The 47,918-nt window shown below is 42.4% G+C and carries 44 protein-coding genes, 1 tRNA gene, 1 pseudogene and 1 riboswitch; of the genes and pseudogenes, 15 read left to right on the top strand and 31 right to left on the bottom strand.

Annotated elements, in window-relative coordinates; genetic code table 11:
- The first annotated feature begins 782 nt into the window (after positions 1 to 782).
- The 3 genes from H3U82_RS10155 (at position 783) to H3U82_RS10145 (ending at position 2,724) form a co-directional block, all read left to right on the top strand.
- Positions 783 to 1,556: an energy transducer TonB gene (locus H3U82_RS10155; RefSeq protein ID WP_025329709.1), complete on the top strand. Its 774-nt coding sequence runs from the start codon at positions 783 to 785 to the stop codon at positions 1,554 to 1,556.
- Between the two features lie 83 nt (positions 1,557 to 1,639).
- Positions 1,640 to 2,305: a MotA/TolQ/ExbB proton channel family protein gene (locus H3U82_RS10150; RefSeq protein ID WP_174829660.1), complete on the top strand. Its 666-nt coding sequence runs from the start codon at positions 1,640 to 1,642 to the stop codon at positions 2,303 to 2,305.
- 2 nt (positions 2,306 to 2,307) lie between these two features.
- Positions 2,308 to 2,724, top strand: a complete 417-nt coding sequence (locus H3U82_RS10145) for a biopolymer transporter ExbD (RefSeq protein ID WP_025329707.1) — start codon at positions 2,308 to 2,310, stop codon at positions 2,722 to 2,724.
- Between the two features lie 708 nt (positions 2,725 to 3,432).
- Here H3U82_RS10145 and lpxA read toward each other — a convergent pair.
- The 13 genes from lpxA to rpsB form a co-directional block, all read right to left on the bottom strand.
- Complete coding sequence (gene lpxA, locus H3U82_RS10140; RefSeq protein WP_037392385.1) at positions 3,433 to 4,209, bottom strand: acyl-ACP--UDP-N-acetylglucosamine O-acyltransferase; 777 nt, start codon at positions 4,207 to 4,209, stop codon at positions 3,433 to 3,435.
- 71 nt (positions 4,210 to 4,280) lie between these two features.
- Complete coding sequence (gene fabZ, locus H3U82_RS10135; protein ID WP_025329705.1) at positions 4,281 to 4,739, bottom strand: 3-hydroxyacyl-ACP dehydratase FabZ; 459 nt, start codon at positions 4,737 to 4,739, stop codon at positions 4,281 to 4,283.
- A 4-nt stretch (positions 4,740 to 4,743) separates the two neighbouring features.
- Positions 4,744 to 5,805, bottom strand: coding sequence for a UDP-3-O-(3-hydroxymyristoyl)glucosamine N-acyltransferase (gene lpxD / locus H3U82_RS10130; RefSeq protein WP_174829659.1), 1,062 nt, complete (start codon positions 5,803 to 5,805; stop codon positions 4,744 to 4,746).
- A gap of 9 nt (positions 5,806 to 5,814) precedes the next feature.
- Complete coding sequence (locus H3U82_RS10125; protein ID WP_025329703.1) at positions 5,815 to 6,312, bottom strand: OmpH family outer membrane protein; 498 nt, start codon at positions 6,310 to 6,312, stop codon at positions 5,815 to 5,817.
- 24 nt (positions 6,313 to 6,336) lie between these two features.
- Positions 6,337 to 8,712, bottom strand: a complete 2,376-nt coding sequence (gene bamA / locus H3U82_RS10120; protein WP_100125720.1) for an outer membrane protein assembly factor BamA — start codon at positions 8,710 to 8,712, stop codon at positions 6,337 to 6,339.
- Positions 8,713 to 8,715: 3 nt separating this feature from the next.
- Entirely contained in the window at positions 8,716 to 10,056 is a 1,341-nt protein-coding gene (gene rseP / locus H3U82_RS10115) for an RIP metalloprotease RseP (RefSeq protein ID WP_078474544.1), read from the bottom strand.
- Positions 10,057 to 10,070: 14 nt separating this feature from the next.
- A complete protein-coding gene (gene ispC, locus H3U82_RS10110; protein WP_110413725.1) occupies positions 10,071 to 11,273 on the bottom strand; it encodes a 1-deoxy-D-xylulose-5-phosphate reductoisomerase in 1,203 nt (400 codons plus the stop codon).
- Positions 11,274 to 11,280: 7 nt separating this feature from the next.
- Positions 11,281 to 12,090, bottom strand: a complete 810-nt coding sequence (locus tag H3U82_RS10105) for a phosphatidate cytidylyltransferase (protein WP_198210404.1) — start codon at positions 12,088 to 12,090, stop codon at positions 11,281 to 11,283.
- A gap of 8 nt (positions 12,091 to 12,098) precedes the next feature.
- Positions 12,099 to 12,845 (bottom strand): isoprenyl transferase, encoded by a 747-nt coding sequence (locus H3U82_RS10100; protein ID WP_084550617.1) that lies wholly within the window; start codon positions 12,843 to 12,845, stop codon positions 12,099 to 12,101.
- Between the two features lie 31 nt (positions 12,846 to 12,876).
- Entirely contained in the window at positions 12,877 to 13,434 is a 558-nt protein-coding gene (gene frr / locus H3U82_RS10095) for a ribosome recycling factor (protein WP_025329697.1), read from the bottom strand.
- Positions 13,435 to 13,561: 127 nt separating this feature from the next.
- The gene (gene pyrH, locus H3U82_RS10090; protein ID WP_025329696.1) at positions 13,562 to 14,281 is read right to left on the bottom strand and encodes a UMP kinase; all 720 of its coding nucleotides are present in this window, start codon (positions 14,279 to 14,281) and stop codon (positions 13,562 to 13,564) included.
- Between the two features lie 166 nt (positions 14,282 to 14,447).
- Positions 14,448 to 15,320: a translation elongation factor Ts gene (tsf, locus tag H3U82_RS10085; RefSeq protein ID WP_078474547.1), complete on the bottom strand. Its 873-nt coding sequence runs from the start codon at positions 15,318 to 15,320 to the stop codon at positions 14,448 to 14,450.
- A gap of 113 nt (positions 15,321 to 15,433) precedes the next feature.
- On the bottom strand, positions 15,434 to 16,183 hold the full coding sequence (gene rpsB / locus H3U82_RS10080; RefSeq protein WP_025329694.1) for a 30S ribosomal protein S2: 750 nt from the start codon (positions 16,181 to 16,183) through the stop codon (positions 15,434 to 15,436).
- A 193-nt stretch (positions 16,184 to 16,376) separates the two neighbouring features.
- On the opposite strand from rpsB, the gene H3U82_RS10075 reads away from it, so the two are divergent.
- Complete coding sequence (locus H3U82_RS10075) at positions 16,377 to 17,006, top strand: 5-formyltetrahydrofolate cyclo-ligase (RefSeq protein ID WP_198210403.1); 630 nt, start codon at positions 16,377 to 16,379, stop codon at positions 17,004 to 17,006.
- Positions 17,007 to 17,854: 848 nt separating this feature from the next.
- Here the strand turns inward: H3U82_RS10075 and nfsB are convergent.
- The 3 genes from nfsB to H3U82_RS10060 all read right to left on the bottom strand — a co-directional run bounded on the left by nfsB (position 17,855) and on the right by H3U82_RS10060 (position 20,110).
- Positions 17,855 to 18,499 carry an oxygen-insensitive NAD(P)H nitroreductase gene (nfsB, locus tag H3U82_RS10070; RefSeq protein ID WP_025329692.1) on the bottom strand — a complete coding sequence of 215 codons (645 nt, stop codon included), beginning with the start codon at positions 18,497 to 18,499 and terminating at the stop codon, positions 17,855 to 17,857.
- Between the two features lie 319 nt (positions 18,500 to 18,818).
- Entirely contained in the window at positions 18,819 to 19,745 is a 927-nt protein-coding gene (locus H3U82_RS10065) for a nuclease-related domain-containing protein (protein ID WP_198210402.1), read from the bottom strand.
- Between the two features lie 280 nt (positions 19,746 to 20,025).
- Positions 20,026 to 20,110 (bottom strand) — tRNA-Leu (locus H3U82_RS10060).
- Between the two features lie 201 nt (positions 20,111 to 20,311).
- Between H3U82_RS10060 and H3U82_RS10055 the strand changes: the two genes are divergently transcribed.
- From H3U82_RS10055 to H3U82_RS10035, 5 genes are all read left to right on the top strand, one after another.
- Entirely contained in the window at positions 20,312 to 20,962 is a 651-nt protein-coding gene (locus H3U82_RS10055; RefSeq protein ID WP_078474550.1) for an SCO family protein, read from the top strand.
- Between the two features lie 109 nt (positions 20,963 to 21,071).
- Positions 21,072 to 21,725, top strand: coding sequence for an ATP phosphoribosyltransferase (gene hisG / locus H3U82_RS10050; RefSeq protein ID WP_025329689.1), 654 nt, complete (start codon positions 21,072 to 21,074; stop codon positions 21,723 to 21,725).
- 26 nt (positions 21,726 to 21,751) lie between these two features.
- Positions 21,752 to 23,239: an NYN domain-containing protein gene (locus H3U82_RS10045; protein ID WP_078474552.1), complete on the top strand. Its 1,488-nt coding sequence runs from the start codon at positions 21,752 to 21,754 to the stop codon at positions 23,237 to 23,239.
- Positions 23,240 to 23,287: 48 nt separating this feature from the next.
- Positions 23,288 to 24,577: a histidinol dehydrogenase gene (gene hisD, locus H3U82_RS10040; protein ID WP_198207466.1), complete on the top strand. Its 1,290-nt coding sequence runs from the start codon at positions 23,288 to 23,290 to the stop codon at positions 24,575 to 24,577.
- A 376-nt stretch (positions 24,578 to 24,953) separates the two neighbouring features.
- Positions 24,954 to 25,340, top strand: coding sequence for a VOC family protein (locus H3U82_RS10035; RefSeq protein WP_198207464.1), 387 nt, complete (start codon positions 24,954 to 24,956; stop codon positions 25,338 to 25,340).
- Positions 25,341 to 25,975: 635 nt separating this feature from the next.
- Here the strand turns inward: H3U82_RS10035 and purB are convergent.
- The 5 genes from purB to queF form a co-directional block, all read right to left on the bottom strand.
- Complete coding sequence (gene purB / locus H3U82_RS10030; RefSeq protein ID WP_198210401.1) at positions 25,976 to 27,346, bottom strand: adenylosuccinate lyase; 1,371 nt, start codon at positions 27,344 to 27,346, stop codon at positions 25,976 to 25,978.
- A gap of 59 nt (positions 27,347 to 27,405) precedes the next feature.
- Positions 27,406 to 28,227 (bottom strand): glycosyltransferase family A protein, encoded by an 822-nt coding sequence (locus H3U82_RS10025; RefSeq protein ID WP_198186744.1) that lies wholly within the window; start codon positions 28,225 to 28,227, stop codon positions 27,406 to 27,408.
- A 57-nt stretch (positions 28,228 to 28,284) separates the two neighbouring features.
- Positions 28,285 to 29,389, bottom strand: a protein-coding gene (gene prfB / locus H3U82_RS10020; protein ID WP_096766013.1) for a peptide chain release factor 2 whose coding sequence is annotated in 2 segments (ribosomal slippage) — positions 28,285 to 29,307 and positions 29,309 to 29,389 — 1,104 coding nt in all. Because the reading frame shifts where the segments join, the coding sequence is not laid out codon by codon here.
- 130 nt (positions 29,390 to 29,519) lie between these two features.
- Complete coding sequence (locus H3U82_RS10015) at positions 29,520 to 30,179, bottom strand: 7-cyano-7-deazaguanine/7-aminomethyl-7-deazaguanine transporter (protein ID WP_084548526.1); 660 nt, start codon at positions 30,177 to 30,179, stop codon at positions 29,520 to 29,522.
- A 100-nt stretch (positions 30,180 to 30,279) separates the two neighbouring features.
- Positions 30,280 to 30,750: a preQ(1) synthase gene (gene queF, locus H3U82_RS10010; RefSeq protein WP_025329682.1), complete on the bottom strand. Its 471-nt coding sequence runs from the start codon at positions 30,748 to 30,750 to the stop codon at positions 30,280 to 30,282.
- Positions 30,751 to 30,756: 6 nt separating this feature from the next.
- Positions 30,757 to 30,801: riboswitch (PreQ1 riboswitch) on the bottom strand.
- Between the two features lie 270 nt (positions 30,802 to 31,071).
- On the opposite strand from queF, the gene aroG reads away from it, so the two are divergent.
- Positions 31,072 to 32,127: a 3-deoxy-7-phosphoheptulonate synthase AroG gene (gene aroG / locus H3U82_RS10005; RefSeq protein ID WP_084548527.1), complete on the top strand. Its 1,056-nt coding sequence runs from the start codon at positions 31,072 to 31,074 to the stop codon at positions 32,125 to 32,127.
- 62 nt (positions 32,128 to 32,189) lie between these two features.
- Here the strand turns inward: aroG and ftsX are convergent, their stop codons facing one another.
- On the bottom strand, positions 32,190 to 33,107 hold the full coding sequence (gene ftsX / locus H3U82_RS10000) for a permease-like cell division protein FtsX (protein ID WP_172332927.1): 918 nt from the start codon (positions 33,105 to 33,107) through the stop codon (positions 32,190 to 32,192).
- Positions 33,098 to 33,751, bottom strand: coding sequence for a cell division ATP-binding protein FtsE (ftsE, locus tag H3U82_RS09995; protein ID WP_084548529.1), 654 nt, complete (start codon positions 33,749 to 33,751; stop codon positions 33,098 to 33,100). The genes ftsX and ftsE overlap by 10 nt, the downstream gene beginning before the upstream one ends.
- A 143-nt stretch (positions 33,752 to 33,894) precedes the next feature.
- Between ftsE and grxC the strand changes: the two genes are divergently transcribed.
- Positions 33,895 to 34,152, top strand: a complete 258-nt coding sequence (grxC, locus tag H3U82_RS09990; RefSeq protein WP_025329678.1) for a glutaredoxin 3 — start codon at positions 33,895 to 33,897, stop codon at positions 34,150 to 34,152.
- Positions 34,153 to 34,238: 86 nt separating this feature from the next.
- On the top strand, positions 34,239 to 34,703 hold the full coding sequence (gene secB / locus H3U82_RS09985; RefSeq protein ID WP_025329677.1) for a protein-export chaperone SecB: 465 nt from the start codon (positions 34,239 to 34,241) through the stop codon (positions 34,701 to 34,703).
- 94 nt (positions 34,704 to 34,797) lie between these two features.
- Here secB and H3U82_RS09980 read toward each other — a convergent pair whose 3' ends face one another.
- Positions 34,798 to 36,090, bottom strand: a complete 1,293-nt coding sequence (locus H3U82_RS09980) for an MFS transporter (RefSeq protein WP_084548530.1) — start codon at positions 36,088 to 36,090, stop codon at positions 34,798 to 34,800.
- A gap of 211 nt (positions 36,091 to 36,301) precedes the next feature.
- Here H3U82_RS09980 and H3U82_RS09975 point away from each other — a divergent pair, with 211 nt between their 5' ends.
- Positions 36,302 to 37,321 (top strand): sulfate ABC transporter substrate-binding protein, encoded by a 1,020-nt coding sequence (locus tag H3U82_RS09975; RefSeq protein WP_084548531.1) that lies wholly within the window; start codon positions 36,302 to 36,304, stop codon positions 37,319 to 37,321.
- 94 nt (positions 37,322 to 37,415) lie between these two features.
- On the opposite strand, the gene cysI is transcribed toward H3U82_RS09975, so the two are convergent.
- Complete coding sequence (cysI, locus tag H3U82_RS09970) at positions 37,416 to 39,185, bottom strand: assimilatory sulfite reductase (NADPH) hemoprotein subunit (protein WP_198210400.1); 1,770 nt, start codon at positions 39,183 to 39,185, stop codon at positions 37,416 to 37,418.
- 166 nt (positions 39,186 to 39,351) lie between these two features.
- Between cysI and H3U82_RS09965 the strand changes: the two genes are divergently transcribed.
- Positions 39,352 to 39,561: a DUF1653 domain-containing protein gene (locus tag H3U82_RS09965; RefSeq protein ID WP_370524714.1), complete on the top strand. Its 210-nt coding sequence runs from the start codon at positions 39,352 to 39,354 to the stop codon at positions 39,559 to 39,561.
- Between the two features lie 80 nt (positions 39,562 to 39,641).
- Here the strand turns inward: H3U82_RS09965 and mnmE are convergent, their stop codons facing one another.
- Positions 39,642 to 41,018 (bottom strand): tRNA uridine-5-carboxymethylaminomethyl(34) synthesis GTPase MnmE, encoded by a 1,377-nt coding sequence (gene mnmE / locus H3U82_RS09960; protein WP_198210397.1) that lies wholly within the window; start codon positions 41,016 to 41,018, stop codon positions 39,642 to 39,644.
- Positions 41,019 to 41,090: 72 nt separating this feature from the next.
- Positions 41,091 to 41,417 (bottom strand): FKBP-type peptidyl-prolyl cis-trans isomerase, encoded by a 327-nt coding sequence (locus tag H3U82_RS09955; RefSeq protein WP_025329671.1) that lies wholly within the window; start codon positions 41,415 to 41,417, stop codon positions 41,091 to 41,093.
- A gap of 103 nt (positions 41,418 to 41,520) precedes the next feature.
- Here H3U82_RS09955 and H3U82_RS09950 point away from each other — a divergent pair, with 103 nt between their 5' ends.
- A complete protein-coding gene (locus tag H3U82_RS09950; RefSeq protein WP_198210396.1) occupies positions 41,521 to 42,459 on the top strand; it encodes a D-2-hydroxyacid dehydrogenase in 939 nt (312 codons plus the stop codon).
- Positions 42,460 to 42,462: 3 nt separating this feature from the next.
- Here H3U82_RS09950 and H3U82_RS09945 read toward each other — a convergent pair whose 3' ends face one another.
- From H3U82_RS09945 to H3U82_RS09930, 4 genes and pseudogenes are all read right to left on the bottom strand, one after another.
- Entirely contained in the window at positions 42,463 to 43,650 is a 1,188-nt protein-coding gene (locus H3U82_RS09945; RefSeq protein ID WP_198190488.1) for a DUF2827 domain-containing protein, read from the bottom strand.
- Between the two features lie 107 nt (positions 43,651 to 43,757).
- Positions 43,758 to 44,888: a DUF2827 domain-containing protein gene (locus tag H3U82_RS09940; protein WP_198190487.1), complete on the bottom strand. Its 1,131-nt coding sequence runs from the start codon at positions 44,886 to 44,888 to the stop codon at positions 43,758 to 43,760.
- 3 nt (positions 44,889 to 44,891) lie between these two features.
- Positions 44,892 to 46,037 carry a DUF2827 domain-containing protein gene (locus H3U82_RS09935; protein ID WP_100125704.1) on the bottom strand — a complete coding sequence of 382 codons (1,146 nt, stop codon included), beginning with the start codon at positions 46,035 to 46,037 and terminating at the stop codon, positions 44,892 to 44,894.
- A gap of 100 nt (positions 46,038 to 46,137) precedes the next feature.
- A pseudogene (locus H3U82_RS09930) lies at positions 46,138 to 47,918 on the bottom strand (hypothetical protein); the annotation flags it as partial.

Below are 47,918 nucleotides of genomic sequence, written 5' to 3'. Positions count from 1 at the left end.
ACTCCTGCCTGCATTTATTTTTGACTTTCTCTTCACTCAACTGTTTTTCCTAAGTTTATTTTTTGCTCCTTTGACTCAGTTTTGCTGTTTTATTTGACTCCACTATCTGCCTATAGGGATATTGACTTGTTTATAGCCTCTATTCCTTCTACTTGTGATTAGATGACTCTTCTTATATTTGTATTTGGCACTTTTATATGCTCACTTTAAATTATTGTGGACTACTTCGACTCGGCTTTATTGATTAAACCAAATTTAATTTAGAAATATTTAAGACTATCGTTTCTATATAGAGCTTCAGTAAACTTTTTTGTTGTTAAAATATATCAATGAAATAATTAACTTAACTTTTATTTTGTACTTTATTAACTCTGTACTATATAGATGTGTCCTATAGCTATCTTTCTAACTTTAGTCTGTTGCTTTTTTTTATATTTTGATTTTGTCAGAATAGTATTAGCCAAATTTAGAGATACAAATATATATAAAGATAAAGTGGCGGTTTTCTGTTACCTTTAATTAATAGTTCTAAATTAATTCCGATAATCAGATAATTTTCTATTTTAATTAATCTTATATTTTGTTTTTAAATATTAAGTATAGAATCAAGTCATAATTATATTGTTTTGATAATTGTATATAGGTGTATTAAAGCTTTAAATACGATCTGTTTACACTTTAACAAGCTTATAAATTGCTCAATCTGACTGATTAACGCAGTCTTATGTTTTAGTGTTAAGTTATATTGCAAATAATAATGGTTTCTATTATCATGCAACGATATGGAAAACCAACGCAAAGTCAATTTTTTAATTGTTATTCTAGTGCTGGGCGTGCATGCTATTTTATTTTGGACAATAGCATTTAATGAACAGCAGATTAAAGTTGATAATAATATACAAGCACTGAATTTTGTTGATTTAGGTATAAGCTCGGATATGGCTGGCAAGATTGCTGACGATGTTCCTCAACAACCCGAATCTCAACAGCATGTTGTGCATAAACAGACGGTAAAAACACCGCCTAGAAAAGTGCTACCTGAAAAAACTCTGATAAAACCTGTAGCAACTAGCAAAGTACAAAGTCAATTTAAAGTTACTCCACCCAAAGAGGATGAACCGAAGCTGATACCTGCAGTAGCAAAATCATCGCCAATAGCGCCTGCACCTAGCAACAATGTTCCAGATGCTACTTCTGCAAATACTGGCGGAAAATCAGATTCCAAATCTGCAAATGGTAAAAACAGCAGTGATCAGTCTGCTGGTAGCTTAGTTGTGCCAAAAGAATATCAGGGAGGTTATCTGGCTGCATTAAACCCGGATTATCCGTATGACTCTCGGAGTAATGGGGAAGAAGGTGTGGTGGGTATAAAGGTTTATGTAGGTGCAGACGGAAAAGCACTTAATGTCACTATAAGTAAAAGTAGTGGCTATAGCCGTCTTGACCGGGCTGCTAAGCAGGCAATACTGAGATATCGTTTTAAACCAGCTACGCGCGGTGGTATTCCAATCTCTTATAACTATCAGTTTAATATAAAATTCAAAATATCAGATTGATAAAAAATAACGATAAGTAATGTAATTTTTGTATTTTAAATGATTTAATTAAATCATTATTAACTTTGAAGGTAATTATTCTTATGGATGGTAATATTGCTTCAATTTATGCTCAAAGCGGTTGGATTTTGCTAACTGTTCTGGCTATTCTTGTCTTGATGAGCATTATAACCTGGATTATTGCTTTGGTTCGATGCTGGAGTTTATGGTGCGCAAGGCGGGATAATCGCATAGCTTTAAATTGCTTTGAGACAGCTGAGAATCTGGTTCAATTGCAACATGAACTGGCTGAAAACCATTCACCGGTGGCTTTACTGACTCGTGATGCATTACACGCAAGTAAGCTTTATCATGATAAAGCTAATCATTCTTTGGCTGCGGCCATGCCCTTTAACCGCTACCTTACCAGTCAAATTCGTAATAGTATGGAACAGATTATGCGCCACTATGAGAGTGGGCTGACTATATTGGCATCAATAAGTTCAAGTGCTCCATTTATCGGATTATTTGGTACTGTATGGGGTATTTATCATGCTTTAATTAATATTGGCCATAGCGGACAGATGAGTATTGCTGCTGTAGCTGGTCCTATAGGTGAGGCATTAATTTCTACCGCCATAGGTTTATTTGCAGCGATTCCGGCTTTACTGTTTTACAATGGTCTGGTACGCAGCAAGAAAAATTTAAGTCGTGATCTTGATGGTTTTGCTCATGATTTACATGCACAATTATTAAATAATGAGGAATAGTGATGGCATTCGGTCATTTCAGTGATGATGAGGTACATGAATCAGCTGATATTAATGTAACGCCGCTGGTTGATGTAATGCTGGTACTCTTGATTGTCTTTATGATTACGATGCCAGTATTAACTCATTCTATCCCGTTAACTTTACCTACCACTGCTAATCCTACGGAGCAAACAGAACCAAAATCTCCATTACGCTTATCGATTGGTGCTGACGGGCAATATAAATTAGGCGAACAAACACTTTCCCTAACTCAACTAAAAAATGATTTACATCTAAAGGCTCAGGCAGATCCAGAACTAGTACTGGCGATAGCTGCTGATAAACACGTTGCTTATGATCATGTTGCTCAGGTATTAGCCGCTGCTCGGGATGCAGGTTTGGTAAAAGTTGGCTTTGTTACGGAAGATAAATCGTAAATTAAATATCTCAATATAATTCTATTAAATGGACTTTTTGTCGAGGAAAGTCCATTTTTTAATAGATTATTGTTATTGCAATATAATGAATTAAATAATACTACAATAAAATTTGACATCATAATTATATACTTAAACTATTTTTGTATCCGTTTGCGCATATTAAATAATTATTCATAATTACTGATATCAATATAGTTGCGTATATTATTTCTAGTGGGAAGGAATATCATATTACTGAGTGGAGACTATTCATATAATCGATAATAGGCACTAATAAAATATACATGATGTCATTTTTTCCTTAGTCTTTTATCACCGCTCTTTTCTTTTTTATTTGTTTTTAGAAAAGTGCAGAACTGATGATGTCCAATATTTCAAAAAATATATTTATAACCATTCAAACGATTGATTCTCCCTTTTATATTTATAATGAAATTTTCACGATATAAGTATTAATAAAAGCAATATATCAATATTGCTTTCCAGAGTTATGGAATAACAGAGTTTATTATTCAGCAGATTTTTCTGAGGTACTTATTAAAATAACTTGTAAAATTTAGATATTGTTATGTAGTAAATTTCATGTAAAAATTTTCTAGATTATTAAATAATCCATCTATTAAATATCTGTATCTGGATTTCTATCTTTAAATGTAAAACAGGTAGATTAATTGTTGATTATCTACCTGTTGTATTTCGCCTGATCTAACGAATAATGCCACGTGTTGATTGTGCAAAAAATTCTTTAAACACATGTAACTCAGGTGCTGAATCTGCTTCAGCAATAATTCTGGCTTTAGCATCAGCATAAGCCAATCCCTGGCGGTAAAGAATTTTATATAGACGTTTGATGTTGGCAATTTGTTCTGATGTAAATTGGTGCCGGCGTAAACCTTCAGTGTTAAGTCCGGCTGGCTCGGCACGATAACCGGCAGCCATAACATACGGAGGTACATCTTTATGCACACCGGCAGCAAAAGCTGTCATAGCATAATCGCCAATTTGACAAAATTGATGTACAAGTGAGAAGCCGCCCAGTATTACGTAGTCACCGATAACAACGTGTCCTGCAAGCGATGCATTGTTGGCAAAAACTGTATGATTGCCGACAACACAGTCATGAGCCAAATGAACATAAGCCATTATCCAATTATCATCACCTATACGAGTTTCACCAATGCCGGTAACGGTACCCGTATTGAAGGTGGTAAATTCACGGATGGTGTTATGGTTACCAATAATAAGTCTTGTTGGTTCCCCATGGTATTTTTTATCTTGTGGGATTGCTCCCAGTGAAGCAAACTGAAAAATTCGATTGCCTTCACCAATAGTAGTGTGCCCGTCAATAACAACATGCGGTCCGATATCGGTATTAGCTCCAATCTGCACGTTTGCACCGATTATGGTATAGGCTCCCACAGATACGCTACTATCGAGTTCTGCTTTGGGATCAATAATGGCTGTGGGATGAATCTGCGTCATGTATATTTCCTGCTGTCGTGGTTAACGACTAGTTTAATCATAGATGATTAATATTTTTAGTGATGTATTTTTTATTTTTCTACCTTGCGTTTGGCACACATGATTTCAGCTTCTGCCGCAACCTGATTATCTACTAAAGCAACAGCCTTGAATTTACCGATATCACGTTTGTTTGCCAATAATTTAACTTCGAATTTCAGCTGATCGCCGGGAACAACCTGACGCTTGAAACGGGCATTATCGATGCCTACAAAAAAATAAATTTCATCATCGTCACGACCACCATGACTTAAAATAGCCAGTGTTCCACATGCCTGTGCCATAGCTTCAATAATCAACACACCAGGCATAACCGGAAAATCAGGAAAATGACCAAGAAAAAAGGGTTCATTAGCTGTGACATTTTTAATTGCACTCAAAGTCATGGCTTCACTGTCGTAAGCGATAACACGATCAATCAGTAAAAACGGATAACGATGAGGTAATAATTTCTGCAGGGTACGAATATCTAAAGGTAAAGACCAATCCATTGCTTTAATCCTGTTGGTTTGATGAATTGCCGTTTAATTCGGCTAATTGATGTTCCAAGGCTTTTATTTTTTGATTCATTTCATGTAAGTGACGAATATGGGCAGCATTTTTTACCCAGTCACTATGTTTTTGTAACGGAAAAATAGAAGCATAGTATCCGCTTTCCTTAATACTGTGGCTGACAGCTGTAGCGGCACCAATCGTTGTTTTTGGCGGAATGTGTAAATGACCACCAATCATTGCTGCACCGCCGATAACGGAATAAGCGCCAACTTCTGTACTACCGGCAATGCCTGTACAGGCTACAATAGCTACATGAGCACCGATTTTGCCGTTATGGCCAATCATCACCTGATTATCAATTTTGGCATCATTTTCTATGATGGTGTTTTCAATTGCTCCGCGGTCAATTGTGGTGTTGGCTCCAATTTCGACATCATCGCCAAGAATCACGCAACCGGTCTGAACAATTTTAAACCATTCATTTTTCTGTTTGTCCCATGCAAAACCGAACCCATCAGCACCAATAACACATCCCGAATGCAGTTCTACCCGGTTACCCAGTATACAACCATGATAAATGGTTACATTAGCATGAATAACACAGTCATTACCCACCGTACAATCATCTTCAATAACAGCGCCAGCCAGAATGCGTGTGTTTTCACCAATGATACAGCGCTCGCCAATAACAACATGAGCACCAATTTCGCAACTGGCTGCAATTTTTGCAGATGGTGCAACTACTGCACTGGGATGGATAGATGCTTTAGCCTGAATGCGAGGATGAAACAAACGGGCAACTTGGGCAAAGTAGAGATAAGGATCATCAGTAACAATCAGTGTACGATCAGTTAAAACTTCGGCAGATTTTTCGGTAACAATCAGTACCCCAGCCTTACTGGCCAATGCTTCTGCACGCAAACGCGGATTACTGAGAAAGCTGATATCGTTTGCTTGCGCCTGTTGTAATGAAGTAATTCTGGTAACAATGACATCACTGCCACGCAATTGTCCGCCCAGCTGTTCAACTAAAGCGGTAGCGGTTATCTGGTTTACAGCCATATTTCTGCCTTACTGTTTTTGTGCATTTAATGCTTTAATAACAGCATCAGTGATATCAAATTTACTGTTGACAAATATGGCATCCTGTATGATTAAATCATATCCTTCTTTTCGTGCCATTTCGATAATAACTTTATTGGCATTTTGCTGAAGTGAGGCAAACTCTTCATTACGACGCAGGTTGTAATCTTCTGCCAGTTTTGCAGCTGCTTCTTTATATTGTTCATCCATTTGCAGCATTTGTTTTATTTTTGCTTCTCGTTCGGCCGCCGGAACTTTCCCTGATTCAATTGCTTCTTTTAATTTCAGCCCTTCAGCTTGCATGACTTGCAGTTTTTTCTGCAACGGCGCAAATTCTTTATCAAGATCTTTCTGAATAGACTGAGCCTGAACAGATTGCTGATAAACACGGCTGGTATCAATAAAGCCGAGCTTTTGTATACTTTCTGCCCATGCAAAAGAGCAGGAAAGCACAGCAGCAAATGTTAAAACAATTTTTTTAAACATAAATTTGTCCTTATCTAGCTGCGATTAGAACGTAGTTCCCAACTGGAACTGGAAGCGTTGTATCTGATCTTCCGATTTCTTATGAATTGGATAAGCATAACTGAATTTCAGTGGTCCCATAGGTGACAACCAGGTAACAGCTAAACCAGCAGAATAGCGTACTTCGTTACCAATACTTGATTTATGTGTTTTGGAGCCGCCATAAGGATTTTTTTCATCATAATAGTTATAAGTTTTGTTATCCCACACACTACCGGCATCTGCAAACATGCTGAGGCGGACAGTATGCTGATCTTTAATTCCCGGAAACGGGAACAACAGTTCTGCAGTTGCAGTAGCAATATAATTACCACCATAACTGCTGGAATCACTACTATATGAACCGTCACTGTATCGGTTAAAGTATTTCGGACCAAGTGTACCAGACTCATAACCCCGTACTGAACCTAAACCACCGCCATTAAAAGCATACATAAATGGCAAATCCTTGGTTTTTCCATAGCCATCCGCATAACCAAGCTGTCCGTATAGCATAAGGGTAAAGTTTTTATTTATCGGGAAATACCAGCGCTGGTCATGACTAATGCTGTAATATTGTAAATCGCCGCCGGGTAAACCACTGTTAATATTAGCATTCATTATGTAGCCGCGAGTAGGCCATAATGAACTGTCTGTAGTGTTACGACCCCAGCCGACAGTACCTTTTAATATCCAGTTATCTTTACCATATTTCTGAACAAATTCAGCATAACGCTGCGGCGCATATTCGCCATATAAGTTAACGGCCAGATGCTCTGCACCAAGACTGAAATTAACCCGATCATACTCGGTAATCGGTACGCCCATGGTCATTGCTGCGCCGATGGTTGTGGTTTTATAGTCCATTGAGTTACTGTCTGATTTGCTGGGGTTATAACCACGGTAGTATAGGTTATACCCCAGACTGACACCATCAGGAGTGAAATACGGATCAGTAAAGGAAAGAGCCGCAACCTGATTAACCTTGGAGCGGGATAGTTGCAGACTAGCCGATTTACCAGTACCAAACAAATTATCCTGTGCAATACCTGCTGACAGCAGCAAACCGTCATCCTGCGCCCAACCGGCACCAACATTAATAGAACCGGTTGATCTCTCTTTGACACTCATATCCAGATCAACCTGATCTGGTGTACCTGCTACAGGCTTAACATCTACTTGAGCATTATCAAAATAGCCTAATTGCTGAACACGCTCTTTGGAACGGTTAATTTTCGATACATCATAGGGAGCGCGTTCCATTTGCCGCAATTCACGCCGTAGTACCTCATCACGGGTTTTGTTGTTACCTGTAATATTGATCTGATTAACATAGACTTTACGATCAGGAACGACGTTTAGTACAAAATCGACAACATGTGTATTTTCATTGGGTACAGGGCGAACATCTACCTGACAGAAAGCATAACCTGAGCTACCCATTTTGTCCTGAATTGCTCTGATGATATTAATCATCTGTGAGCGGTTGTACCATCTTCCCGGTTTGATTTTAACCAGTTGCTGTAATGATTCTGCGGGTACTTCACGGGTATCACCGCCAACAGTTACATTACCCCAGCGATAGCGTTCGCCTTCATTTACTGTGATGTTAATCATCTGAGCAGTTTTATCTTCACTGCTGTTTACTTTAACATCAGCAATACGGAAATTCAGATACCCATGATCCTGATAATAATTATTGATTTTATCCAGATCCTGCTGTAACTGGGTATCTGAATAACGATCATCCCTAGTTAACCAGCTTGTCCAGCTTTTCTGGCTTAATGACATCTGTTTACGCAAAGTATGGGCAGAATAGTGTTTATTACCACTAAAATTAATTGATTTGATGGTTGTCGTTGCACCTTCATCTATTTTCAGCTCAAGTGCAACACGATTACGTTCCAGCCTAGTAACCTTGGGAGTAATTTTTACCGCATTTTTACCACGCTGGCGATAGGCGTCCTGCAAGCCTACTATTGCCTGCTCTAATATAGCCGGATTAAATACGCGTGATTGCCCCAGACCAAAACCACTCAGGTTTTTCTTAATATCATTATTATTGATGGATTTACCGCCGGTAACATCAAAGCTGCTGATAATTGGCCGTTCCACTACAGTTAACAGGACCTGATTACCCATGGTTTCAACCCGTACATCATCAAAAAAACCTGTTGCATACAGTTTTTTGATAATCTCTTCACCCTCCGTATCGGTAAAAGTATCACCGATTTTAACCGGAAGGTAACTGAAAACAGTTGTGGGAGCTGTACGCTGTAAACCCTCTACCCGAATGTCTTTTATGGTAAACGGTTCGACTGCTAAAGCCAGTGAAGACAGGCCCAGAGCCATTAAACTGACAGTAATCTGTTTTAATTTCATCATTCATCCAAACAAACGGGTAATATCATTGAAGAAAGCCACCAGCATTAACATTAACATGGCAGCAATACCAAAACGCAACCCCATTTCCTGTATACGCAAACTCAGGGGTCTGCCACGAATCCACTCGATGGCATAATACAGTAAATGCCCCCCGTCTAATACGGGAACGGGTAATAAATTGAGTACGCCAAGACTTACGCTAACCAGAGCTAGAAATTCTGTATAACTTTGCCAGCCCATAGCAGCAGTTTTGCCAGCCACATCTGCAATAGTCAATGGACCGGAAAGATAATGCAGCGATGCCTGACCAGTAAGTAATTTAGCAAACATGGAAAGAGTAAGTGTAATGTAATCCCACGTGCGTTGCATAGCCAATCGTGCGGATTCAAAAAAACCGGGCTGATAATGCTGGCGAATCTGGGCATCCCATGTTTTATCACGCATGGCACCTACACCAACCTGACCAATAATTGCTCCCTTTTCAAGCACTGATTCCGGTCGCAGGCTAGTTTGCAGAATCTGTCCGTTTCGCTGATAACTAATGTCAAGTTTTGCACCAGCACTGGCCCGGATACTGTCTACCCAATCCTGCCAGCCAGTAAGTTTGCGTCCATTAATGGTCAATAAAATATCACCTGTACGCAGACCAGCTTTAGCTGCGACACTATCCGGTATAACCATACCTATCTGATTAACGACTTTGAAAGGTGCAATACCCAGATAACCGGTTTTGGCAACATTAGCAGCAGCATCGGTACCGGCAATATTCAGTTGCCGCTGCTGCGGTTGTCCGGCTGCATTGATAACATCAACCTGAACTTTGCCGCTATCCAGATTAAGCATAATTTTAGCCTGAGCATCCGTCCAGTCTGTGACAGCCTGTCCGTTAACACTATTGATACGGTCGCCTTGCTGAAAACCTGCATCAGCAGCTACTGTAGCTGGCTCAACCATACCCACCCAGGGGCGAATTTGAGTAATACCACCTATGCTGAAACTTGCTGCATACAGCAGTACAGCTAATATCAGGTTCGTCAACGGACCGGCAACAACGATTGCAATACGTTTAAGAGGATGCTGCTTATCAAAAGCATAAGGTAAATCAGCTTCACTGACATCTCCTTCACGGGTATCAACCATTTTGACATACCCCCCGAGAGGGATGGGTGCCAGACACCATTCGATATTGCCGCGTTTTAAACAAAAAAATGGTTTACCAAAACCAATACTAAAACGCAGTACTTTAACACCACACCAGCGAGCCACAACCAGATGGCCTAATTCGTGCAAGCTTACCAGCAGTAAAATTGCTACAATAAAAGCAAATATGGTTAATAACATGGTTTATCCTGTTCTCATCCGGCAGACCGGCCAGCTATCCATGCACTTGCTACACTACGCACCCGTGTATCAAGTTGCAAGAGTTCTTCTATAGAAGACGCAGTTTGCCCGCTAAAATATTGCAGACAGTTATCAACTACTGACGCTATATCAACAAACTGAATGTTTCTGTCCAGAAAGGCAGCTACGGCAACTTCATTAGCTGCATTCAGCACACATGAACTGGCCGGATTATTGCTGTGTAATACATCATAAGCCAGTTTCAAGCATGGAAAACGTACGAAATCCGGTGCCAAAAAGTGTAAACCACTTAAACTGGTAAAATCCAGCTGTTCAACCCCTGAATCAATTCTGTCTGGTAAGCCCAGACAATGTGCAATCGGAATACGCATATCCGGTTTACCCATTTGAGCCAGTACAGAACCATCTCGGTAACGAACCATGCTGTGTATCACACTTTGCGGATGAATAATCACTTCCAGCTGTTCAGCAGCAGCATTAAATAACCAGTGAGCCTCAATTAACTCAAGGCCCTTATTCATCATACTAGCTGAATCAACAGAAATTTTGCGACCCATCTGCCAGTTTGGATGGCGTATTGCAGCCTCTGGGGTAATAGCCACAAAATCTGCCAGTGCGGTGTGCAGAAAAGGACCACCTGATGCCGTTAAAACCAGCGATGCTACGCCAGCATGCTCCAAATTTCCCTGATAATTATCAGGTAATGCCTGAAAAATAGCATTATGCTCACTATCTACAGGTAACAGCCGTGCACCGTACTGCTGAACAGTCTGCATAAATAAGGCACCGGCGACTACCAGGGTTTCTTTATTTGCCAGATAAATAGTCTTACCGGCTTTCGCTGCTGCTAACGTAGGTCTTAAGCCGGCGGCACCGACAATAGCAGCCATGACAGCATCAGTTTCACTATCCTGTGCAACATCGCACAGAGCCTGTTCTCCAAATAAAACCTCTGTAGTAACAGCAGCAGTCTGTAATTGTACTCGCAGAACATCCGCCTGCGCAGCGGTGGCAACCACAGCGTAAACTGGATGATAACGAATACACAGTTCTGCCAGACGATCAATTTTCTGGTGTGCGGTTAACGCAAAAACAGAAAACCGTTCAGGATGGCGCCCAATAACATCAAGAGTACTCTGACCAATGCTGCCAGTCGCTCCCAGAATAGTTATAGAAGTAGGATTATAACCACTCATCAAAAAATCACTTTACACTAAAACAGGCTATCAAGGCGGCATAAACACTCAGTACAGCAATCAGGGAATCTATCCGATCAAACACACCACCATGTCCGGGTAAAAGCTGGCTGCTGTCTTTTACACCACCGGCACGCTTTAACCAGCTTTCCAGCAAATCACCGCAGATACTGACTGCAGTCAGAACAAAAGCCAGACACAGGGTTTGCCACCAAGGTAGAATAACCGGTAACCAGCCTTGCTGTTGCAGGATAATTGTATAGATAGCAACGCAAATAACCGCACCAATAGCACCTTCCCAGCTTTTATTCGGACTGATAGTTGGAGCCAGTTTACGTTTACCCACAGCCCTTCCGACAAAATAGGCAGCAATATCGGCAATCCACACTAATGCCATGATCGATAAAAGAGCACCGGCAGCTTTAGTATCCGGCCGCAAAGAAATTAATGCCTGCCAGAAGGGCACCATTAATAGCCAGCCAATCATGACACCAGACAAGTTGGCTCTGATCTTCCATTTAAATTTTAACCAGACTGGTACGATAATCAGCCAGAACAGCAAAACCATTATCTGTGCCCAGAGTGGTAATGCCGTCTGCTGATAATAAAAATAAAGACATCCACCGCCTACTGCGCTGACCAGCAGATAGAGGGCATTCTGTATGTTAGTGAAATGGGCAATACGGGCATATTCCCATAAAGCCAGTAAGGCAATCAGACCGCTAAATGCAGCCCATAAACTGTTGTTAGCCCCGAACAACATACCTATCATTAAGGGCAGTAAAACCAGAGCAGTAAGAATACGTTGTTTGAGCATAAATAAATTTAGAGTCGCTGTTGGGTAAGTGGCAACTGCTCCGAGGTTCTGCCAAACCGTCTCTCCCGTTCCTGATAGGAACGTACAGCATTAGCCAGCTGAGATTCATCAAAATCCGGCCACAGAACTGGCGTAAAATATAACTCGGTATAAGCCAGTTGCCATAGAAGAAAATTACTGATACGGGTTTCGCCGCCTGTACGGATAAATAAATCCGGTTCGGGAGCATAACCAAGTGACAGATATGGCAGGATGCTGGTTTCAGTCAGTTTGGTATCTCCGGCCTGAATAGCCTGATTAACCGCCTGCAAAATATCCCAGCGACCACCATAATCAGCAGCTATAGTCAGAGTTAGCCCGGTATTGGCTGCTGTCAATGCTTCTGCTTCTTCAATCCCGTGTACGATTTCTGCTGCAAAACGGCTGCGATCACCAATGACACGCAGACGCAGATTATTTTTATGCAATTTTTGTACCCGTTTTTGCAATGACTGCAAAAACAGCCCCATCAGAAAATTAACTTCGTCCATAGGACGACGCCAGTTTTCAGTAGAAAAAGCAAAGACTGTCAGATACTCCACACCCATACGTGCGCAGTTTGCTGTCATTTCTTCCAGCATTTCCAGCCCTTTTTTATGCCCCATAATCCGTGGCATCAGACGTTTTTTAGCCCAACGTCCGTTACCGTCCATAATAACGGCAATATGCCTCGGGATTTCGGTATGTTCGGGCACACTCTGAGTACTACTAGTAATCAAAATACATCCTTTACTGCAATTATATAGTTCAGATTGCCATCAGATCGGCTTCTTTAGTTGCCAGCATCTTATCAATTTCAGCAATGTATTTATCAGTAAGCTTCTGAATACCTTCTTCACCGCGACGAACTTCGTCTTCACTGATTTCTTTGTCTTTATGCAGACGTTTGAGGTCATTATTGGCATCACGTCGTATATTACGCACGACTACCCGACCATCTTCAGCTTCACCACGGACTACTTTAATCAGATCTTTGCGTCGCTCTTCGGTAAGCATTGGCATGGGTACGCGAATCAGATCACCCATTGCAGCCGGATTCAGGCCAAGATTTGAGTTACGAATAGCCTTTTCGATAACAGCAGCCATTTTACTTTCATAGGGTTTCACCCCGATGGTGCGAGCATCCAGCAAGGTTACACTGGCAACCTGACTAACAGATACCATGCTTCCGTAATATTCTACCTCAACCTGATCTAGTAAACCGGTATGAGCGCGCCCTGTACGAACTTTAGACAGATTATCGCGCAATACATCCAGTGATTTCTGCATTTTGGTTTCAGCAGTGCGTTGAATTTCGTTAATCATGAATATTCCTGTCTGGCCTGACAGCATTTATTTCAATTTTCTCAAATTTTTGCTGTCAGAAAATGGCAAACGCGCATACTAACGCAGTTATACGCGTCACCACAAGTTTAGTTAAGCAGTCTGATGTTTATACATGGACTAATGTACCTTCATCTTCACCCCAGATAACCCGTTTAAGTGCTCCCGGTTTGAAGATGCCGAATACCACAATATTCAGTTTCTGTTCACGGCATAAAGCAAATGCCGTGGCATCCATTACTTTCAGATTCTGGCTAATTGCCTCATCAAAAGTAATTTGCTGATAACGTTTGGCCTCAGGGTTGGTTTTAGGATCAGCAGTATAAACCCCATCAACATTGGTTGCCTTTAACATAATATCACAATTCATTTCTACTCCACGTAAACTTGCTGCGGTATCTGTAGTAAAAAACGGATTGCCGGTTCCTGCTGCAAAAATCACCACTTTACCCTCTTCCAGATACTGGATCGCTTTCGGGCGTGCATAAGTTTCTGCTACCTGCTGCATACTCAGTGCTGACTGCACTCTGGCTTTAACCTGCTGACTTTCAAATGCTTCTTTCAGAGCCAGTGCATTCATCACCGTAGCCATCATGCCCATGTAATCGGCGGTAGCACGTTCCATGCCTTTGGCTGATTGCGCCATTCCGCGAAAAATGTTACCGCCGCCAATAACAATAGCCACTTCTACACCCATATCGACCACTTCTTTAACCTGTGCAGTGATTTGCATAATGGTATCGCGATTGATACCAAAAGCATCCGGCCCCATCAGGGACTCTCCGGATAATTTCAATAATACACGTTTGTATTTTGCTGGTTTGGTCATGATCATTCTTTCTGTCAGTTTGCCATTAGATGTTTAACAGCGATCGATAAATTTAAAAAAATGGGAACTTTTATTTCAGCTATCTCAACCTGAGTAAACAGATAACTCAAAAAAAAGCACCCTGATTCAGGAGCCTGAATCCAGAGTGCCCGTGGCATAAACAGCCTTATACTTTAGAAGCAGCGGCTACTTCAGCAGCATAATCCACTTCTTTTTTCTCAATACCTTCACCAACATGGAATGCAACAAAACGACTTACTTCAGCATTTTGTTCTTTCAGGAATTTTTCCACAGTCTGGTCAGGATTAATAACGAACTGCTGACCCAGCAGAGTTACTTCAGCCAGGAATTTCTGTACCCGGCCTTCAACCATTTTTTCAATGATATTTGCCGGTTTGCCGGAAGCTGCAGCCTGCTCTTCATAAATGTGGCGTTCTTTTGCCACAATTTCCGGGTTCACTTCAGCAGCAGAAACGCATTGTGGTTTGGATGCAGCAATGTGCATGGCTACCTGACGGATAGCTTGTGCATCGCCACCTTTGTGTTCTACCAGTACACCGATTTTGGTACCGTGCATATAGGTTACTAAACTGTTATCAGTTTCAATTCGTTCAAACCGTCGTACAGTGATATTTTCACCCAGCTTAGCAATGACAGCTTTACGAGCTTCTTCAACAGTAACGCCATCATCTGTTTTGGCTTCAGCCAATGCTTCCAGTGTAGCAGGGTTGTGCACGGCAACAGCTTTAGCCACAGCCTGAGCAAATGCCATAAAGCTGGCATCTTTGGCAACGAAATCTGTTTCACAGTTAATTTCAGCAACTGCACCTACTTTGCCATCCACGTATTCAGCAACTACACCTTCTGCTGCAGTACGGCCAGCCAGCTTACCAGCTTTGGCACCAGATTTAATGCGCAGAATTTCTTCGGCTTTTTCCATATTACCTTCGGCTTCTACCAAAGCTTTTTTGCATTCCATCATGCCCAAACCGGTAGCAGCACGCAAATCACCTACCATTTTTGCAGTAATTGCAGCCATGTTTTACTCCTTAAACTTAATTATGCTCAGCCAGACAGATATCAGGCTGAAAAATTGTTTTAAAAAAAGGGGCACTAACGTCCCCTTCTTTTACAAAGATATGAGATAACTAATTATTCAGCAGCAGTTGCAGCCTGTTTTTCTTCTGCGGCCTGAGCAGCCTGAACCACTTCCTGTAAAGACTGAGCTTTACCTTCCAGAATGGCATCAGCAATACCACGGCAGTACAAACGAATTGCCTTAGCTGAGTCATCATTACCCGGAATTACATATTTAACATCATCAGGGCTGTTATTGGTATCAACCACAGCGATAACCGGAATACCCAGTTTAGCTGCCTCTACCAAAGTACCTTTCTGATAACCGGTATCGATAACGAAAATCGCATCAGGCAGGCCTTTCATATCTTTAATACCGCCCAAAGAACGTTCCAGCTTAGCAACTTCACGCTGCATTTCCAATACTTCTTTTTTACCGTAACCGGCTTCAGTAGCATTTTCCAGCGCAACAGTTTTTTCTTCCAGACGTTTAATAGACTGTTTTACGGTTTTGTAGTTAGTCAGCATACCGCCCAACCAGCGATGATCAACGTAAGGAGCACCGGCGCGGGTAGCTTCTTCCTTAACGATATCACGTGCCTGACGTTTAGTACCTACGAACAGTACAGTTCCTTTATTGGCAGCCAGACGACGCACTACATCCTGAGCCTCTACAAACATCGGCAGGGTTTTTTCCAGATTGATGATATGGATTTTGTTACGCGCACCAAAAATGTACTCAGCCATTTTCGGATTCCAGTAACGTGTCTGATGACCAAAGTGTACGCCTGCTTCCAGCATCTGGCGCATAGTAATTTGTGACATAATAATCTATCCTTAAAAGGGTTAAAGCCTGACACTGCCACGCATAGAACTCTGCAACAGAGCACCCTTTCGCGTACAGTGCGAGCGTTGTTTATTTTTACCGAGGTAAAACACTCAGATGATACAGAAAAAAAGCAGTTACGGCAAGTATGCAGCTTTACGGTATCCTGCCTGAGTATTAACAGGCCAAATTATGCAGATACATACAGATAAAAGACAACAGCGTGGTTATTTGCGCCGGCAGCGTCAGCAGTTAAAGGATGATATACGTCAGCATGCTACTACCCGAATTAACCGCCTACTCTATCCTCTGATCCGACGTAAAAAACGGATAGCCGTATACTGGGCAGTAGGCAGTGAATTATCACTGTGGTCATTTATTATTACTGCTCAGAAACGCGGAGCAACAGTTTATTTGCCTTATATTGCAGCCAGACAACGACAATTATGGTTTACTCCCTGCCCTATCCTCTCTCGTAAGCAAGCCACAGCCCGTTTTATGGCTCAGTACGGTTTAAAACAAAAGCGCGGTTTAATTCCTCAATTTCATGGTCAGCGGATTCGGGCTCGCTATTTACATACTCTGATTGTGCCGTTGCTGGGAATTGATCAAAAAGGTAATCGTCTGGGACAGGGCGGGGGTTATTACGATGCCACACTTTCAGCATTACAATCCTGGCAACCGAAATTAATAGGGGCTGGTTTTGCCTGCCAGCGGTTACAAGAAATTCAAACTGAAAAGCATGATATCAAAATACCTTATTTTGTCTGTGAACAAGGTGTTGTGCACTTTAAGCTGGGTATAAATAAATTATCTGGCTGAATATTTATACAGAAAATGGTTTTAGTATTTAAGATACTTTTAAAAGTATAAATAAGGCGATAAATTTAATTTCAAAAATCTTAAATAGATTGTAAAATAAAATATTATGCAAAAGTAATATTTTTAAATGAAGATATTGCGGGATATATTTATTAGAGCTTGGCTTATGATTTCCTGATGATATGCTAATTGAACTATCTAAAGATAAAAAATTTGCTCGAAAGAATAGAAAATACGTTTTGGCATGGAATAAACGGTTATTTATCTGAATATAAACCAGTCTTGTCAAATTTTATTTTTCAAGATAAGTTATTCTATGCTTTTTTTTATTTTAAAGATGATTTAATTATGCTTAAACCAGACAGGATAACTGTATTAATTATTAATAATATCAACACAATTCAAAGTAAAAATTAGAAATCGTAAACTACCAGTATCACCTTGGTTAATACAATACACTTTATCTGCTGATGCAAAATATACCATTTATATTATAAGTGAGAGTTTTGGCTATTATTCCGTAGAAATTTAAAAGAAAAAGATAAAAATTAAATGATTATTTTCTTTAAGCTTCAGCATTATTAAACAATATTATTCAGCAAGTTTTCTCTTCGTTGTTATCATTTAGTAATCAGGAATTTAGCTGTCTCGTTATTTCTGAATAGATCCCATTTTAAACTAAATCAAATCAATTATAAGGTTAGCTAAGTCTTATATTCGAAGGTGCTACCGACAAATATATAATTCAGCACATAAGTACAATTTTCTTAGAAGGCAAAACAATAAAATACGGATATCAGTATATTTATTGTTTTGCCCGATAATCGGTAATATTCTGGAACTAATAATTACAAGCGAGTAAATATCTGCTCTTCAGGCAGGCGTGATTTTGGCCGGGTAGCATTACTGTCATTAGCGGCACGATAGCCAAGACTGACTACCAGTACGCTTTTCAACCCCTGCTGTTGCAGACCAAGAATTTCATCCATTTTCTGATCATCAAAGCCTTCAATTGCTGTTGAATCGATACCAATAGCAGCTGCTGCAAATAATAACTGCCCCAATACAATATATAACTGTCTGCTTTCCCACTCAAGCTGGCTATGTGGTGTCGCGCTATTTTTATTAACATAAAAATGGCGACCTTTATCCATCATTTCCTTGATTTCACCTTCTTCGAAACGACCATCCTTTTCTTCCTGAGCCAGTACATTCTGTAAATGCTGCTCATCCAGGGGGGTTTTAGCACAGAATATTAAGGTATGTGATGAATCAGCTACCCGCGGATGATTCATTTCTACAATTGCCGGCATGATTTTGGCACGAGCATCGTCATTATCCACTACAAAAAAATGCCAAGGCTGTGAATTTACTGATGAAGGGCTGTTTCTGATAACTTCAAATAGTTGCGCCAATTGCTCTGCCGGAATTTTTTTTGTTTTATCATAATGTTTGGTCGTATAACGCTGTTTGGATATATCAGTAATATTCATTGTCTGGATTCCTGTTGTTTCTCAATAATTATTAAATAATTCAATTGATTATTTTAATTCAAAAATAATAATCATATTGATTAAATAGGTAAGGATACTCATAAAATATATATAACCACTATATATAATATACCGGCTATATAAATCAATTAGCTTACATTAATATATATTTGAATATGGTACTTCTGAAAAATTTTACCAATAGTATTTTATGTAAAAAATTGTTCAGTAAAATAATAATGTTCATGGTATACATTACTTTTAAACCAGTATATTTAGTGTATCTAACTTCTCAATAACATACTGAAATCATCACTATTCATTGTTGTTTAATTTTTTGCTGACACTGATAACAATATATTTTACCGCCAAATATATTTTTATGATTCCGGCAATAATCAACTACGCCTGATGAGATATTTTTATGACACATGGAGCAAAAATAATAAGTTGCTGAACTCAAATTTTCATTTTGTGGATGAGCTATATGAGTTGATTTAGTTATCAACTGATCAGATGACTTATTCAAACCAAAATAACTTGGCCAGTCATATCGTGCTGGTTGATGCAACTGCACCAGCTGACGGGCAAATTTTTGTATACTGGCAATTGGTGCTGTACGGATAAAACTTAAGATACCCGCGGGTTTGCTTAACTGCTGTACTTTTGTTTGCAATTGCTCATTTTTTATTACGCTGTCCAATCCAGAAACTGGATTTCGGGGACGCCGGATACAGGCATCGTTAGAGACGAGTATCAGGCTATATAATGACGGACGCAATTTTCTGCCAAAACGGATGGGCAGCTGAATCTTATCTGAAAGTAATAAATTATTCAGCAGGCTGATATGACGTCGGTTTTGTTCAAGAGGAGAAGACATTCCCTGTTCATTACCTTCATATATACGTGAAAACTCACCCTGCTCATTAATAATCAGGCTGCCAGTTATTCTTTTACTTTCACATACAAATATTTGTAGATAGCGGTTAATCAGCAAATGGTCGATTTGTGCCACTTTTCCCTGATACTTTAATCTTAAATCATTAATAATTACCCATTCGGAATGATTGCCAAAATGAAACTGCAGCTGATAAGCAGATTCTGCTTCACCTTTGATTCCCGAACGGATTAACCGCAGATGATGTTCAATATGCTGACGCGTCTGCTGTGTTAGATCAGACCGTTGCAATAGCTGGTGGAGTATTTCTATGTCTTTTACTTTACTGTCAGCCTGCTTAAAAATCATTTTTAGAATTCAATTGCAATAATTAGTGATAGATGTCTGTCTGGGTCTGATATGGGGTTTTCTATGATTGTCCGGTAAATGATAAAACCACCGGAAACCAAAAGAGTCGTATTATATTTAATAATACGACTCACTAGCTATAATGATTATGCCAAATAAGCTATTATGTTTTTCTCATGATTTAGCTATCAAGTTTGATAAATTTCTGCATATCATTAGTCTGACAGGCTGTTAACTGCGAAAATAAAAAAAACCGCTGTTATCAGCGGTTTTCAGAATCTGGTGCCCAGGGACGGACTCGAACCGTCACACCTTGCGGCGGGGGATTTTGAGTCCCCTGCGTCTACCAATTTCGCCACCTGGGCTAGCGAAGAAGACGCATTATAACGGATTTTCCATGGCTGTAAAGAATTTTTTTATGGTAAAAAATTTTTTTAACTGATTCTGAATAAAATATTGATTTTATTTTTGGATTTTTTTATATTTTACTTATTAATTTTAAAATTAAAAAATTTCTGAATTTTAAATATTTATTTAAAGTTCATTTTTGTATTATTATTAACTTTATGCTTAACATACAAAATTTTCTGGCTGTATTAACATCCGCGATTTTATTGGGTGCCTGCCAGCCTCAGTCGGCAGTTAACAATGCTCAGCCAGCAAGTGCTGATTCAGCCAAACCACTGCATCAGTATAATTTTGAAGGCAGTGATGTACGCGATGCCGGCTTGGGTGGTAAAGATTTTTCCTTGCTTGGTTCTGACGGTAAAACAGTACATCTGCGTGATTTTCAGGGTAAAATAGTAGTATTAGTGTTCGGTTATACCCATTGTCCGGATGTTTGCCCGACTAATCTGCTTGCTTACGCAGATGCAATAAATCAGCTAGGTGAGCAGGGAAAACAGGTACAGGTATTGTTTATTACGGTTGATCCGCTGCGTGATACACCACAGGTTATGGAAGCTTATGCTCCAGCATTTAATCCTGACTTTATTGGTTTAACTGTAAATAAACAACATCAGCAAGAGCTTAATAACGTTATTAATCAGTATAAAATTGCTGTACATAAAGTAGCAGGCAGTAGTTCCGGTGAATATTTAATGGATCACAGCACAGGAACATATTTAATTGATAAACAAGGCCGTACCGTAGTTTATGAACCACACAGCCAGACAGCGGCACAATTGGCTCATGACATAAAACAATTACTGGATTAAAATTATTTAATTATTATTTTTATAATTTCTGCAAACTTATTTTTCTGCAAAAATAATTTATCGTTTAATAAGTTTGCTTTTATGTATATTATTCAACACTGACAAAAAAATGACTGTACAATTAACCATAGCGTTATCTAAAGGTCGAATTTATGAAGAAACCCTGCCATTACTCGCTGCGGCAGGAATTAATGCTATTGAAGACCCGGAAGAGTCACGTAAACTGATTATTAATACTAATCATGACAATATCCGTTTAATCATTGTTCGGGCAACAGATGTGCCTACATATGTGCAATACGGAGCAGCTGATTTTGGAATCGCTGGAAAAGATGTTTTAATTGAACATGATGGCGACGGATTATATCAACCTTTGGACTTGAATATTGCCCGTTGCAGAATGATGGTAGCCGTACGCAAAGGGTTTGACTACGCAGCAGCTTCACAACCCGGCTGCCGTTTACGCGTAGCCAGTAAATACCCTAATATTGCGGCTGAACATTTTGCCGGCAAAGGCGTACACATTGATTTAATTAAATTATATGGTTCAATGGAGCTGGCACCTCTGGTAGGGTTGGCTGATGCAATTGTTGATTTGGTTTCGACAGGTAATACGTTAAAGGCAAATAACCTAGAGGCTGTAGAGCATGTTGTAGATATTTCCAGCCGGCTGGTCGTAAATAAGGCGGCCTTAAAGCTGAAATATGCAGCTATACAACCAATTATTAATGTATTTACTAGTGCACGAAATCACGAAATTTAAATTTTTTATTAACAGGAATTCTATAAATGACTACGGAAAATTCGGCCAAACTGGCAGTACTTATTGATGCTGATAATGCTTCAGCCAGTATTGTTGAATCTTTACTGGAAGAGATTGCCAAATACGGTATTGCCAGCGTTAAACGCATTTATGGCGACTGGAGCAGCGGCCTGTCCAAATGGAAAGATGCACTGTTACCACACGCTATTACCCCTGTACAGCAATTTGCCTATACTAAGGGAAAAAATGCCACTGATATGGCTATGGTAATTGATGCCATGGATTTATTATACAGTAATACTTTTGACGGCTTCTGTATTGTATCCAGTGATAGTGATTTTACCCGTCTGGCTTCCCGTATTCGTGAAAATGGTCTGACTGTTTATGGTTTCGGGCAGAAAAAAACGCCCGAATCTTTCCGTAAAGCATGTGATAAATTTATTTATACTGAGAATTTACTTAGCCATACCACAGTAGATATCGGTGAAGATAAAGCCCAGACACCGATTTTCCGCAATAAACGCAAAACTCCGGCTGAGCTGAAACAGGATACTGCACTGATGAATCTGTTCCGCAATGCAGTGAAGGAGCATGCAGATGATGATGGCTGGACATCATTGGGCGTTATCGGTCAGTATATCAACAAGGTTAATTCCGATTTCGATGCACGTAATTATGGTTATACCAAACTCTCTTATCTGATCAGTGCCATCGATATTTTTGAAACTCAGATGCACGGCAATCATTTATGGCTGCGTCTGAAAAAACGCAATAGTAGCCTTGCGCCTAAAACAGAAAGCAAACCTTACACATCGGTTAGTGAGCCGACAGCTTTCCAGCAGAATAATGATGCGCCCCTGGTTATTACCATTCCGGCAGTCAGCACAGCCATGCCGGCAGAAAAAGTAAGTGTAACCATAGAGCCGGAAGAAAAAAGCAAGGCTAAAGAACCGGTGCTGGTACAGATTGAAACCAGAGCTCCGGAATTCACCAGTTATGAAAAGGGCCGGGAAGATCAGACTAAACGCGGCCGTGGCCGTCCTCGCAAAACAGTATTCGAAACGACGGTAACTCCTGCGGAAAGTAGCCGTGGTCGTGGTCGTCCGGCAAAATCCGGTTTCAATAACCGCTCATCCAAATCCGGTCGTTCTTCTGGTGAAACATCCAGCCAGCACCACTGGAACCGTCTGGTGCCGATGGTACAAAAGGCCATTGAAAGAACCTGTGATATTGAAGGCTGGGCGACAGTGAGCTCAGTTGCTCGCGAGCTGGTAACCAGCGATGGCGGCTTTAATGCTAAAGACTATGGTTTTGACAATGCCAATAATGCTATCTCGGCAATTAGCAGTGAGTGGGTAGACAGCCGTAAGGCCGGCCGTGGCTTACGGGTACGGGTAGTAAAACCTTATGATATTGAAGTAGATGGTAATACTATTCCGGCTCATGAACTGGCCGCTAAATCAAAAACACCGGTTATCGATGAAGATGACGATAATTTCGGCAATAATTTTTAATTAATGATATCAGGATCGGGCAGCTCAGGCTGCCCGTTATACATAGGCATGAAATATATTTCTACGCTGGATGCTGATTTTAAAGCCCAGCTAACTGCATTACAGGCATTCGAAACTGCACAGGATCCACAAGTGGATGCAGCTGTGGCCGCTATTTGTACAGATGTGCAGCAACGCGGTGATGCAGCTGTAATTGAATATACTAATCGTTTTGATCACACACAGGCTCAGTCTATGGCTGATCTGACATTAAGTCAGACAGATCTGGCCGCAGCATTTGCCCGTCTGCCGGCAGATGTGCAGACAGCTTTACAAACTGCTGCTAAACGGATTGAAAGCTATCACCAACACCAGAAACAGCAATCATGGCAATATGAAGATGAAAATGGTACTTTACTGGGGCAGCAAATTACTGCTCTGGACAGAGTAGGCATTTATGTACCTGGCGGTAAAGCGGCTTATCCAAGCTCAGTGATGATGAATGCCATGCCGGCACATGTAGCCGGTGTCGCTGAAATTGTGATGGTTGTACCGATGCCATATGGAGATAGAAATGATATTGTTCTGGCGGCAGCTTATGTAGCCGGAGTTACTCAAGTCTTTACTATAGGTGGCGCTCAGGCCATAGCAGCTTTAGCTTATGGAACACAAAGTATTGCTCAGGTTGATAAAATTACCGGACCCGGCAATGCTTATGTTGCTGCAGCCAAAAGGCGGGTATTTGGTGTTGTTGGTATTGATATGGTTGCCGGCCCTAGTGAGATTCTGGTGATTGCCGATGGTACTACTCCGGCCAAATGGGTGGCTATGGATCTATTCAGTCAGGCAGAGCATGATGAAATTGCACAGGCTATACTGATCACAACCAATGCAGATTATGCTCAGGAAGTAGAAGCCCAGATGGATGAGTTAATAGCACAGATGCCACGCAAGGATATCATTGAAGCTTCACTGACTAATCGCGGAGCCATTATTCAGGCTCAGAATCTGGATGAAGCATGTGATATTGCCAATTATCTGGCACCTGAACATCTGGAGCTTTCGGTAGCTGACCCACAAAAATGGGCACCGAAAATCCGGCATGCCGGTGCTATTTTCATGGGGCAATATACCAGTGAGAGTCTGGGAGATTATTGTGCCGGCCCTAATCACGTATTACCAACCAGCCGTACTGCTCGGTTTGCTTCCCCGCTGGGTGTATACGATTTTCAAAAACGCAGCAGTCTGATTCAGGTTTCTGCTGAGGGTGCCCGACAGTTAGGACAAATTGCCAGCATTCTGGCACATGGTGAAGGCCTGACTGCACACGCAAGGTCGGCTGAACTACGTATGGAATAAAGATTTTATTCACACGTGCCAATGCTTCAATAGCATTGGCATTTTTATTTATGTTGTGTGACTAACTATTTCATGCAGATTTTAATCTATTTCTGGAATCTGTATTTAATCTGAACCCAGATAATTGAAAATACAAACTCTAATAATACGATAATAATTTAAATCAAATATCATAAAAATAAACAATTTTCTAATAAAAATCCAAAAAATATTTTGTATTTTTATATGCTGAATGTTTCCAGACTACAATACTAAACGTCAATTTAAACAATTATTTGTAAGCGTCATTTTTTCTCTATTGACACACTCAATAGGGCCGGGCTTATACTGAGTTGTGAATACACTACTATTCTAATTTTATAGTAAGGAGTTAATAATGCAGATTAAAAGACTGGATCATCTGGTATTAACTGTTAAAGATATTCAGGCCTCCTGCGCTTTTTATGCTGATGTACTTGGCATGCAGGTAAGTACATTTGCAGATAATCGTACTGCTTTGCATTTTGGTCAGATGAAGATTAATTTACATCAACAAGGACATGAATTTAAACCTAAAGCGAAACACCCTACTCCCGGTTCTGCTGACTTGTGCTTTATTGTAGAGCAGACTCTGGATGAAGTAATGGCTGTTTTACATCAGCATAATATTCCATTAGAACTAGAGCCAACTTCTCGTACCGGAGCTTGTGGAAAAATTACTTCGATTTATATTCGTGATCCGGATAATAATCTTATTGAATTATCGAATTATCCAAATCAATAAATTTACCCGGATAATTTAATACGAATAAAAAATATACAAACCAAATAAAGAAATACTTATTGAGTGTCAGAATAAAATAATTTAGTTATTTTAATTTATTTTGCCAGTAGGTTGTTCATTTCGAATAGAGTTTATTAAATTGCAATTAATTGCTAAATGAAATGAAGTAGAAATAAATTAATGTCTATGGTATGAAGGTTTAAGTAAATTTAAATTTCTCTTCTTTGAATATCATTAATCAAATGTTTGCTAAGGAATTATTTTTGCAACGACAGAGTTGTCCGAATAATATTTACCAGTACATTTTAAGATATAACTAATAATGTGACTGACAGCTTGAGCTTAACTTGTTTAAGTTACATTTTTAATAATAGTAATAGCTAACAAATTATTTTTATTATTTTAAATCAAATATATTTTTGAATTTTATTATAGTATTGACTAATTATAATTCTATTCGTTAAAAGTTATTTGCATTAATCTGACTGAGCGGGCTAAGCTGTCTATGATTATATTTTTTGAGCTATGCCATAATATATCTTGCATTTTTACAATAATATTTAAAAGTCAGTTTATCGAATTACTTTAAGATAAGGGGAAAGAATTTCGCTGCTTTCCCCTGTTAATCATTATATTCAGATTCGTTCTGCCAGCTCCTGAGCCTTGCCTACATATAATGCAGGAGTAAGCGCCAGTAACTGCGCTTTTGCCGTGTCTGGAATTGCCAGCTGATTTATAAATGTCTGCAAACTTTCAGGGGTAATTCCATGCTTACCACGGGTAAGTTCTTTAAGCTGCTCATACGGGTTGGCTATCCCATAGCGGCGCATTACTGTCTGAATCGGCTCAGCCAGCAGCTCCCATGTTGTATCCAGATCTGCGGCAAACACAGCAGGATTGATTTCCAGCTTATTCAGACCACGCAAATGCGCTGTCAGTCCCAATATAGTGTAACCGAAGCCTGTCCCCATATTACGCAACACAGTACTATCAGTTAAATCGCGCTGCCAGCGGGATACCGGCAGTTTTTCAGCAAGGAATCCCAGCACTGCATTGGCCATACCCAGATTACCTTCTGAATTTTCAAAATCAATCGGATTGACTTTGTGTGGCATAGTAGAAGAACCAACTTCTCCGGCTTTAACTTTCTGCCGGAAATAACCAATAGAAATATAACCCCAGATATCACGGTTAAAATCGATCAGAATGGTGTTTATACGGCTAATCGTCTGGAAAAATTCCGCCATATAATCATGTGGTTCAATCTGAATAGTATAGGGGTTAAAGGTCAGCCCCAGATTATATTCGACAAAACGGCGGCAATGCCCTTCCCAGTCTATATCAGGATAAGCAACCAGATGCGCGTTGTAATTACCCACAGCACCATTGATTTTGCCCAGAAACTGCTGTTGCCGAACTAATTCCATTTGTCTTTGCAGACGAGCCACGACATTGGCGATTTCTTTACCCAGTGTACTGGGAGTAGCCGGCTGCCCATGGGTGCGGCACATCATAGGCAAAGCAGCATGAGTATGAGCCAGATTGCGCAATACAGTTATTAGTTCATTAAGCTTAGGCAGCAGTACTTCATCACGTGCCTGTTTCAGCATCAGAGCATGTGAAAGATTATTGATATCCTCACTGGTACAGGAAAAATGAATGAATTCACTGACTTCCATAACTTCAGGCACATTGGCAAAACGCTGTTTCAGCCAGTATTCAATAGCTTTCACATCATGATTGGTTGTGGCTTCTATAGCTTTAACTGCTTCGGCATCTGCTATTGAAAATTCAGCAATAACACGATCAATTTCTGCAATGGTGGCCGGACTGAATGGCGGAACTTCACTGATTCCTGCTTCGGCTGCCAATGCTTTCAGCCAGCCAAGCTCAACCTGTACGCGAGCATGCATCAGACCATATTCAGAAAAAATCGGGCGCAAATCAGCCACAGACGATGCATAGCGCCCATCCAGCGGAGACAGCGCATATAACGGATTTATCATGTTTCTTCTACTTCCAGAGTTATCAAAAGACAATTTTCAGTTAATCCGATGCGACAGCATTAACCGGTTAAATCAGTAAAAAGCTGTAATGCCTGCTTTCCCGGTTTCGGATGATTCAGTATCTGACGCAAATCGAGTAAGCGATGCACAATAGTCTGAGTAACGGTATTGGCCTGCTGCATCGCATGCTCATCACAATCAGGACGAGCTTGCCCTGACAGCATCGAATCAAACAGTTTACGTACATACATACTGTCATGACCATAAAAATTGACACCGATGTCGGTCATGCCGGCTTTATCAAAAAGAGTAGCAACCATGCAACTTTCTATTGTAGCCAGACCAAGAGCACCATCTTCCCCGCCTAGCTGCCGAAACAGTGAGTCAGCCGGAAAACCACCACAGGCGAGAAAATAGGCACGGTTAAAAACGGTATTGGTGGCAGTAATCATTTCAAACGTACGCCAGATCAGATCAAACTGTTCATGCTCGCGGTATTCTTCCGGAATATTGTATCCGGTTACCGGCAGGCGCAATAAACCACTCTGCGGGCGAAAGTGAAATACAGCACATGCTGCCTGTAAGGCATGAGGCTGATAGGCATCATCGGCATCCAGAAAAGCAATATGGCTGCAGGCAGACAATAATGCCCCCCAGTTACGCGCCAGCGCAGGTCCGCGATTAGATACCAGATATTCTGCACGAATTTTTTGCGGATAACGCTGCTGCCACTGCTGAATCAGGATGGCGGTATTATCGGTAGAGGCATCATCAATCAGCCACAGACAACCCAGCTCCGGCTGTGCCAGTACACTCTCTACAGCCCGCGCCAGTGTGTTTTCTGCGTTGTAGCAGGGAATAATGACATCAATACAATTCATGCTACAACCTTAAAAATAAGGCTGCCTAAATGCATCAGACAGCCTCGTGACTGTTTCTTAAACGCCCTGTTTCAGGCTGGCTTCAATAAAGCCATCAAGGTCGCCATCCATAACTGCCTTGATATTGCCGACTTCATAGCCGGTACGTAAATCCTTAATGCGCGATGAATCGAATACATAAGAACGAATCTGATGTCCCCAGCCCACATCATCTTTACTGGCTTCCAGATTCTGCTTTTCTTCATTACGCCGGCGCATTTCCAGCTCGAACAATTTTGCCTTAAGCATATTCATTGCTTCTTCGCGGTTGCGGTGCTGAGAACGGTCATTCTGGCACTGCACCACAATACCGGTTGGTTCATGAGTAATACGTACAGCTGAATCAGTTTTATTAATGTGCTGACCACCTGCTCCTGAAGCACGATAGGTATCAATACGCAAATCAGCCGGATTGATTTCAATTTCAAAGCTGTCATCGACTTCCGGATAGACAAATACCGATGCAAATGAAGTATGCCGTTTGTTATTTGAATCAAAAGGTGAATACCGTACCAGACGGTGAATACCGGTTTCAGTACGCAGTAATCCGTAGGCGTACTCTCCGTCCAGTTTGATAGTAGCACGATTCACACCGGCAATTTCGCCTTCATCTTCTTCAAGTATTTCTACTTTGAAGCCTTTGCGTTCGCCATAACGCACGTACATGCGCAACAGCATCCCAGCCCAGTCTTCCGCCTCTGTACCGCCGGCACCGGCAACAATATCTATGAAGCAGTTATTGACATCGGCAGGCTGATTAAACATACGTTTGAATTCAAGCTGTGCCAGTTCATCCTGTAAAGCGGTAATATCTGCCTGAACGGCTTCAAAACCGTCTGTATCATTTTCCTCCACAGCCATCTGCAGCAGCATCCGGTTATCTTCGATACCGCTGTGCAGATGATCCAGTGTGAGTACGATGCCCTCCAGCACTTTGCGTTCTTTACCGACTTCCTGAGCTTTTTTCGGATCGTTCCACAACTCAGGATCTTCTGACAGACCAATTACTTCTTCGAGGCGGTCTTTTTTGCCAGCGTAGTCAAAGATACCTCCGTAAATCGTGACTACGGGATGCCATATCATCCAGAATATTATTTAATTGATTAATCTGCTCCGCTTCCATGATGTTCTCTTAGCCATGTATTTGAAAATAGGCGCGTATTATAACAGAAGCCGGTGTGTCAATCAGGCCGCTTTTAAGCGGCCTGATGATAAAGAATAAATTGTAATCAGATGTTGATTGATAATTCTTTTTACCCGTTTACGGTACGAGGTGCCAAAGCAGTTAGTTTGTATAATAAATAGCGCAGTACGATGCCATAAGTAGGCAGGAAAAACAGAGCGGCAACGCTGATTTTGAACGCATAATCGGTCAGGGAAATCTGTAACCAGTTCTCGGCCATAAATGCATCCGGCGAATGGTAAAACGCAACAGCAAAAAACAGCAATGTATCTACAGCACTACCTAAAACAGCAGAAGCGCTGGGAGCAGGCCACCAGCGCCGGCACTGCCGCAGCCGGTTAAATACCAGAATATCCATCAGCTGACCGACCACATAGGCTGTAAAACTGGCCAGGGCAATACGGGCAACAAATAAATCAAAATGGCTTAATGCCGCCCAGCCCATCCAGTGCCCGTCTTGAAACAGGACAGAAATGGCATAAGAAAACAGTAATGATGGCAGCATTACCCAGAAAATGATTCGGCGCGCCAGACCTGAACCAAAAATTCTTACCGTTAAATCAGTGGTAAGAAAAATAAACGGAAAGGTAAAAGCGCCCCAGGTATTGTGTAATCCAAATAAAGTAAAGGGAAACTGTACCAGATAATTACTGGCTACGATTACCAGCATGTGCCAGAACGTCAGCCAGCGCAATGCTTTAGAGCGTTGCGCATCAGAAAATTCATACATATTTATTCCTATCAGTCGTATCGGTAACTGCGCCAGGCAGTAAAACTGCCCGAATGATGTAAACCGGCAGCCTGAGATACATGTGTCATTTTAAGAAGACTTATTTCACCTGAAACTGAAGTAATCGCTGTGCAGCCATATCGCTATAGCGTGTATCAGGCTCACCATAATTGGCATACGGATGGATGGCGATGCCGCCACGCGGTGTAAATTCACCATATACCTCAATGTATTTGGGCTGCATCAGGGCAATCAGATCTTTCATGATGATATTGACACAATCTTCATGAAAATCACCATGATTGCGGAAACTGAACAGATACAGTTTTAACGATTTACTTTCTACCATACGCAAACGCGGTAAATAATTGATATAAATGGTAGCAAAGTCCGGCTGGCCGGTTTTCGGGCACAGGCTGGTGAATTCAGGACAGATAAATTTAACGAAATAATCGTTATCAGGGTGTTGATTGTCGAAGGCTTCCAGCAGCTCCGGGGCATAATCACTACGGTATTCCGTATGCTGATTACCCAGCAGGCTCACCGTGCCCAGATTATTTTGCGCACGCATATATTTGATTTCCTAGTTTTTTTATGTGGGAGGTTTACGAACCACAGGGTGGGCGATTGTACCTGAAATTTGTATGAAATCAAAACTATATCAGTACAATCCGCTCTATTCCGTAAAGACAATATAATGGTTATTATTAGTATATTATTCCGATAATTTATAAAAAATCATCATAAAAAATAATTAAATGTTATTTAAATCCGAATTTAAGCAATAATATATCTTTGCCAAAGTTTTGTCCTTGCTTTTTAAGCATATTCATTATAGCCTGATGGATAAATCACGAAAAATTTAAAATAATAGAGTCAGACAGGAATTACTATGAATCAGGTAGCATCCCGCCCAATTGATGATGTCAGAATTAAAGAAATTAAGGAGCTGTTGCCACCCATTGCTCATTTATACGAATTGCCCATTACAGAGCAGGCCTCTGAGGTAGTACACAATACACGCCATGCTATTGCTGATCTGGTACATGGCAAGGATAAACGTCTACTGGTGATTATCGGTCCGTGTTCTATCCATGATCCGGCAGCTGCTATTGAATACGCTCAGCGTCTGAATGTATTACGTGAAAAATATGCACAAGAATTACTGATTGTTATGCGGGTTTACTTTGAAAAACCGCGTACTACGGTAGGCTGGAAAGGATTTATTAACGATCCGCATATTGATGGTTCCTATGATATTAACTATGGTTTGCGTCTGGCACGTAAACTGCTGCTGGAATTAAACAATATGGGGATGCCGGCAGCTACTGAATTTCTGGACATGATTACTCCGCAGTATTTTGCTGACCTGATTTCATGGGGAGCAATTGGTGCTCGTACAACCGAAAGTCAGGTACACCGTGAGCTGGCCTCAGGTTTAAGCTGTCCGGTAGGTTTCAAAAATGGTACTGACGGCAATCTGAAAATTGCTATTGATGCCATTGGTGCTTCCAGCCATCCGCATCATTTTCTTTCAGTAACCAAGGCCGGCCATTCGGCCATTGTACGCACCAGCGGCAATCCTGACTGCCACATCATTCTGCGTGGCGGTAAAGAACCTAATTACAGCCATGAATATGTACAGGCGGCGGTAAATGAACTGAACAAAAATCAGGTTACTCCTAATCTGATGATCGATTGCAGCCATGCCAACAGCTGCAAAGATTACCGCCGACAAATGGAGGTAGCACAGGATATTGCCGCACAGATTCAGGCAGGTGAACAGCACATTATGGGCGTAATGGTAGAAAGTAATCTGATGGCCGGACGACAGGATAACCCGGAAAATTACGGTCAGAGTATTACCGATGCCTGTATTGGCTGGGAAGAAACAGAAACTATGCTTGCCTTACTGGCACAGGCTGCACAGGCACGTCAGCAAAAGTAAACAGTATCGACACAAATATGTGATACCTTAAAATTATCCCCGCTATTTGCGGGGATAATTTTTTACCGTACTGATTTAAAGCTAAGCAAATGCTGACGCGTAGCCAGCCATGCGCCCAGCATACCCAATCCGCAGACTACCAGCATAATAGCCAGTATTTCCCATAGATTGAAAAAACGCCAGACAACATGCACGCCATACGGCTGCAAAATCGCACTGAGTAAAGGCTGGGTCTGATAGTTAAGCCAGTAACACAAGCCAATACTGATTGCTGCAGCTAGCAGGCTTTGCCAGATAGCCAGATACAGAAACGGCCGGCGGATAAATGAAGCCGGAGCGCCCAGCAGTTTGGTAATTTCGATTTCTTCCCGATGGCTGAGAATTTGTAACCGGATAGTATTGTAAGCAACCAGAGCAAAAGCCAGACCCAGTGTAATGGCCAGAAACCACAACAACTGATGGATAAACTGATTAATCTGATACAGCGTCTGCATCCACTCAGCATCCATTTTTACGCTTTCAACCATAGGTAATTGTTCGAGCTGAGTCTGTAAGGCAGTCAGTTCTTCCGGCGAACCTGCCTGCGGTGTAACCGTGAATGCATCCGGCAGAGGGTTACTGTCAAGCATTGAAACCAAATCCTGATTACCCATGCTGCGCTGCAACTCTTCCAGCCCTTGCTGTTTACTCACAAATACTACTTTTTCAAGTTGTTTATTGGCCTTTAAGGCTTTTTCAACGGTATGATTATCATTGGCTGTGGCATTAATCTGCATATAAAGTGTCATGGTGGGCACTTCATTCATCTGCCCCAGTACCTGCTGACCGCTCTGTACACCCAGATACAGAGCCAGCGGTAAAGTCATGGCAATGGCCAGCATAAGTAAAATCAGCAGGGTTGCTACCGGCTGACGCAGTAATTGACGTAATGCCTTGTATGCCGCTTCTTTATGCAGAGAAATAAACTGGATCATGCGTATAACCTGCCTTCCTGTAAGCGGATAATACGGTGTCCGTAGTCTGCCATTAATGTTTCATCATGTGCTGCCACCATAATCGTAGTACCGGCCTCATGAAATGTTTTAAACAATTCCATAATATCCAGTGCATAGGCTCTGTCCAGATTGGCAGACGGTTCATCTGCAATCAGCAGGCTGGGCTGATGTACCACAGCACGCGCAATACACAACCGCTGCTGCTCTCCGCCGGACAAAGTAATCGGATCAGCCTGTTCACGTCCGCTCAGACCAACTTTTTCAATCGCTATCCGCGCCCGCCGCTCAGCCTGTTTACGCTCATAACCGGTGATACGCAGAGGTAACATCACATTTTGCAACACATTGCGGTCAAATAATAATTTATGATCCTGAAAAACAATACCAATATGCTGACGCAAATAACCGAGCTGGTTATCGTTTAATCGCCCCAAATCCTGATTATTCAGCCAGACCTTGCCCTTAGTAGGTTTAACGATACCGCTGATCAGTTTAAGAATCGTTGACTTACCCGCACCGGAATGGCCTGCAATAAAAATCATTTCACCTTTGCTAATAGAAAAACTCAGGTTTTTCAGGGCAGTAAAACCGCCGGGATACGTTTTTGAAACCTGCTCAAAACGAATCATCTCTACATGTCCGTTTGTTATATGAATATTGATCAATTATACCGCAGCATACTGCCAAAGAAAGCCTGCACCTGTTCAGTATCTCCAGTTCGCGGTATGCTACCCTTTTCTAACTATATCTGTATGCAACCAAGGAAACTGCAATGCAACCAATTACCATGTATACCACTGGGGTATGCCCTTATTGCCAGATGGCCAAAGCATTACTCAAACAAAAAGGTGTAACCGATATCAATGAGATCCGGATTGATACGGATGCGCAAATCCGAGAGCAGATGATGCAGCGTACCGGCCGCCGGACTGTTCCGCAGATTTATATCGGTGAGGTACATGTCGGCGGCTTTGATGATTTGAATGCTTTGAATCAAGCAGGTAAACTAGACGCTCTGCTCGCAGGTTAAGCACGTACTATCTTTTTTCACTTTTCATCCGGTACAACCAGATGAAATCTGCAATATTAATTTTATTCCCTTGTTGAAAGAAAAGCATGAGCAAAAAAGAAAAAACACCAGAACAAACCTCACAACAACCGGTATTCAGTATTGAAAAAATTTATCTGAAAGATTTATCACTGGAAGTACCGCATGCGCCACAGATCTTTTTGGAAAGCGGAGAACCACAAATTGAAATGCGTGTTACTTCTGCTTCCGAAAAACTGGAAGATGAATTTTATAATGTGACAGTAACCGTTACCGTTACTGCAAAAATGACTGAAGAACGTGTATTATTTCTGAATGAAGTGGCACAAAGCGGTATCTTCCGCATTGCCAACATCCCGGATGAGGATGTAGAACTGCTGCTGGCTGTAGCTGCTCCGAATATTCTATTCCCTTATGCACGTGAAACTGTATCTAATACCATTACACGTTCCGGCTTCCCACCGGTAATGCTGGCTCCGATCAATTTCGAAGCCATGTATCAGGCTGAACAGGCTAACGCCGGCAATGCCTGATATAGAATTATAGACAAAAAGCTGCTTTATCCCGATACAATAATACTTGCGGATAAAGCAGCTTTTTTATATCTATTACGATGCAACTACAGCATCACCGGTAACGACTTTGAAATTCAATGGCAGCCAGTATACCTACTCCACATAAATACAGAATATAATACATCGCGCCAATCTGACTAAAAAGGCTGAACCACTGCACCAGAGGTAAGGTTAAACCGCCGACAATAGCATAAGCCACATTGTAGGAAAAAGAAATTCCTGTAAACCGTATAGCCGGCGGAAACATTCGTATCATGGCAGCTGAAACAATACCGGCCACACCAGCCGCCAGCCCTAGCAATAAATACAGAACAAAAATCAGGCTATCACTGAATTTGCCCAGTGCCGGATAAAATAACGCTGTCATTACACCTGTAAACACAATTCCGCCAATCAGTACCCGTCCGATACCCAGCCGATCTGCCAGCAAACCATAAATCACACAGCCCAGCATTTGCATCACAATAGCCATACTCTGCATTTCAAATGCCTGCGTACTGGAAAAGCCAAAACTGCCGGTTAATAACTGTGGCATAGCCAGCAAAATCACCACAATACAGCCAGTCAGAAACCAGGTAAGCAGCATGCCGAGAGCTACAGCAATTTTATGTTTAAAAACCAGAACTTTAACCGGCATTTCCGTTACCAGCTCCTTGCGTTGCTGCATTGCTTTGAAAACCGGCGTTTCATGCAGATAGCTGCGTAAATACAGAGTCAGCAGCCCAAACAGCCCACCAATAATAAAAGGTATGCGCCATGCTCCGTTCAGAATAGCTTCACTACTGAAAAGTTTTGCCATACCCAGCGCAATCAGAGAGCCCAGTAATATTCCCAGCGACAACCCGCCTGTGAGAAAACCATTTGCCATACCAATACGTTTTTCAGGTACATGTTCAGACACAAAAGTCCAGGCTGCCGGAATTTCTCCTCCAATAGCCACACCCTGTATCATGCGTAATACTAATAGCAGTATAGGAGCTGCATAGCCGATAGTAGCAAAAGTAGGCATCAGACCCAGACATAACGTAGGTAAAGCCATCATCATAATAGACAATGCAAACAAACGCTTGCGCCCGAATAAATCACCAAAATGCGCCATCACAATACCGCCCAGCGGACGAAACAGATAACCGGCAGCAAAAATTCCGTAAGTATTCAGCAGCGCCCAGAATGGATTTAAACCTGCCGGAAAAAACAGTTCAGACAGCACTTTGGCATAAAAAACATAAATGACAAAATCATAAAATTCCAGCGCCCCGCCAAAGGATGACAGCATCAGCGTACGCACATCTTCCCGTGTTAACAACTTTTGTTCAGCTGCAACATCTGCATTCCGGCTCTTCATGTAACTTTCTCAATTAAACAGATAAAAAAATTAAAAGCGGTTTATAACAGCCTAAGCCAACTTTTTCAAATTCACAGCCCTCACTACTTACATTCCATCTGATTATTAGGCTGCTATCTTGCTTTTGGTTATAAAGAAACAAAAAAACAGTATTTCCGTACCCGCACCAGCATTGCTACATTAAAACATCGTCTAAAACCTATTTTCCGGCATGAATATATTCTGGCGCTACGGTCTGCTGGCAGCAATAATTGCAGGTCTGACATCTTGCGATAACAACTCCGGCAGCAGAGCAACTCTGCTGAACGCTTCTTACGATGCTACACGTGAATTGTATCAGCACTACAATCCTGATTTTGAAAACTACTGGTATCAGCAAACCGGTCAGAAAGTGCATATCCGCCAGTCCAACGGAGGTTCCGGTAAACAGGCTATTGCTGTACAGAATGGTCTTAAAGCCGATGTGGTCACACTGGCGCTGGCCGGAGACATCAATGCTCTGAACCGTGGCAAAAAAACATTACTGCAACCGGACTGGCAGCAGCGTTTACCCCATAACAGCACCCCCTATACCTCTACCATTGTTTTTCTGGTGCGTAAGGGCAATCCCAAACACATCCGCGACTGGGGAGATCTGATCCATAACAATGTTCAGATTATCACACCTAATCCTAAAACATCCGGTGGTGCACGCTGGAATTTTCTCGCTGCATGGGCTTGGGCGAAGCATCAGCCAAACGGTAGTGATGCCAGTGCTCAGGCATATCTGCAAGCTTTACTCCGACATGTACCCATGATGGATACCGGAGCACGTGCCGCTACCATCACCTTTACCCACCGCCAGCTCGGCGATGTATTACTGGCATGGGAAAATGAAGCCAGACTGGCACTTAAACAGTCTCCTGACGAATTTGAAATCGTCACACCGTCACTTTCAATTTTATGTGAACCGCCGGTAGCCGTTGTTGACAGTAATGTTCTTACCCCAGATAAACGCCGGCTGGCCACTGCCTATCTGCAATATCTGTATAGCGACAGTGCCCAGCGTCTGATAGCACAAAGTTATTTCAGACCGGTGAATCCGAAAATCATAGCAGAATACCGGCACCAGTTTCCCAGCCTGCAACTGGTGACCATTGATAAAGAATTTGGTGGCTGGAAAGAAGCTCAACAACGCTTTTTCAGCGATGGCGGTATATTTGATCAGATTTATGCCAATCAGCAGCCGTAATCTGACACCATAGATACAAAATAGTCCGGACCTGTTATCAGGTATCCGGACTATTTACTTAAATCACAGAAATTTCTCTTTTCTGGTTAATCATTTACACTGAGACTTTATCTGCATCCCAGAAATCTACTGCGGCATCTACCACCGGTTTAACAATACCGGTACGAATAGCAAAATCACCAAAATCCTCAGCATTATTACGCTCCTGTGCCCAGCGCGCAATCCAATCCTGCAAGATAGCCAGCACTTCATCAACTGTAATATTCTCGCTGAACAAACGCGGAATACGCGTGCCAGCCCGGTTACCGCCAACGTACAGATTATAACGGCCGACTGCTTTGCCAATCAGCCCGATTTCGGCCAGTAACGCACGGCCGCAGTTATTCGGACAACCGGTTACCCGCAGAATAATATGCTCCTTAGACAAACCATATTGCGCCATAAGCGCATCGACCTGATCAATGAAACCGGATAAAAACCGTTCAGATTCAGCCATCGCCAGCGGACAGGTTGGAAAAGCCACACAGGCCATACTGTTTTTACGCTGTTCCGTGATTTCATCGTCAATGAGTTTATATTTACGGGCAATCCGTTCAATTTCATCCTTATCTTCAGCATGCACACCGGCAATAATCACATTCTGATTGGCTGTCAGGCGGAAATCGCCTTTATGAATTCTGGCTAATTCACGCATACCGGTTTTCAGCGGCCGGTCAGGATAGTCAAGTAAACGGCCGTTTTCAATAAATAAGGTCAGATGCCAGCGTTCGTCTTCCCCTTGTACCCAACCAATGCGATCACCGCGTTCAGTGAGTTTATAAGGGCGACTGGCAGCAAATTTAAAACCCTGCCGGCGCTCAACCTCCTCTTTAAATACTTCTGCGCCTACACGCTGCAAAGTGTAACGTGTACGTGCATTTTTGCGATCACTGCGATTACCCCAGTCGCGCTGGGTAGTAACCACAGCCTCAGCACACCGCACTGCCTGCTCTACCGGAATAAAACCAAAATCCTTAGCAGTATTCGGGAACGTACGCTGATTACCATGATCAATAGACAGCCCGCCGCCTACCAGTACATTAAAACCAACAAGATGACCGCCCTCACCAATAGCGACAAAATTCAAATCATTGGCATGTAAATCCACATCATTCAGTGGCGGAATAACCAGAGCAGTTTTAAATTTACGTGGCAAATAAGTCTTACCGTTGATCGGTTCGACCGCATCATTACTCACACCATCTGACAATGGTGCAGCCGGTTCTGAACTAAGCACCTTTTCACCATCCAGCCAGATATCAGCATAAGCATGTGTTCGCGGCAGTAAATGCTCAGAAATCTTACACGCCCACTCATAGGCTTCACGATGCAAGCTGCTTTCAATCGGGTTACTGGTGCACAGCACATTACGATTAATATCACCGGCGGTAGCAATTGAATCCAGACCGAGCTGATGCAGCCACTGATGCATCGGTTTAATATCAGGTTTCAGCACGCCATGAAACTGAAAGGTCTGGCGTGTAGTCAGACGAATACTGCCATAAAGTGTATGTGCAGTAGCAAATTCATCAATTCCCAGCCATTGTTTCGGGGTAATAATTCCGCCGGGCAGACGGCAGCGCATCATTACATTTTTCAGCGGTTCCAGTCTGGCTGCCTGTCGCTGGGCACGGACATCGCGGTCATCCTGCTCGTACATACCATGAAAACGAATCAGCTGAAAATCATCACCATTAAACCCGCCGGTAATCCCGTCATGTAAATCGGCAGCAATCTGCCCGTATAAATAATTACTTTCACCTTTCAGCCGTTCATTGTCGGCCAATGGTGCATCTGGCATTCTGGCTCGCGGGTCATTATTCATTTACAGTATTCCTTAATATGGCATCTTGTTATAATTCATTCAAACCATTGTATAATTAATTGGCTTTCAGCCAAAAGAATACCGAGTTGTAATTAAAGAGATTTTAGTTATAACACCTCTGACAGCCGGCGCTCTCCGGCTGTATCTGACTATGCAGGAAATACCTATGCAACGAGGCATTTATCAGCACTATAAAGGCAGGCTTTATCAGGTTACCGGTACAGCACGCCACAGTGAAACCGAAGAAGAACTGGTTATTTACCAGTGCCTGTACGGCGATTATTCAACCTGGGTGCGTCCCAAAAGCATGTTTAATGAAACCATAAGCATTGACGGACAACCAGTGCCAAGATTTGCTTTAATACAGCCTCTTTAACCACTAAAGCAAAAAAGCACTAACTATCCGTTAAAAGTGATAGTTAGTGCTTTCATTTAGTAGTAATAACTGTGTAAAATTTATTTACCGATACAAAAACGGCTGAATATAACGCCCAGCAAATCATCGGCACTGAATTCACCAGTAATCTCATTCAATGCATTCTGCGCCAGACGCAAATGCTCTGCAAACAATTCAATCTGATTTTCCTGACACATACTGGCATTTAACAGCTCCTCTTTAGCCTGTTCAAGCGCCTGAATGTGGCGTGTTCGTGCCAGAAAAAGCCCTTCACTTTCACCCTGCCAGCCTACCTGCTGCAATAAAGCCTGACGCAATAAGTCCAGCCCTTCACCGGTTCTGGCCGACAAAGCAATGACCTGACCGGCATCCGTGAATGCCCGCAATTTTCCCGTTTCACGTGAAACACAGCTGGCTGCTTCTCCTGTTAAATCAATCTTGTTGTGTACTTCGATTTTGTGCAAACTGGCCGGTAACTGCGCCAGAATTGCCGCAGTAGTGGCATTGAGTCCTTCACGCTGGTCAATCAATATCAGCGCTACATCTGCCTGCTGTACAGCCTGCTGACTGCGCTCAATACCAATACGTTCAACCACATCTTCTGTTTCACGCAGACCGGCTGTATCAATAATATGGACAGGTACCCCGTCCAGAGTAATCTGTTCCCTTACTGTATCCCTGGTTGTACCGGCGATATCAGTAACAATGGCTATATCGTCGCCAGCCAGTGCATTAAGCAGACTTGATTTACCTACATTAGGCGCACCCACCAGTACCACGTTCATTCCTTCACGCAGCAGTGCGCCCTGCTGTGCATGCTGTAATACCTTGTCCAGACGGTCACGTAACTGCTTAAGCTTGCCGCTTGCATCTGCGGCCTGAAGAAAATCGATGTCCTCCTCCGGAAAATCCAGAGTTGCCTCCACCAGCATACGCAAAGTAATCAGATCATCAACCAGCCGGTGAATTTCTTCAGAAAAAGCACCCTTCAAACTGCGTACCGCCATCCGTGCAGCCGACTGACTGGAAGCATCAATCAAATCAGCCACACTTTCAGCCTGTGCCAGATCCAGCTTATTATTTAAAAAGGCACGTTTAGTAAATTCACCCGGCTCTGCCAGCTGCGCACCCAGTTGCAGACAGCGCTGCAATAGCATCTGCAACACCACTGGTCCGCCATGCCCCTGCAACTCAATTACATCTTCACCGGTAAAGCTGGCCGGCTCTGCAAAATACAACAACAGACCATTATCAATAACCGCATCCTGCTCATCAACAAAATCGGTATACATCACTTTGCGCGGCACCGGTGTTTTTCCACCACTTAATTTTTGTGCCAGAGACAACAGATTTTTACCGGATAAACGTACTACGCCTACGCCACCACGTCCCGGAGCAGTCGCAATGGCAGCAATAGTCGGATTAGTTTCCATCATCAGAATCCCTGCTCATTAAAACAGTTCAGGCAGCCTGAAACAGCTGCCTGAGCAAAATCAGCGTGCAACAGCTTAATCATCAACCTGCAACAATTCCACATCAAAAATCAGTGTGGCATTAGGCGGAATCACACCACCGGCACCCCGGCTGCCATAAGCCATATGCGGCGGAATAGTCAGCTTGCGTTTACCACCCACCTTCATACCATTAAATCCTTCATCCCAGCCGGCAATAACCATACCCGCACCCAGAGTAAATGTTAACGGCTGCTGACGGGTAACACTGGAATCAAACACCGTACCGTCTTCCAGCATACCAGTATAATGTACCGTAATTTCCTTACCCTTTTGAGCTTCCGTACCCGTACCCTGCTGCAAATCTTCAATCACCAGATCCATATTCATTCATCCTTGATTAATAAATTAGCGTACACTGTAACACAGACATTCAACCCATGCATGTTATTGTCCATAGCAGGCTTTTCAATTAACAGGAGATAATATGACTACCAGCGAAATCGTTTTTCTGGACCGTGCAACCCTGCCCGAATATCCGTTTAACTTCAAATTTCCTCATCACATTACCAGCTATAGCCATACCAACCCGGATGAAGTAGCCGGCCGGATTGCTCAGGCAAATATTGTTATATCCAATAAAGTGCGAATTAATGCTGAAGCTATTCGCAATAGTCCGCACTTACAGTTAATTGCGGTGCCGGCTACCGGTCTGGATCACATTGACCGGCAAACAGCACAACAACACAATGTCGGTATTCGTAATGTTCGCGGTTATGGAAACGATACGGTTGCCGAACATGCCATGATGCTGATTCTGGCACTGATGCGCCAGTTACCTGCTTATCAGCGCGATGTTGCTGCCGGCTTATGGGAAAACAGCCCTTTTTTCTGCCATTTCGGTGCACCTATACATGATTTGAACGGCAAAACACTGGGAATTTTCGGGAAAGGTGGTATCGGACAGGCTTTAGCTGCACGGGCGCAGGCATTCGGAATGCATGTTCTCTGGGGAGAACACAAAAACGCCAGTAGTTGCCGGGATGGCTATACCCCATTTACCCGGCTATTACAACAAGCTGATGTGATTTCCCTGCATTGCCCGCTGAATGAACAAACCCGCAATATGATTGATGAAGCGGAATTAAAAATGATGAAGCCACAAGCCGTACTGATTAATGTCGGACGAGGTGGTCTGGTTGCAGAACAGCCACTGGTTGCGGCGTTGAAATATGGTCAGTTAGGCGGAGCAGGCGTAGATGTACTTAGCGAGGAACCACCGGTACATGGCAATCCGTTACTGCGAGCTCACCTGCCTAACCTGATTATTACCCCGCATATGGCATGGGGCAGCGAAGAAGCCATACAGCGTATCTGTAGCATGCTGGAGGATAATATCAATATTTTTATGCAGGAAAATAAATAGCAATTAGCGAAGTGGTCTGGCTTTCAGTTCTGTCAGTAATGCAGAATAGCCGGCCACCAAATCAGTATTATCCGGCAGAAAGCGGGCAATCTGCCGCCGCTGCTCATCTATATAATGAGCTGAGTTATCAGCATGCTCATTCATAGCAGATAGCAACTGTTTAGCACCCGCTTGCACATCATTACCCTGATAATAATAGCCAAGATCTGAAATCAGCTCAGCATTATGAATCAAAGGATATCCCTGCCAGCACACTTCCAGATAGAAATAATTTAGCGGATTTTCCCATTGGTGAGATATTACCGCATCTGTATTGGTTGCCAGAAATGTCGGTGTATCATAACGCCCCAGAAATACTGATTTGTGCTTTTTCACAATATCCAGCTGATTCATCAGCGCAATGAATTCCATGGATTTCTGCGCCATCGGCAAAGCATTACAAACCTGCAAAATATCAATAGATTCCGGTTTATCACGATAGACTATTTCAGCAATCAGAATCGGATACAGGCAGAATTTAACCACATCGATATTCGGCTCCATAACCGACAAACGCCAGCCTTTACCGGATACCGGAACCTGCCATAAACCCTGAAAAGGCATAGCTGCGGTCTTCTGATTCAGGAAGACCGGACTCCACACAAATGGCACGACACGTGCTTCGTGGCGGCGGAATATTTCAAAATAAGCCCGACTGCAATTGGCTACCTGCGGAATCATCCAGATATCATCATAACGCTGATTAATAAACAGGTTGGCCCCGCCCATATTGCGGGCAAACAAAACCGACTCCATCATATGGATATATTCAAAACCACAGCAGTAAGAAATCAGGTGTACACCCCGGTCTTTAATATAAGCCGTTTGTTCAGCACTAATCTGCCCGCCCAGTTCAATCAATACATCTATCTGATCCTTGACCTCAATAAAACTTTTGGTCGGCCATCTCTCCAAATCCCATGGTAAGCGTGAAGTAACCGGCACATCTGTTGTATTAGCCAGAACCACAGAATCTACATTAGGACAGTTTTTCAATGCTTCAGCAAGAAAAACAGCATTCTGTTTAATACCATTATTCCACAGCGTTTCTTCAGGGTGACTCAGACCAATAGTAATTCCTATACGCAGGCGCGCGGCTCCGGTATCCTGAACATGGCCGGAATTCAAATTTGATGTATTAGATAAATTCATATTTTTTTATGGAAATATTTTACCAACAACCGGTTTTATATGTTTTATCAGCAGCAGCTTTTATGCAGGAACACATTAGACTAAAATATCGATCAATTTAAGATAATCTATACTTTAAACAGAGATTTCAGTGCTTTAGTATAACAGCGCACATTACTTTCTGCCTCCGGATCCAGAGTTGCCAGAAAAGCTGTTGCTTTTTCGCGATAACCGGCAAGATTTTCATCGTGCATCTTATACGCATCTGCCAGTTTCTGCCCGCCTTCTTCGCAATCAAAATCATGGTAGCGATACCCGCAATCACCAATCAGATGCGAATTATGAATCAGCGGATAACCGCCATATAAAGCTTCATAATAAAGATAATTCTGCGCATTTTCCCACTGATGACAAACAATAGCTTCACAGTAGCGTGATACAACCTGCCAGATCGGGTAACGGCCTTCAAACGATGCCAGACCATGACGAATAATATTCAGACTATGGGCAAATAGATTAAAAGCACTCTGCTCTTTCAGATTCAGAGTATTACAAACATAGATATGTTCAATAAAATCCGGATTCAGACGATGCGCATTTTCACAGACCAGCATAGGTATATAACTGGTTTTTACCATACACATATTCGGCTCAAACATACCAATACGCCAGCGTCTGCGGCCAGGCCGATATCCGAACTTCTCATTTTCCGGCAGTCTTTCACAAGCCTTATTCAGAATAACCGGACTCCACAAATGCGGCATAATTCTGACCGGAGTACGAAAAGTACTGGCAAAATAGGGCATACAGCTTTTCTCATACTCAGGTAATGTCCATACCTCATCATATGGCGCACCTGTAATCAGCAATGCAGAAGGTTTATTGAACAGCATGCGTTCAATATCAATCACATAATCATTACCTACCCGCATACTGACTACTTTACCACCCTGAGCCTTGAAACTTATCATCCACTCTTTGGATAGCTGAGCACTCATTTCAATCATGACATCCAGCTCGTTCAGAGCACTGGCCATGTCAATTACTGGTACTGGTGAATCCTTCAGAAAATTCATTGCGTCCTGCATGTCACCGTCACCGGAACCGGCAACCAACACAGTATTACTGACAACCGGTGATTTTTGTAACAGCATCGCCAGAAACAGACAATTCTGAAAAATACCGTTTTCCCACAGCGACTGTGCTCCTTTACGCACATAAATTGAAACACCGATACGAAGTGAAGACACCGACGACATGAGTTAATTCCTTAATAATTCCGGACGATCAGCACACAGATTAGTTAATAATTGTGCATGAGCAGCGATATTGGCTTCTGTCAGAGGTGAAGTGGCCTTAAACAAAGCCTGAGAAGCCTGCCGCTGACTGCCCAGATTTTCCTCATGATGCTGCCAGGCATGAATAAGCAGTCTGCCTGCCTCTGCAGCATTAAAATCCGGATAATAATAGCCGGCACCAAACTCTTTTAACCAGGGTGAATTATGAATCAGTGGATAATCACCATACAGTGCATCCAGATACAAATAATTCTGGTCATTGCACCATTGATGCGAAACCACCGCATTGGCATGCTGTGCCATAAAACCGGCAATATCATGGCGGCCGTAAAAACACGCTTTATGATCTTTTACCAGATTCAGTGAATTGGCCAGATACAGCATTGTCAGATGATCTTTCATATGCAGCGTATTGAGCACATGCATCATACCTATTGACTGCGGCTCTGCCCGATAGGCTTCATCACAGGCCAGCATCGGAATGGATGAAGTCTTCACCACTGAAATATTAGGTTCGAAAATAGCCACATTCAACGGCGTTTTAACACCATCCTGAAGATTATCGCGCCAGCCAAAATAGAAACCATGCTCAGAAATTTCCTGCTTACGTCTGGATACAAACATCGGATCCCACAAATAGGGCGTAACATGTACCGGACAACGGTACATTGTCCGCAGCATCGGAATATAGCCCTTATCTTTAGGCAAAACCCATACTTCATCAGAACGGTCTACCGGCGGAAAACTGGTCGGTTTTTCAAAGACATTGTATTCTGCCAGACCAACATAAGGCTGACCAACACAATAAAATACCACTTTTTTCCCGCGTGCCCGCTGCAACGCCAGCCAGTGCGGACTTAACGCGCCGGCCAGTTCAATAATGACATCAAAAGCATCCTCAGCTTCCTGTTCCGACATCAGATGCAAATCAAACAGACTTAAATCAATTTGCTCTGCCATTCCCGGCTGCCCGCCCACATTAATCAGATCAACTGCTTTAACAAACGGAATAGCCTTCAGGCTCTGAACCAAAAATATAATATTCTGACTCATGCCATTTTCCCAGATATTCTGATTGGCATGAGTAATAACAGAAATACCGATACGCATGTTAATCCGTATTCTTAGTAAAAATACAATTAGTGATCAATAAATAAGATTTACAGACTTCACAGGAAAAACCCGGAAGTCTGCTTTTAATCAGGTTTTCTTACCATTTAAAGCCAAGTACTGAATTAACAGCTGTCTCTTTGCCCGTAGTAGAAACACCTGCACCCCATGTCACTTTGCCGTTCTTACTTGCTGCCTTAAAGTTAAGGCCGACAGCACCATAGCCACGATATGCACCGACACCAACACCAACGGTCTGTTCACCACCATTCAGGGAGGGCAGATAAGCACCGGACAGAGCCATGGCCAGTGCCGTACCGGAATAGGCACGACGCTCAACATGATGAATGTTGTCATTCATCTGGTTAACATATTCATTTATCATGCTAACCTGATTATTCACACCCTTAAGCTGAGCCACATTGACTGCATCAGTATCAGCCGTACCCGCGGCAACCTCCGTTATCTGACGGTATACACCTTTCGATGCATCTCCTACAGATACCGCTCCTTCTGTACTCTTCGTTGCCCGGATTACTGCTGCCTGCTGCTGCGTTGCCGTTACCGGTATATAGCCCTCTTTACCGGCTGCTGTATTTGCCACCGATCCGGATCCAAGTGCTACGCCTCCGCTCTGAGTTACTTTCGCCTGACTGCCCAGAGCAACACCATTGGCTGACGATGCGCTGGCAGAATCACCTATGGCAACTGCTGAGGTGCCGCTGGCCATTGATGCACCGCCTATTGCCACTGAATCAACTCCCTGTGCAACTGAGGCTGCTTTTGCTGAGTTACTCTTGGCATATTTAGTGCCATAATTTTCCAGATTTTCCAGTGCATCTTTTACATTATTGGCTGACACCACACTGCCTGACGGCATAGTAATATCGTATTTAGGCGGCTTAATACTGTTTGAGTCCGGTTGGGAGGCAGTACCCAGATAAGATGCCACAGAGGAAATCTGACTGTCTATGTTTTTACTGATTGCAGTTGACAGACTCGACAGTGCATCATCAGAAATAGTGCCTGCAGGCAGACCGCCTACTGCTGTTGACACGCTTGACAAACCAGTTGACAAGGTATTGATACTTTGTTGTACATCCCACAACTGACCAGCATTCACTGCATCAAGAGAACCGGCTGCTATACTAGCGCTTTTAACACCGGTAATTCTCTGTCCTTCAATACTTCCGCGAGCAGCATCATAAACTTTACTACTATTATTCCACTGTAACGCATTCGCATTCAGATCAGAGATACTGGTAAGCATATTAGAAATACTGGTACTCATACTGCCCAAGTTTGTGCCACCCAAAGATGTTGACAAAGAACTCAGACCGGTAGACAGCGAAGTTTTTACTTCGTATAACTGGCCGCCATTTACCGCATCATGCGAACCTGCACTTACATCACCATCTGCCAGATTCACAATTTTGCGATAAGGAGTAGAACCATCACGAGTCATACCGTTGATTTGGCCTGCATCAAATCCGCCTTGTTCCTCATTCCATTGGATCGCATGCTTTTCCAGATAAGACATAACTGTCTGCATACTTTCGGAAGCAGTTGATACACTGCTTACTGTGCTTGACAGACTTTCATAATTACTGAACAGAGAACTGCCTATAGAATTGATTTGACTAGTAACAGCTGATGAAATAGTTGTTGACAGACTGCTCAGACTGGTTGAAACAGAGATGTAACTGGAGAGACTAAAGAGCTGACCTCCGTTAATTGCATCGGTTGAATCTGCTGATACATCACCGGCAGCTACATGGGTAATTCTTTGTGCACTACCGCTTCCATGACTGGCATCATATGCACTAATACCGCCATTCCATTGCAGGGCATCCTGATTCAATGAAGATACCTGATTATTGA

It is taken from the genome of Snodgrassella sp. W8132 (genome assembly GCF_016100865.1).
In the GTDB taxonomy this organism is placed as follows: Bacteria; Pseudomonadota; Gammaproteobacteria; order Burkholderiales; family Neisseriaceae; genus Snodgrassella; species Snodgrassella alvi.
The sequence above is the reverse complement of the archived record's forward strand: the minus strand, read 5'-3'. Positions and strand labels throughout refer to the sequence as shown.

What these genes read in the sequence shown, in the direction of transcription:
- bamA (WP_100125720.1), bottom strand. Translation starts at nt 8,712, where the DNA reads ATGAAATTAAAACAGATTACTGTCAGTTTAATGGCTCTGGGCCTGTCT.
- frr (WP_025329697.1), bottom strand. Translation starts at nt 13,434, where the DNA reads ATGATTAACGAAATTCAACGCACTGCTGAAACCAAAATGCAGAAATCA.
- H3U82_RS10035 (WP_198207464.1), top strand. Translation starts at nt 24,954, where the DNA reads ATGCAGATTAAAAGACTGGATCATCTGGTATTAACTGTTAAAGATATT.
- H3U82_RS09980 (WP_084548530.1), bottom strand. Translation starts at nt 36,090, where the DNA reads ATGAAGAGCCGGAATGCAGATGTTGCAGCTGAACAAAAGTTGTTAACA.
- H3U82_RS09955 (WP_025329671.1), bottom strand. Translation starts at nt 41,417, where the DNA reads ATGGATCTGGTGATTGAAGATTTGCAGCAGGGTACGGGTACGGAAGCT.
- H3U82_RS09935 (WP_100125704.1), bottom strand. Translation starts at nt 46,037, where the DNA reads ATGCGTATCGGTATTTCTGTTATTACTCATGCCAATCAGAATATCTGG.
- queF (WP_025329682.1), bottom strand. Translation starts at nt 30,750, where the DNA reads ATGCGTGCGCAAAATAATCTGGGCACGGTGAGCCTGCTGGGTAATCAG.
- H3U82_RS09950 (WP_198210396.1), top strand. Translation starts at nt 41,521, where the DNA reads ATGACTACCAGCGAAATCGTTTTTCTGGACCGTGCAACCCTGCCCGAA.
- H3U82_RS09945 (WP_198190488.1), bottom strand. Translation starts at nt 43,650, where the DNA reads ATGAATTTATCTAATACATCAAATTTGAATTCCGGCCATGTTCAGGAT.
- lpxA (WP_037392385.1), bottom strand. Translation starts at nt 4,209, where the DNA reads ATGACGCAGATTCATCCCACAGCCATTATTGATCCCAAAGCAGAACTC.
- purB (WP_198210401.1), bottom strand. Translation starts at nt 27,346, where the DNA reads ATGATAAATCCGTTATATGCGCTGTCTCCGCTGGATGGGCGCTATGCA.
- cysI (WP_198210400.1), bottom strand. Translation starts at nt 39,185, where the DNA reads ATGAATAATGACCCGCGAGCCAGAATGCCAGATGCACCATTGGCCGAC.
- H3U82_RS09975 (WP_084548531.1), top strand. Translation starts at nt 36,302, where the DNA reads ATGAATATATTCTGGCGCTACGGTCTGCTGGCAGCAATAATTGCAGGT.
- H3U82_RS10105 (WP_198210404.1), bottom strand. Translation starts at nt 12,090, where the DNA reads ATGCTCAAACAACGTATTCTTACTGCTCTGGTTTTACTGCCCTTAATG.
- ftsE (WP_084548529.1), bottom strand. Translation starts at nt 33,751, where the DNA reads ATGATTCGTTTTGAGCAGGTTTCAAAAACGTATCCCGGCGGTTTTACT.
- H3U82_RS10125 (WP_025329703.1), bottom strand. Translation starts at nt 6,312, where the DNA reads ATGTTTAAAAAAATTGTTTTAACATTTGCTGCTGTGCTTTCCTGCTCT.
- hisD (WP_198207466.1), top strand. Translation starts at nt 23,288, where the DNA reads ATGAAATATATTTCTACGCTGGATGCTGATTTTAAAGCCCAGCTAACT.
- lpxD (WP_174829659.1), bottom strand. Translation starts at nt 5,805, where the DNA reads ATGGCTGTAAACCAGATAACCGCTACCGCTTTAGTTGAACAGCTGGGC.
- rseP (WP_078474544.1), bottom strand. Translation starts at nt 10,056, where the DNA reads ATGTTATTAACCATATTTGCTTTTATTGTAGCAATTTTACTGCTGGTA.
- H3U82_RS10150 (WP_174829660.1), top strand. Translation starts at nt 1,640, where the DNA reads ATGGATGGTAATATTGCTTCAATTTATGCTCAAAGCGGTTGGATTTTG.
- H3U82_RS10025 (WP_198186744.1), bottom strand. Translation starts at nt 28,227, where the DNA reads ATGAATTGTATTGATGTCATTATTCCCTGCTACAACGCAGAAAACACA.
- H3U82_RS10155 (WP_025329709.1), top strand. Translation starts at nt 783, where the DNA reads ATGGAAAACCAACGCAAAGTCAATTTTTTAATTGTTATTCTAGTGCTG.
- mnmE (WP_198210397.1), bottom strand. Translation starts at nt 41,018, where the DNA reads ATGATGGAAACTAATCCGACTATTGCTGCCATTGCGACTGCTCCGGGA.
- pyrH (WP_025329696.1), bottom strand. Translation starts at nt 14,281, where the DNA reads ATGACCAAACCAGCAAAATACAAACGTGTATTATTGAAATTATCCGGA.
- H3U82_RS10045 (WP_078474552.1), top strand. Translation starts at nt 21,752, where the DNA reads ATGACTACGGAAAATTCGGCCAAACTGGCAGTACTTATTGATGCTGAT.
- aroG (WP_084548527.1), top strand. Translation starts at nt 31,072, where the DNA reads ATGAATCAGGTAGCATCCCGCCCAATTGATGATGTCAGAATTAAAGAA.
- nfsB (WP_025329692.1), bottom strand. Translation starts at nt 18,499, where the DNA reads ATGAATATTACTGATATATCCAAACAGCGTTATACGACCAAACATTAT.
- hisG (WP_025329689.1), top strand. Translation starts at nt 21,072, where the DNA reads ATGACTGTACAATTAACCATAGCGTTATCTAAAGGTCGAATTTATGAA.
- H3U82_RS10055 (WP_078474550.1), top strand. Translation starts at nt 20,312, where the DNA reads ATGCTTAACATACAAAATTTTCTGGCTGTATTAACATCCGCGATTTTA.
- H3U82_RS10145 (WP_025329707.1), top strand. Translation starts at nt 2,308, where the DNA reads ATGGCATTCGGTCATTTCAGTGATGATGAGGTACATGAATCAGCTGAT.
- H3U82_RS10075 (WP_198210403.1), top strand. Translation starts at nt 16,377, where the DNA reads ATGCAGATACATACAGATAAAAGACAACAGCGTGGTTATTTGCGCCGG.
- H3U82_RS10015 (WP_084548526.1), bottom strand. Translation starts at nt 30,179, where the DNA reads ATGTATGAATTTTCTGATGCGCAACGCTCTAAAGCATTGCGCTGGCTG.
- tsf (WP_078474547.1), bottom strand. Translation starts at nt 15,320, where the DNA reads ATGGCTGCAATTACTGCAAAAATGGTAGGTGATTTGCGTGCTGCTACC.
- H3U82_RS10065 (WP_198210402.1), bottom strand. Translation starts at nt 19,745, where the DNA reads ATGATTTTTAAGCAGGCTGACAGTAAAGTAAAAGACATAGAAATACTC.
- ispC (WP_110413725.1), bottom strand. Translation starts at nt 11,273, where the DNA reads ATGAGTGGTTATAATCCTACTTCTATAACTATTCTGGGAGCGACTGGC.
- H3U82_RS09965 (WP_370524714.1), top strand. Translation starts at nt 39,352, where the DNA reads ATGCAACGAGGCATTTATCAGCACTATAAAGGCAGGCTTTATCAGGTT.
- fabZ (WP_025329705.1), bottom strand. Translation starts at nt 4,739, where the DNA reads ATGGATTGGTCTTTACCTTTAGATATTCGTACCCTGCAGAAATTATTA.
- H3U82_RS09940 (WP_198190487.1), bottom strand. Translation starts at nt 44,888, where the DNA reads ATGTCGTCGGTGTCTTCACTTCGTATCGGTGTTTCAATTTATGTGCGT.
- grxC (WP_025329678.1), top strand. Translation starts at nt 33,895, where the DNA reads ATGCAACCAATTACCATGTATACCACTGGGGTATGCCCTTATTGCCAG.
- rpsB (WP_025329694.1), bottom strand. Translation starts at nt 16,183, where the DNA reads ATGTCACAAATTACTATGCGCCAGATGCTGGAAGCAGGCGTACACTTT.
- secB (WP_025329677.1), top strand. Translation starts at nt 34,239, where the DNA reads ATGAGCAAAAAAGAAAAAACACCAGAACAAACCTCACAACAACCGGTA.